The sequence below is a fragment of the Enterococcus sp. DIV0724b genome, from assembly GCF_050531475.1.
GTDB classification, from domain to species: domain Bacteria; phylum Bacillota; class Bacilli; order Lactobacillales; family Enterococcaceae; genus Enterococcus_L; species Enterococcus_L haemoperoxidus.
Genome location: NZ_CP172890.1, coordinates 1153428 through 1211098, shown reverse-complemented (window position 1 = coordinate 1211098; position 57671 = coordinate 1153428). Strand labels below are relative to the sequence as shown.

General features: G+C 35.9%; 45 protein-coding genes, 1 pseudogene, 1 riboswitch and 1 other annotated feature (2 of these 48 cut by a window edge). Of the genes and pseudogenes, 7 read left to right on the top strand and 39 right to left on the bottom strand.

Annotated elements, in window-relative coordinates; genetic code table 11:
- Nucleotides 1–92 carry the final stretch of a hypothetical protein gene (locus IGJ02_RS05635; RefSeq protein ID WP_430603550.1) on the top strand. The gene continues 193 nt to the left of window position 1, outside the view, so the window shows 92 of its 285 coding nt (coding positions 194–285); its start codon lies off the left edge, out of view; its stop codon occupies nucleotides 90–92.
- 116 nt (nucleotides 93–208) lie between these two features.
- On the opposite strand, the gene IGJ02_RS05630 is transcribed toward IGJ02_RS05635, so the two are convergent.
- The 15 genes and pseudogenes from IGJ02_RS05630 to IGJ02_RS05560 all read right to left on the bottom strand — a co-directional run bounded on the left by IGJ02_RS05630 (nucleotide 209) and on the right by IGJ02_RS05560 (nucleotide 18324).
- Entirely contained in the window at nucleotides 209–919 is a 711-nt protein-coding gene (locus tag IGJ02_RS05630) for a hypothetical protein (RefSeq protein WP_430603548.1), read from the bottom strand.
- Nucleotides 920–933: 14 nt separating this feature from the next.
- Nucleotides 934–1326, bottom strand: coding sequence for a hypothetical protein (locus tag IGJ02_RS05625; RefSeq protein WP_430603546.1), 393 nt, complete (start codon nucleotides 1324–1326; stop codon nucleotides 934–936).
- Between the two features lie 158 nt (nucleotides 1327–1484).
- Complete coding sequence (locus tag IGJ02_RS05620; RefSeq protein WP_010760849.1) at nucleotides 1485–1895, bottom strand: hypothetical protein; 411 nt, start codon at nucleotides 1893–1895, stop codon at nucleotides 1485–1487.
- Nucleotides 1896–1907: 12 nt separating this feature from the next.
- Complete coding sequence (locus tag IGJ02_RS05615) at nucleotides 1908–2888, bottom strand: hypothetical protein (RefSeq protein ID WP_430604140.1); 981 nt, start codon at nucleotides 2886–2888, stop codon at nucleotides 1908–1910.
- Nucleotides 2889–2933: 45 nt separating this feature from the next.
- Nucleotides 2934–3206 (bottom strand): annotated as a pseudogene (locus IGJ02_RS05610) (RHS repeat-associated core domain-containing protein); the annotation flags it as partial.
- Between the two features lie 50 nt (nucleotides 3207–3256).
- The gene (locus tag IGJ02_RS05605; RefSeq protein WP_010760839.1) at nucleotides 3257–3535 is read right to left on the bottom strand and encodes a hypothetical protein; all 279 of its coding nucleotides are present in this window, start codon (nucleotides 3533–3535) and stop codon (nucleotides 3257–3259) included.
- A 256-nt stretch (nucleotides 3536–3791) separates the two neighbouring features.
- On the bottom strand, nucleotides 3792–4196 hold the full coding sequence (locus tag IGJ02_RS05600) for a phosphoribosylaminoimidazole synthetase (protein ID WP_430603544.1): 405 nt from the start codon (nucleotides 4194–4196) through the stop codon (nucleotides 3792–3794).
- Nucleotides 4197–4198: 2 nt separating this feature from the next.
- Entirely contained in the window at nucleotides 4199–4702 is a 504-nt protein-coding gene (locus tag IGJ02_RS05595) for a hypothetical protein (protein ID WP_430603543.1), read from the bottom strand.
- A 620-nt stretch (nucleotides 4703–5322) separates the two neighbouring features.
- Nucleotides 5323–5886: a hypothetical protein gene (locus tag IGJ02_RS05590; RefSeq protein WP_430603541.1), complete on the bottom strand. Its 564-nt coding sequence runs from the start codon at nucleotides 5884–5886 to the stop codon at nucleotides 5323–5325.
- 545 nt (nucleotides 5887–6431) lie between these two features.
- On the bottom strand, nucleotides 6432–6971 hold the full coding sequence (locus tag IGJ02_RS05585; protein ID WP_010760835.1) for a hypothetical protein: 540 nt from the start codon (nucleotides 6969–6971) through the stop codon (nucleotides 6432–6434).
- 17 nt (nucleotides 6972–6988) lie between these two features.
- Nucleotides 6989–7360, bottom strand: coding sequence for a hypothetical protein (locus IGJ02_RS05580; RefSeq protein WP_010760834.1), 372 nt, complete (start codon nucleotides 7358–7360; stop codon nucleotides 6989–6991).
- Between the two features lie 113 nt (nucleotides 7361–7473).
- Nucleotides 7474–8118 (bottom strand): hypothetical protein, encoded by a 645-nt coding sequence (locus IGJ02_RS05575; RefSeq protein ID WP_010760833.1) that lies wholly within the window; start codon nucleotides 8116–8118, stop codon nucleotides 7474–7476.
- A 20-nt stretch (nucleotides 8119–8138) separates the two neighbouring features.
- Nucleotides 8139–8795, bottom strand: a complete 657-nt coding sequence (locus tag IGJ02_RS05570) for a hypothetical protein (RefSeq protein WP_010760832.1) — start codon at nucleotides 8793–8795, stop codon at nucleotides 8139–8141.
- Nucleotides 8796–8826: 31 nt separating this feature from the next.
- Nucleotides 8827–17898: an RHS repeat-associated core domain-containing protein gene (locus tag IGJ02_RS05565; RefSeq protein WP_430603540.1), complete on the bottom strand. Its 9072-nt coding sequence runs from the start codon at nucleotides 17896–17898 to the stop codon at nucleotides 8827–8829.
- A gap of 6 nt (nucleotides 17899–17904) precedes the next feature.
- Nucleotides 17905–18324: a hypothetical protein gene (locus IGJ02_RS05560; protein WP_430603539.1), complete on the bottom strand. Its 420-nt coding sequence runs from the start codon at nucleotides 18322–18324 to the stop codon at nucleotides 17905–17907.
- A gap of 301 nt (nucleotides 18325–18625) precedes the next feature.
- Between IGJ02_RS05560 and IGJ02_RS05555 the strand changes: the two genes are divergently transcribed.
- Nucleotides 18626–19672: an AI-2E family transporter gene (locus IGJ02_RS05555; protein ID WP_430603537.1), complete on the top strand. Its 1047-nt coding sequence runs from the start codon at nucleotides 18626–18628 to the stop codon at nucleotides 19670–19672.
- A gap of 306 nt (nucleotides 19673–19978) precedes the next feature.
- On the opposite strand, the gene nhaC is transcribed toward IGJ02_RS05555, so the two are convergent.
- The 3 genes from nhaC to tyrP all read right to left on the bottom strand — a co-directional run bounded on the left by nhaC (nucleotide 19979) and on the right by tyrP (nucleotide 24811).
- Nucleotides 19979–21349, bottom strand: a complete 1371-nt coding sequence (gene nhaC, locus IGJ02_RS05550; protein ID WP_430603535.1) for a Na+/H+ antiporter NhaC — start codon at nucleotides 21347–21349, stop codon at nucleotides 19979–19981.
- Between the two features lie 147 nt (nucleotides 21350–21496).
- Nucleotides 21497–23353: a tyrosine decarboxylase gene (gene tdc / locus IGJ02_RS05545; protein WP_430603533.1), complete on the bottom strand. Its 1857-nt coding sequence runs from the start codon at nucleotides 23351–23353 to the stop codon at nucleotides 21497–21499.
- A gap of 51 nt (nucleotides 23354–23404) precedes the next feature.
- The gene (gene tyrP / locus IGJ02_RS05540) at nucleotides 23405–24811 is read right to left on the bottom strand and encodes a tyrosine-tyramine antiporter (protein WP_430603531.1); all 1407 of its coding nucleotides are present in this window, start codon (nucleotides 24809–24811) and stop codon (nucleotides 23405–23407) included.
- Between the two features lie 383 nt (nucleotides 24812–25194).
- Nucleotides 25195–25398: a binding site (T-box leader), on the top strand.
- A 52-nt stretch (nucleotides 25399–25450) separates the two neighbouring features.
- Between tyrP and tyrS the strand changes: the two genes are divergently transcribed.
- Nucleotides 25451–26719 carry a tyrosine--tRNA ligase gene (gene tyrS / locus IGJ02_RS05535; RefSeq protein ID WP_430603530.1) on the top strand — a complete coding sequence of 423 codons (1269 nt, stop codon included), beginning with the start codon at nucleotides 25451–25453 and terminating at the stop codon, nucleotides 26717–26719.
- Between the two features lie 528 nt (nucleotides 26720–27247).
- The gene (locus IGJ02_RS05530) at nucleotides 27248–27562 is read left to right on the top strand and encodes a YerC/YecD family TrpR-related protein (RefSeq protein ID WP_010760824.1); all 315 of its coding nucleotides are present in this window, start codon (nucleotides 27248–27250) and stop codon (nucleotides 27560–27562) included.
- A 145-nt stretch (nucleotides 27563–27707) separates the two neighbouring features.
- Here the strand turns inward: IGJ02_RS05530 and lpdA are convergent, their stop codons facing one another.
- From lpdA to IGJ02_RS05455, 15 genes are all read right to left on the bottom strand, one after another.
- Nucleotides 27708–29114 carry a dihydrolipoyl dehydrogenase gene (gene lpdA / locus IGJ02_RS05525; protein ID WP_010760823.1) on the bottom strand — a complete coding sequence of 469 codons (1407 nt, stop codon included), beginning with the start codon at nucleotides 29112–29114 and terminating at the stop codon, nucleotides 27708–27710.
- Between the two features lie 7 nt (nucleotides 29115–29121).
- The gene (locus IGJ02_RS05520; RefSeq protein WP_430603527.1) at nucleotides 29122–30771 is read right to left on the bottom strand and encodes a dihydrolipoyllysine-residue acetyltransferase; all 1650 of its coding nucleotides are present in this window, start codon (nucleotides 30769–30771) and stop codon (nucleotides 29122–29124) included.
- 137 nt (nucleotides 30772–30908) lie between these two features.
- Nucleotides 30909–31886, bottom strand: a complete 978-nt coding sequence (locus IGJ02_RS05515; protein WP_010760821.1) for an alpha-ketoacid dehydrogenase subunit beta — start codon at nucleotides 31884–31886, stop codon at nucleotides 30909–30911.
- A gap of 2 nt (nucleotides 31887–31888) precedes the next feature.
- On the bottom strand, nucleotides 31889–33004 hold the full coding sequence (gene pdhA / locus IGJ02_RS05510; RefSeq protein ID WP_025869280.1) for a pyruvate dehydrogenase (acetyl-transferring) E1 component subunit alpha: 1116 nt from the start codon (nucleotides 33002–33004) through the stop codon (nucleotides 31889–31891).
- Between the two features lie 571 nt (nucleotides 33005–33575).
- Nucleotides 33576–36212 (bottom strand): magnesium-translocating P-type ATPase, encoded by a 2637-nt coding sequence (gene mgtA / locus IGJ02_RS05505; RefSeq protein WP_430603526.1) that lies wholly within the window; start codon nucleotides 36210–36212, stop codon nucleotides 33576–33578.
- Between the two features lie 595 nt (nucleotides 36213–36807).
- Nucleotides 36808–36976: riboswitch (M-box (ykoK) riboswitch) on the bottom strand.
- A gap of 81 nt (nucleotides 36977–37057) precedes the next feature.
- Nucleotides 37058–37420: a DUF6483 family protein gene (locus tag IGJ02_RS05500; RefSeq protein ID WP_430603525.1), complete on the bottom strand. Its 363-nt coding sequence runs from the start codon at nucleotides 37418–37420 to the stop codon at nucleotides 37058–37060.
- A gap of 371 nt (nucleotides 37421–37791) precedes the next feature.
- Complete coding sequence (trxB, locus tag IGJ02_RS05495; protein WP_010760817.1) at nucleotides 37792–38724, bottom strand: thioredoxin-disulfide reductase; 933 nt, start codon at nucleotides 38722–38724, stop codon at nucleotides 37792–37794.
- Nucleotides 38725–39069: 345 nt separating this feature from the next.
- Entirely contained in the window at nucleotides 39070–39798 is a 729-nt protein-coding gene (locus IGJ02_RS05490) for a trypsin-like serine peptidase (RefSeq protein ID WP_430603524.1), read from the bottom strand.
- A 185-nt stretch (nucleotides 39799–39983) separates the two neighbouring features.
- The gene (locus IGJ02_RS05485) at nucleotides 39984–41612 is read right to left on the bottom strand and encodes a fibronectin type III domain-containing protein (protein WP_430603523.1); all 1629 of its coding nucleotides are present in this window, start codon (nucleotides 41610–41612) and stop codon (nucleotides 39984–39986) included.
- A 268-nt stretch (nucleotides 41613–41880) separates the two neighbouring features.
- The gene (locus tag IGJ02_RS05480) at nucleotides 41881–43665 is read right to left on the bottom strand and encodes an ABC transporter ATP-binding protein (RefSeq protein ID WP_430603522.1); all 1785 of its coding nucleotides are present in this window, start codon (nucleotides 43663–43665) and stop codon (nucleotides 41881–41883) included.
- Complete coding sequence (locus IGJ02_RS05475) at nucleotides 43665–45416, bottom strand: ABC transporter ATP-binding protein (protein ID WP_430603521.1); 1752 nt, start codon at nucleotides 45414–45416, stop codon at nucleotides 43665–43667. The genes IGJ02_RS05480 and IGJ02_RS05475 overlap by 1 nt, the downstream gene beginning before the upstream one ends.
- Before the next feature lie 164 nt (nucleotides 45417–45580).
- Nucleotides 45581–45802 carry a YneF family protein gene (locus IGJ02_RS05470; RefSeq protein ID WP_010760812.1) on the bottom strand — a complete coding sequence of 74 codons (222 nt, stop codon included), beginning with the start codon at nucleotides 45800–45802 and terminating at the stop codon, nucleotides 45581–45583.
- Between the two features lie 362 nt (nucleotides 45803–46164).
- Complete coding sequence (locus IGJ02_RS05465) at nucleotides 46165–47055, bottom strand: deoxyribonuclease IV (protein ID WP_010760811.1); 891 nt, start codon at nucleotides 47053–47055, stop codon at nucleotides 46165–46167.
- 298 nt (nucleotides 47056–47353) lie between these two features.
- Nucleotides 47354–47806, bottom strand: a complete 453-nt coding sequence (locus tag IGJ02_RS05460; RefSeq protein WP_430603520.1) for a DUF1801 domain-containing protein — start codon at nucleotides 47804–47806, stop codon at nucleotides 47354–47356.
- Between the two features lie 30 nt (nucleotides 47807–47836).
- Nucleotides 47837–48508 (bottom strand): YdeI/OmpD-associated family protein, encoded by a 672-nt coding sequence (locus tag IGJ02_RS05455; protein ID WP_010760809.1) that lies wholly within the window; start codon nucleotides 48506–48508, stop codon nucleotides 47837–47839.
- 160 nt (nucleotides 48509–48668) lie between these two features.
- Here IGJ02_RS05455 and IGJ02_RS05450 point away from each other — a divergent pair, with 160 nt between their 5' ends.
- Together IGJ02_RS05450 and IGJ02_RS05445 are read left to right on the top strand one after the other, a co-directional pair.
- The gene (locus tag IGJ02_RS05450; RefSeq protein ID WP_010760808.1) at nucleotides 48669–49007 is read left to right on the top strand and encodes an iron chaperone; all 339 of its coding nucleotides are present in this window, start codon (nucleotides 48669–48671) and stop codon (nucleotides 49005–49007) included.
- Between the two features lie 151 nt (nucleotides 49008–49158).
- On the top strand, nucleotides 49159–51624 hold the full coding sequence (locus tag IGJ02_RS05445; RefSeq protein ID WP_034682885.1) for a transglycosylase domain-containing protein: 2466 nt from the start codon (nucleotides 49159–49161) through the stop codon (nucleotides 51622–51624).
- Between the two features lie 94 nt (nucleotides 51625–51718).
- Here IGJ02_RS05445 and IGJ02_RS05440 read toward each other — a convergent pair whose 3' ends face one another.
- Both IGJ02_RS05440 and ccpA read right to left on the bottom strand, forming a co-directional pair.
- Complete coding sequence (locus IGJ02_RS05440; protein WP_430603519.1) at nucleotides 51719–52354, bottom strand: sugar O-acetyltransferase; 636 nt, start codon at nucleotides 52352–52354, stop codon at nucleotides 51719–51721.
- A gap of 151 nt (nucleotides 52355–52505) precedes the next feature.
- Nucleotides 52506–53507 (bottom strand): catabolite control protein A, encoded by a 1002-nt coding sequence (ccpA, locus tag IGJ02_RS05435; RefSeq protein ID WP_010760805.1) that lies wholly within the window; start codon nucleotides 53505–53507, stop codon nucleotides 52506–52508.
- Nucleotides 53508–53720: 213 nt separating this feature from the next.
- Here ccpA and IGJ02_RS05430 point away from each other — a divergent pair, with 213 nt between their 5' ends.
- Nucleotides 53721–54821: an aminopeptidase P family protein gene (locus tag IGJ02_RS05430; protein WP_010760804.1), complete on the top strand. Its 1101-nt coding sequence runs from the start codon at nucleotides 53721–53723 to the stop codon at nucleotides 54819–54821.
- Nucleotides 54822–54884: 63 nt separating this feature from the next.
- On the opposite strand, the gene IGJ02_RS05425 is transcribed toward IGJ02_RS05430, so the two are convergent.
- The 4 genes from IGJ02_RS05425 to IGJ02_RS05410 form a co-directional block, all read right to left on the bottom strand.
- On the bottom strand, nucleotides 54885–55475 hold the full coding sequence (locus tag IGJ02_RS05425) for a YtxH domain-containing protein (RefSeq protein ID WP_010760803.1): 591 nt from the start codon (nucleotides 55473–55475) through the stop codon (nucleotides 54885–54887).
- 23 nt (nucleotides 55476–55498) lie between these two features.
- Nucleotides 55499–55942, bottom strand: coding sequence for a DUF948 domain-containing protein (locus tag IGJ02_RS05420; RefSeq protein WP_010760802.1), 444 nt, complete (start codon nucleotides 55940–55942; stop codon nucleotides 55499–55501).
- Nucleotides 55943–56124: 182 nt separating this feature from the next.
- Complete coding sequence (gene galU / locus IGJ02_RS05415; protein WP_010760801.1) at nucleotides 56125–57021, bottom strand: UTP--glucose-1-phosphate uridylyltransferase GalU; 897 nt, start codon at nucleotides 57019–57021, stop codon at nucleotides 56125–56127.
- Between the two features lie 20 nt (nucleotides 57022–57041).
- Nucleotides 57042–57671, bottom strand: the 3' portion of a protein-coding gene (locus tag IGJ02_RS05410; RefSeq protein WP_010760800.1) for an NAD(P)H-dependent glycerol-3-phosphate dehydrogenase. The gene runs 387 nt beyond the window's last position; the window shows 630 of its 1017 coding nt (coding positions 388–1017); its start codon lies off the right edge, out of view; the stop codon is at nucleotides 57042–57044.

Genomic DNA, 57671 nt, shown 5'->3' with positions numbered 1-57671 from the left:
CTGTAGCTGCTGCTCGTGTCGCTTTATTCCAAGCTTTAGACCACCAATCAGCGTTTCCGCTGCAACATCATTTTTCCTACGCACAAAACTGAATAAACAGATTAATTATTTCACTAGATTTTACGTACAAATTGGAGTAAGCTATAAAAAAACTTACCCCAACTTTTTGGAACTATTTGAACCATTATCATTTATATTACTATTCTTTCTACTTCACAATACTTCCATTAACAATTGATTTTAAACTATCTGGTGAATAAAGATAATCTAAATCTATTTCAAAATCAGTTGGCTTTTCATTCAAAATAATATCGTTCAACTTTTCAATACTTTCATATAGAAACTTCTCTAGTTCAATATTTTTCTTTTGCTTTCCCCACAAACTTTCAATTATTCCCCAATCAAAACATCGCATGACTCTCAGTTGGTTAGCACCTGACCAATCTGGATTTATTTCATCACTTAAAATAATTCCATCAGAAACTAAATTGTCTAACTGCTTTATAATTCTAATTATTTTAGAATTATTTGAAACTACAATATTATTATTTTCGATTGAAGGATATGTGTTTAAAAGTTCTTCTCTCTCTTTTACACCTTCTCTTATTCCAGCAATATCTACTTTTTTATTCCAATAAACTTTTCTAATTATAAAAAATGTGTTCTCATCAAATTCTTCTCTTTCATCTGAATAAATAGAAAAACTAATTAAATCACTATTTGGAACTTCTCTAACCACTTGAAAAATAAGCTCACATTTTATTTTGTTACTCTCACTTACTACGATAATTTTTGCTGGTTCTTTTATATAATATTCTACAATTTCTTCATATCTAACCATCGGTATTCGAGAAAAAGAAGTACTATATTCTCTAATCATTTTTCCATTAGTTAGCTCTTTAGGTCTTGTATTATCCATTTTCTTCTCCTTTACTATTTTCCTTTAGGTATTGTATCAACATAGGTTGGCGGTCCTCCTTTTTTAGGGATAGAGTAAACATCACCTGTTTTAGGATTCCAGTATAAGTCTGCTTTACTTTTACCTTTTACATCCTGCGTATATTCTTCACCACCTAAATCTTTTACTTTATTATTCGGTAGATGTTTCAAATCTTTAGCTTTAACATCATCTAAATCTCTATTTTTTGCTATTTTCTGAATATAATCCCCAATAAACCCGCCAACTATCCCATTAGCAAGGTCTTGTGCACTTGGGACTTTCGGTAAAGATGGAAATGAGAAGTTTTCAGTATCTAGATCTGGTTTAGGTATCGTCGTTACAGGTGGGACTACTGGTACTCTTGGAATGGGAATCACGAATGCCATTCCTACAACAAGTCCTGAATTACTTCTTGCTCATTTCCTGTCGGCCATATCACATTTTTATTTGGAATATTTTTAGCTCAGAGTTATTTGATATTATGTATAGCTAAAATAGAGAAAATTCTCCATTTTAGCTTTTTTCTACTCCTCTTAACTAAACTCTACAAAGTTTTTTTCATATGTTCGTACAAATTTGGGATATCCTCTATCGCTAAATCACAAATTCGTTCAAAAGTTTCTTGATCAGTTAAATTTTTATAATTGAGATAATCATCATAACTAGATTTTTGGTTGTCCATTGTTATTCTTGCTATTTTAGGAATGATTTCATAGTTTTTTCTTGACGGCGCAGACGGTCCGCAACGCCACTCCAAGTTTCCTTTAAATGACTTTACACTATTTTTAATTTTTTCATAATCACCTCGCTCGTTTTTATCTTTAACTAATTGAAAATATAGAGCAGGAATTTCATAATAAAAATCATTACGTTGGTACATGGGCAATCTTCTCTGTCGTACATTAAATTTTTTCTTTATAAGATTAGCTAATTTATAGTCCTCATCTGAATCCATTTCATTACTCCTTTACAATTTAGCTTCAAATACATTAATCCCTTGTGGATTTAGGCTATTAATTTCTTTAAAATACATATCTTTGGAAACTGGCACGGAAGAATAACGTGGATCATATATCATATTATTATATGAATATACAAAATGATAATCGAATTGTTCTATCTGACCATACTCTGGTATTGACACTTGTCCACCATCTTTAGAAGTAATGTTATAAACTTTTCCATTTCTGTTTATTTCTACTAAGTCCTCGGCTATCTCCTCACAATCAATATTGGTATTAGTTTTATAACTCGATTTATTCATTCCTTGCTCAAGAGCTTTATCTGTTTCTTGCTCTTTGGATTTATTCTTTGTGCTATTATCTTCTCTTAAATTCCCTCCCATTTCACCTACTGATGCAAATATCTTCCCAATACCAATAGCATTCTTTGCCCAATCTAACGTATTCTTCGCTTTTCCCAGTAAACCTATTGCGCCTCCGCCAGGGATAAAGAGAACTTCATTTTTAATTATTTTAAATTTGCCATATTTCTTCTCGAACTCTTTTAACTGCTCTTCGCTACTTTTCTTACCTGTCCATTTCTTATCCGCCGTATCACAAACTTTCTTGATTCGAACTGTAGCTGCTGCTCGTGTCGCTTGTGCTCTAGCTACCTGTACTTGATAGCGATAAGCCGCACTTTGATAATACAGCGCCTGACTATACGTCTGATAACCAACAGGCTGTCCATTTCTTCCTCGGATATAATTGACACCGACATAACTACGTTGTGGGTAATACGTTCTTCCAACATAATTCCCCACGTAACGAACACCAGATGCAATTCCTCCCCATGAACTTGAAGCACGAGGTGAGGATGGTACAACCGCATTCCAGACAGCTTTTGCGCCATTCCAAACAGCACTTGCTACCTTCTTAACACCGTTCCAGACTTTTTTCGCTACTTGTTTGGCGCCATTCCAAACTTTTTTGGCAGTTTTCTTCACACTATTCCATGCCTTAGACCACCAACCAGCATTTCCGCTGCGATCACGGTATTTCTGCGGGTTGTTTTCTACATAGATATAGCGGTTCTGGCTTTGAGGTTGTTCTACTTTTCCATACCAGGTATCTTCTTGTAGGAAACGTCCTGTTGTGGTGCTGTATTCTCTAGCACGTAAATGGATCCGATTCGACTGATCATGGTATTCACTGCGGTAGCCGTACTCGTTATACAGAATAAGCAGGTTGACAATTTCGGTGTTTTTTATGTATAGATTGGAGCAAGTTATTAAAAAACTTACTCCAACTTTTAATTGAGACACAGACTACTCATTTCATAGCATTTATATTATATGTTCTATAATATAAAATTTTATCTTTCTAAACTTAACTTGTCCAATTGCTTTTTTGGATCCCAATCTTTTGGTTTTTCAAATACTTCAGAATACCAATTATACCCTTCGGATATCCACCTATTTCTCCATCTATCTATTTCTATATTTTTATTATGTTCCGCATTATCATCATCAAATCCAAATTGAAAGCCGCAACAGGGGCATATTTCATAAGATGGTTCATCAAAATCATTATATGCTTCTAATTCTAACCCCTCAAATCCACAGACTGGGCATATATGTTTATCATTGTTCATTATAATAATCTAATCCTCTCTTTGGTTTAAAATAAGTTTTAATATTTCCGTTTTTATCAACTATTACTAACTCATTAGATGTTTCATCTATGTTTCATCTATGTTTAATTTCCTTTTAAAGAATTTACATTCAATCCTATAAGTTTATGTCTTTGTTTAAATTACAATTTTTTATGTATACAGTCAGAGTAAACTATAATTACTCAGTTACTCTGATTTTTTTATCTCTTTGTAACAGACTAGAAATCAAATTAATTTACGTATACTCAATAAACTCATCAATTTCCTTTTTCCTTTTTAAAAATACTTCTATTGCCTCGTCTGTTCTTTCAATTAAATCATCATGATGATTCTCTGTTAACACCATTTCTTTATATCCCCATAACGCACTGATAACTGAGCTTGGTTCATAAGAATAGTACCACTCTAAATAAACCTGATAATCTACTACTTCAAATAATTCTGCTGGATACCAGGATGGTAAACTTTCATAAGTTACAATGATTAAATAGCTTAGTACATTCTTATAAATATGCTGTCCATATATAGTATAAACCACATTTTTTTTCAATGGATATTCTGATTTTACAGCATCTCCCAAATTATTTAATGTAAATTTATTAAGTCCTTGTCCATTTATTGCTATACATTTTACTCTCATAATTAATTTCCCTTCTTGGGTTTTATTTTCACATCATCAATCTGGACAGTCTTTGGATTATACTGATAATGTACCTCTGTACCATTGACATTTTTAGTCCATTTTTCCCAACCATCTGATGATGGCCATCTTGGATCTGTATTTTTCCCTTGTAACTCTTTGCCGCTAGAAGGATTATTCATCGCTTCTTCCATTGCCAATTCTTCATCCAAATCAAGCGGTTCGTGTCTTCTACCATTTGACTGTCCTAATCCAGCTTGCTTAGGTAATTCTTTCTCACCTAAAGTTTCTCCTGTTGCGCTATAGTAAGTCGTTTTTCCAGTGGTGCGATCAACGCTAATCCTTCTACGACCTAAATTATCAACAACTAATGATCCTCGTTGTCCTCTCACATTATAATCGTTAGATGACCACCCTTTAGGAAGTCTGTTCACACCATAGTTTCTAGCATCTATTCCATCATCTGTTCGTAAATCCTTCGCTCGTGTGTTAAGTCCTATTCCCACTAATCCTACAAATAAACCTGCTAATGCTCCTGTTCCTAGAGCAATAGTAGCTTTTCCTGTCAGCGCACTCCCACCACCTGCTAAAGTAGGGAGTCCAGCCCATGCCCATGTTCCAGAACTCTTGGTAGAATTTTTCGAACCCGTCCATTTCTTACCTGTCTATTTCTTATCTGCCGTATCACTAACTTTCTTGATTCGAACAGTTGCTATTCTACGAGTTGCTTGCACGCGTTGAACTTGAATCTGGTATCGATAAGCTGCACTTTGGTGATATAATGCCTGGCTGTATGTCTGATAACCTACGGGTTGCTCATTTCTTCCTCGGATGTAATTAACACCACATAACTACAGTGTTGAAAATTCCTTTTTATGTTTAATTTCCTTTTAAAGAATTTACATTCAATCCTATAAGTTTATGTCTTTGTTTAAATTACAATTTTTTATGTATACAGTTAGAGTAAACTATAATTGCTCAGTTACTCTGACTTTTTTTATCTCTTTATGACAGATTAGAAATCAAATTAATTTACGCATACTCAATAAACTCATCGATCTCCTTTTTCTTTTTTTAAATACTTCTATTGCTCCATCTGTTCTTTCAATTCCAGCATCCCCCATATCTAAACTGTACTTATTTCTTTAATAAGACAATTTAATTTATTTAACCATTTTTTACATTGATCCATTGATAAAAATTCTACAGCATATGATTCAAACTCTTCTAAAAACTTATCAAATGAATGGATTTCTACGTTTTCTTCATAAAAGTATTTGTATGAAGGGGTTACTTCAAAAACAACATCATCATTTTTATTATATAGCCAAGAACAGTTACTTTTGTCATAATTTGTTACTGTTTCCCATAATAAATACTGTGCTGTATTATCTTCAACACTAAAATTATCATCACTTATATTTTTCAAATATGTCATATACTCATAACCCAAATCATTCAGTAATAGTTTTTCATTTATATATAATTCTTGATTTAGCGTTTTCTGTAAAATAGTCTGTAAATTTTTAATGCCTTCACCTAAATAATCTTTAAATAACAATAGCTGTAATTCAAAATTAGTATAGTATATTTCTACCTCACTAAAATACGATAGTTGTTCAGCATTTCCAACAATATACATACTTAAAAAAGCTGTTTTTGAAAACTTAAAAGTACTTATTAATTTCATTTTTTTATCCGCCCTTTTTTATCCACTTTTCCAGATTTTCTTAAAATACTTTTCATTTTTTCTGTTAAATCATCCCATTCTCTAACATGACCATGTAATAATCCATCACTTGTTTTATCTAAAATAACTATTTCTCCATCACTAATTCCAATTCTTCTATCAGTGGTGTTTGGGTTTATTGGTTCTGAATTGTCTAAAGCTTTTTGTCCATTTTTTGGTTTTTTACTTTTTACTGAGTTACCTTTATCACTATGTTAATCAGCATCTTCATAAGTACCGTTCTTTGCTATTTTCTGAATATAATCCCCAATAAACCAACCAACTATCCCATTAGCAAGGTCTTGTGCACTTGGGACTTTCGTTTCAGTACAGATAGAATTAAGAAGTTTACATTATCTAAATCTGGTTTAACTATCGTCGTTACAGGGAGCTGGGCTACGTGGACTCTATGTATATATCCAGAGCAACTAAAATATACAGCTACTCTGGATTTTTAAATTCTATTTTCAATTCACAATCAATAAGAAATAGCACTTATTACTAGATTAAGTTTGGTATAATTCACCATACTTTTCAATTTTTTTATATTCTATTTCAATCTTTTGAATAGCAGAATTCAAAAGATTATTTTTATTTATCTCCCACAAACCATTAATAATATTTTCCAACACTTTTTTCCATTCTGCGACAAAATCCTTTTTTGATAATTCTATTCTAGAATCATCGTTTAACAGTTTTTTTGTTCCTCCCACAACTGATGTCCACTCTGAATCAATTGTTAAGCAATCATTACTCTGCCAAGACATATTCCAAACACCATGAAATGAACTTGAAGGCCATTCAATAGTCAGAGTTCCTTCTTCTTTCGTTCGAAGCTGAAATAGCATTTCTAAAACATCATCTATCAGTTCACTTAAATTATATTTATACGAAACAACTATTGGAATATAATTCCAAAACATTATCATATCTTCTGTATGCAAAATATATGTACTTTCTATTAAATCAGACAAATCTGAAATATCTTCTATTTCCATTGCTCCATTACTATTTATTTTTGGGTTACTTGCTTGTATTCTAAACATTACAAAATTTTCCTTTCTTATTCTGAGGGATATCCATGAAATGTGCCTGTTCCATTATTTCTTATCCATATCCTTTTAGCTGGAACTGTACTCCCATCCGGTTTATAAACAACTGAAGATGAACCCGGCGGTAAATCAAAGTACCCACTCTCTCTTGCTCCTAATTTTTTTGCTATTTCAGAAGCATAATCCAAATCTTTATTACTCCACTGTCCCTGAGGTGTCCCTTCGCTTTTAGCTGTAGCAGGCCCTTCTTTCCAGTTCACCCCATGCTTTTTACTACCTTTGTATTTTGCTTCTGGTTTTATTGAGGTATTTTTATTAGCATTTTTTGCTATTTTCTGAATATAATCCGCAATAGTCCAGCATTTCCACCTATGTATAATCAAAGTAAGGTATAAAACATACCCTACTTTGAAATGTTTGAATATTAATATAACTATATTTTTTTCTGCCTAGATAATTAAAATTTAAGATCTCTATTACATATTGCTTACATCATTCAAATCCATCCTTTTAAGCTAAGAATTTTTAGAACCAATTCAAACTCTAGAGAAGAAACCTGCTTCTTATATTCTGAGAGAGGAATAGTTGATAGCCCCGTTCTATATGCCCATATTTCTTGTTCCCTTCCTTTAGCAATTATCAGTATACTTTCATCAATTGAGGATATAGAAAAATAATCATCCAAACTTGATATTACGGCAGTACCACCAATATGCATTACGCCAGTAACTTTTACATCGCCAAAAATTTGTGCATCACCACTTATAACTACAGCATCAGTTATTACTGCACATCCTGTTATTGAAGCATTTTGGATAACTTGAGCATTTCCTGTTACACACGCAAATTCATCTACTACGGCCTTATTGAAAACTTTCCCAAATTTTTCTATAATTCCATTTCCTTTGACCACAGCTTCCTGATTTACCTCACCATAATCTTTTACATATGCCTGCTCATAGACTTTTGCATCTTTACTAACCCAACTATCATCGTATTGATTCAGATTTTTTTCTGATTCTATAAACCCACCATATTCACCTTTTTCTACTACACTAAACTCTCTGATTGCTTGGATTCTATATAATTTATGCCCATCAATTTCTATAGATTCTTTTGTTAATTGATATTTTTTCTCCATTAGGTAACTTTCCTTCCCTTTTATTTTAGATTAAATCCATTTATTAATAACACTCCATAAATAACCTCACCACAATCCTTCTCATTTTTCATGAACTCTTCCAGACTCTGTTCATAACCTTCTTGATTTGTTACATAAATTTCGTTGTTTCGAGCTTTATAAATAGTCAATATTTGATTATCTAAATTAATATTCTCTACTATAACATAGTCACTAGACGTACGGATGTTTCCTTTGCTTCTAATATATGCATTACCATATATAGTCACGTCCCCACTTATAATACTGTTTCCCTTAACTGTTCCTGCAACTCTTGCTTCGTCATAAATTCTTGCCTGACCAGAAATGTGTGCGGATTCACGGATCCAAGCATTGCCATAAACTTTTGCATTGCCTTTAACTACAGCATATTGGAAAATAATAGCATTCTCAAAAACGACTGCAGATTCTTTCACATTCGCTACATGTTCGACCCTAGCATCACCATATACTTTTGCTTCGTCATATACCCAACTATCATCATATTGATTCAAATTTTCTTCGGATTCCACGAATCCACCATACTCTCCACAGTTTACATCAGAAAAGTTTTTAATTGCTTGGATTCTATATAAAATGTGCCCTTCATACTGTATATATTTTTCAGTTAATCTATATTTTTTTGTCTCTTCATTCATAGCTACGTCACCTCACAAGTAATATATATAGTTATTTTCCAAATGAAATAACGGAACCATCTGGTGCCAAATCTATATACTTACCATTTTTTCTATACCTTTTAACTCCCGGCGTATCTCCTTTAACGGGTTTCCCTTGAACACCTTTTTTAGCTGTTCTTGCAAATTCTTCTGCTTTTCTCAGATATTCTTCAACAGTCTTTGCCCCAACTTCTTCTCCATGTCTATCAAAATGATCTTCTAAAGAATCTTTTTCAGTTTTATATGAACCTTTAGCCCACTTTCCAGTATCTAAATCTCTATTTTTTGCTATTTTCTGAATATAATCCCCAATAAACCAGCCAACTATCCCATTAGCAAGGTCTTGTGCACTTGGGACTTTTGGTAAAGATGGGAATGAGAAGTTTCCAGTATCTAGATCTGGTTTAGGTATCGTCGTTACAGGTGGGACTACCGGGACTCTTGGTATTGGAATCACAAATGCGGCTCCTACAACCAGCCCTTTATTCTTACCTACCCATTTCTTATCCGCCGTATCGCATACTTTCTTGATTCGAACTGTAGCTGCTGCTCGTGTCGCTTGTGCTCTAGCTACCTGTACTTGATAGCGATAAGCCGCACTTTGATAATACAGCGCCTGACTATACGTCTGATAACCAACAGGCTGTCCATTTCTTCCTCGGATATAATTGACACCGACATAACTACGTTGTGGGTAATACGTTCTTCCAACATAATTCCCCACGTAACGAACACCAGATGCAATTCCTCCCCATGAACTTGAAGCACGAGGTGAGGATGGTACAACAGCATTCCAGACAGCTTTTGCGCCATTCCAAACAGCACTTGCTACCTTCTTAACACCGTTCCAGACTTTTTTCGCTACTTGTTTGGCGCCATTCCAAACTTTTTTGGCAGTTTTCTTCACACTATTCCATGCCTTAGACCACCAACCAGCATTTCCGCTGCGATCACGGTATTTCTGCGGGTTGTTTTCTACATAGATATAGCGGTTCTGACTTTGAGGTTGTTCTACTTTTCCATACCAGGTATCTTCTTGTAGGAAACGTCCTGTTGTGGTGCTGTATTCTCTAGCACGTAAATGGATCCGATTCGACTGATCATGGTATTCACTGCGGTAGCCGTACTCGTTTTCTAAACGCAAGGCGGCTTCCCCATATTCATTATACAAGGTATTGGTGATTAATTCAGCGCTTTGTCGATTCGTGATCGTACCAATACTGCTATAACCATCACGATGGTATTGATCTTCTTGGTCTCCTACGATATCGGTTTCTTCACCAAAGGTAAATTCTTGTCTTTGGGTCGTTTTGACTTTCTTATCATAGGTTTCTTGCGTGAGCTTCGCTGGACTCGTGTGTTCTTGATTATATTCATTCAATGACGTAACGATTTTGATCGAATGGTTTTTATCCAGTTCTTTTTTTAGTTTCTCCGTTTCAACGGTTTTTCTTGGTTTATCATGATCTTTGCGCCACGGACGATCTTTTGGTAAACAGCGTAAGCGATCGGCCATGGTTGGCTGTTTCGCTACAGCAGTCAAGATTTCATGTAAGGTAACATCTTGGTTGTTTAGAGCTAATTGGGCGGTACGATCGGTTTGTTTCATCCAAGCCTTTAGATCGGTTTTGATCCGGCGCCCGTGTTCGGTTGCCGTCCCTTTGATCACACGATTACCTAGTGCATCGTATCCATAAAGGGTATAAACACCGTTACTGCTTGTTTCTTGAATCAAGCGATCTTCTACATCATAGAGATACGTGGTCACTTCACCGGTCATGGCAATCTTTTTGGAGACATTGCCATTGGCATCATATTCAAATTTAGCGCCTTTTTCACTCGTGATTTCGGTGACTTGATTCATATTATTGACTTTGTATTCATAGAAGGTTTTCTCTTTGTCATTGACCTTTTCTGAATAGGTAATTCGATTACCAGCATCATCGTAATAGTACTCGATTTCAGTCTTTTTCTTGCCTTCGACTTCGATGACTTTCGTCAGTTGATCTTCCGCATCATACTCATACGTTTTTTCAAGTGTTAATTTCGGGTATTGAATCGTTTCTTTTTGAAGATTGTCATTTTCGTCGTACGCATAGGTCATTTTGGCTAATGATTTTCCATTTGCTTCTAAGGTTTCAGCTGAGCTGATTTCTCCTGTAGCTAAATAGTCATATTGTGTGATTGTGCCATTTGGATAGCTGATTTTTTTGACTTGACCTGCTCCGTCGTGTTCGTATACCGTTTTTTGATCACCATCTGCTACAACGGTTAGTTGATTTTTCTTATCGTATTCATACGTGATTTTTCGTTCGCTTGGGTAGGTCACGCTAGTCTTGCGTCCTAAAGCATCATAGCCGTATGTTAAGTTTTCACCTTTTTCATCCGTTGCCTTCGTCAAATCTCCGTATTGATTGTATTCAAATGTCACCTCGCCTTTGGTTGGCACAGCTTGCTTCAACGCTTCATTGTCGATTGCTACAGTTGGTTCCGTTGTTTCATAAGCCGCACTTTTCATTTTTTCTTCATCCGTAAAGGTATATGTGAAGTTGGCATTTTTGGTGACTTTTTCGACAAGCTGATTCATTTCATCGTACTTGTATTGAATCGTCTCTTCTTTTGGTGTAGTTGTTTGCGCTAATTGTCCATCTAACGTATACTCGTAACTTTCTTTTTTTCCATTGGCTGAAAGAACACTGTCCAACTCACCTGTTGGCGAATAGTTGAAGGTAGTCTGATTACCAAGCGCATCTTTGACACTGGTCAAATTGCTTTGAAGATCGTAGGTATAATTAGTTGTTTTTCCTAAGCGATTTTTGACGCTAGTCAGTTGATCGTTTGCGTCATAGCCAAAATGTTTTTCTTTGCCCTTTGCATCCGTTTCTTTCACTAAATTCCCGTTACCATCGTAGTCCATTGCCATTTGATGGTTTCTAGGATCTGTGATTTTTGCGACTTGCTGTAATTGATCATAAGCATAGGTTGTTTTATGCCCAAGTTCATCGGTTTCTTCTGCTACTTGATTTAATTTGTTGTACGTGTAACTAGAAGTAAAGGCCATTGGATCTTGTTCTTTGGTCACATTTCCATTACTGTCATATTCGTAGGTAGAAACTTGTTCGCCAGGTGCGATAAAACGGGTCACTTGACCATTTTCATCGTATTCTGTTTTCGTTTTATTACCACGAATATCTGTCATTTCAGAAACTCGATCTAGTAAATCATAACTGTAGGCAACACTCGTTTTATTAGGATAAGTCATTTTTGTGAGCTGTCCAAATTTATTGTAGTCGTAAGTCGTTTTTTTGCCTGCTGCATTCGTTTCTGCTATGCGCTGTTGATAGTGATTATAACGATACGTTTCAAGTGGTTCTTTTCTAACGTTGTCTTTTACAGCAAGTAAATTGCGGTAAGCGTCATACTCATACAAGCGTTTGTAGCCTTTGGCATTTGTTTCAGAAGCAAGTTGACCATCAGAAGTATAGGTCATTTCTGTCACGGCTTTTTTAGGATCTGTGATTTTTGAAAGATTTCCGTGTGCATCATATTCATAGGTTGTGATGCGTTTATTTGGTTCTGTTTTTTTTAATAGTTGGTCATTGGCATTATACTCATAACTTGTTTTGTTGCCCTTGAAATCTGTTTCAGCAATTTTCCGTCCAACTGGATCATAGCTTACTGTTTGTTGGAATTTTTTAGCATTGATTGTTTGGATCAGCTGATTATTACCATCATAGGCATAAGTTGTTTGATTTCCTTCAGCATCGATTTCTGTTATGACATTGCCATTGGCATCATACTTGATTTTTTGACTATTTCCTAGAGGATCTTTGGTTTCGATCAAGCGATTATTTTTGTCATAGCTATAGGTCGTAACCTCATTTTTAGCGGTTGTTGATTGCACTAGTTGACTGTTTTTGTTATAGGCATAACGTTGTGTTTGGCCTAATGGATTGGTTTCTTTGATTAAATTTCCGCGTTTATCATAGCTATAGGCATATTTCCCGCCATTTGGCATCACTTCTTCCAAAACATGTCCTAAGCCATCGTAAGTTAACGTTTGACTGGTTTCTTGTGGGTGAGTGATTTTCGTTTGCTGTCCTAGCTTATTGTATGCATAGCTTGTTTTATTGCCTGCCGCATCAGTTTCGGCAATTTTTTCTCCAAAAAGATTGTATTCATAGGAAATTTTTCGTTTTTGTTCATCCGTCGCTGTAAGCATCTGACCATTTTTATCATAGGTGTAGCTTTCACTTTTACCATTGCTGTCGGATTGCTTGATACGCTGACCAAGAACATCATAGCTATAATTGATCGTCACGTTTCCTGGCGTTACTTCTTTTGTTAATTGATTTAATAAGTCATAGGAATACGCTGTTTTTCGACCGATTGCATCTTCAAACGAAACTAAATTTCCGCTGGCATCGTAAGAGAGCTGCGTTATTTGCCCCAATGGATCAGTTGATGCTTGTAATTGATTATCTTTCGTATAGCTATAGGTTGTCTTATTGCCTAATGCATCGATTTTTTCAACTAAATTACTATTGGCATCATAATGATATTGGATAATATCCCCCGTTGGTTCAACTGTTGTCGCTAGCTGATTCAACGAATTATAAGTGGATAGCTTCTTATTTCCCAACGCATCGGTTTGTGAAAGAACGTTCCCTTCCCCATCGTACGTGTAGGTTAACACGTTACCATCTGGGTCCGTGATTTTCGTCACATTCCCTTGATTGTCGGTTTCATAGACTGTTTTATTTCCAGCAGCATCGGTTTGCTCTGAAAGATAGCCTAGCGGATTGAAACCAAACGAACGCTGGTTATTTTCAGGATCGATTTCTGTTGTTTTGTTGCCTCTTGAATCATAGGTATACTTGGTTTCACGATCACCTGATAATTCCTTTAGCAATTGACTTTTCTCGTTATAAGAATAGGTGGTTTTCAGTCCATTACGATCGGTTTTAGCCGTTATATTTCCCAACTCATCGTATTCATAGAGAATCGTCGTTTGATCTGGATATGTTTCTTTGATCCGTTGATTTTTTTGGTCATATTCATACGTTGTTTCTTGTTTTAATGCATCGACTTTTTTGATTAGATTTTGATTTTTATCGTAAGCATAGGTCGTTTTTTTCTTATCATTGACTGTCTCAGTTAAAGGATCACCTAGGGCATTTAAGGTATAACGTGTAATTGAACCTGTAGCTGTTTTTTCTTCAATTACTTGGTTTAATTCATTATAAGTAAATGTTTTCGCATTCCCCAGATAATCTGTTTCCTTAGTTATATTTCCATTTGCATCATACTCAAATGTTTTTTTCCCGCCTGCAGGATTGATCTCAGCAATTTTTCTGCCTAATTTATCATACGTAAAACTTGTCTGATTTCCGTTAAAATCGGTTTCTGACAGTAAGTATCCTTCTGGACTATAGGAATAGGTCTTTTTATTCCCATTGAAATCTGTTTCTTCAATCAGCTCACCACGTTTATTTCGTTTAAACGTTTTAGCATTTCCAGCTGCATCAAATTCTTTGGTGATCAAGCCTTTTGCATCATATTCATACCCAGTTTTTGCTCCATGAGCATCACTGATCGATGTTAAATTACCAGCATGATACGTATAATTTTCTGTGGTTCCATCCGCATCGGTCTTACTCGTCACTTTTCCTTGTTCATCATAAGAATAGGTGATCGTTTTTCCATCTGGACGTGTGGTTTGTAGTAATTTTCCTTGTTCATTGTAATGATAACTGGTTTTCTTTCCTAAACGATCCGTTTGCTCTGTCAATTGGTTACTAGCATTGTACAAGCTGACTTCTGTACTCCCATCTGGAAAAATCGTTTTAGTCACATTGCCATTTGCGTCATTTTCATAGGTTGTTTTATTGCCTGCTCGATCAATTTCCTCGATCAGCTGGTAGCGGTCATTATAGCGTTTGGTTTCGCTTTTACCATCAGCGTATTCAATCTTTGTTGGTTGGAAATGATCATTATAGGTAGTGATTTCTTTGTTTCCATTGCCGTCGATGGTCGTCGTTTTATTTTTTTCATACGTGATCGTAACATTATTGTCTTTGGCATCTGTTTGTTCGATAACACGGCCTTCCTTATCAAATTTATTTTGATAAAGTAATGTTCCTTCGTCATCAGAATACGAGGTCATAAAGTGATTATCATTGTACGTATAGACTATTTTTTTCCCTAACGCATCGATCACTTTTGTTAAGTTTCCTTTTGCATCATATTCATAGATGTTCGTCGTCTGATCTGGGAAAGTGGCTTTTTTTATGTGCCCATTATCGTCCCAGTCAAATAAAACTTTGCCGCCGTTAAATTGTTTGATTGATTTTAGAAATCCAGTTTCTTCTTCGTAGCTATATTCTTTGGTTTGACCATAAGCATTGGTAATTTTTCTTATTTGACCTGTTGCATCGAATAGATAGGTCAACTTTTGTTCCGTATTCGTTAATTCGAAACTGCGTTTTTCATCTTTGATTTTTTTCGTCAACGTATAGGGCGAATCATCGGATACTTGATAGCGACCATCTTTCCCACGATCGAAAAAGATTTTACCGCCATCTTCTTTTGTGAGCATCATTGATTTGTCTTCTAATTGATTTAAGGTCAAGTATTGATTTAGTGTCCAGTTTCTGCCGACCGGGCTATCCATGCCGCCGCCTTTAGAATTATAGGTTCTAGCAAAAAGTTGCTCTTCTTCGAAATCATACCAAACACTATCCGTCATTTCATAAATTAAATTTCCACTCCCAATGTTGATTGGTTCAAAACCGTATTTACAATGTTTCCCTCGACCAACAGATAATGCATCTAAGCGGATTTTATCGGCCTTAGAAAGTGGTTGTGACTGATACGCTTTTCCTTGATTTTTCTTTGGATTTCGAATAAATACAGTATTTCCTTGGGTCAATAATTCATCTTTCATGTTATTATCCCGCATAAATGTTGCTCGTTGTTTTTCTAAGCCGTAGAATTTTAAGAGACGTGGTAATGTATCTTGACTGGTCACTTTGTATAGTTGGAACTGATCATAGGTTTGCTTTGATTCTTCCGTTCCATGCGTGATCGTGGCTTCCACTTTGTAAAGATGATTTTCTTTCAACGAGCTGGTCAATAATGTATTGGTTTGCCAATTGCTGGAAAGTTCTAAATAACGATTAGCGTGTTCAAATAGTTTTGGGTAATTAGGAAAGATATAATCTCGCCCTATCGATGGATCTGTTCCTGAGAAGGTCACTTTATTTTTATCACTTGTATCAAGCACACGATAATTTATCTTAGTATCTGGTCGACCGATACCATCCATCCCTAATGCTTGAAACTGAACTAAGCCGTCATTATCAGAACTGACAAACGGACGTAGTTTCAAGGTCGTGTCTTTAAGCGGCATGTTTTTATCAATTGGCGGTCGTTCACGATGCTTGATCACTAAATAAGGAGAGGCAGTGGTCACGCCGCCTTTTGGTGCAGCAAAAACTTCAGCGGTAGAATAAGGCAATTCATGTGACGTGACTTTATTCGTTTTAATGATCATCCCGAAATTACTGCCGCCATTGATCCAATCGTTTGCCAAATGAGTGATATCAAAATTAACTCTACGGTTATTTGGATCAATGCCACCAATCATGGTTTCTTTGCCTGCCTCATTAGCAGGTGGTCCATAAGGAAATTTTGCATCGCTAAACCCTTTATACGTAGCTTTAGAAAAGGCTCCGATGTCTTTAGTTAAGCCATGAACTTCAAAATGGCGATTGACTACCTTTCCACTGCCATCTTTTGCACGATCTCCCCAAAAACCAGGTGCTCCTGTTCTAAATAATGAAAGGTTTGCTGATTCAATTTCTCTACCTTTGCCAATTTTTTTCAATTCTGCATCAGGGATCTTAATCAAACCATACGTGACAAAATGAGCAGCACCTAGTGTTCCGTTATAGCCATCATCATAGCCGATATACATATAATCTTGGAACCAATAATTCATTTTGTCATCATACTGACGAATACTAGTCGCTTCAATTCCTTGCTCGATTTTTGCTTGGACAAATTGGACATTAACACGTGCCGATTTTAAGTTTTGACTTTTTTCTTTATCAAGAGCTTTTAGCGTCAAGGTATTCGTTTTACTGTCAAAATCAGCCTCTGCAGTTGAAATAAAATCACCTGTTATTGTTTCAATCGTTGGTGTAGGAACTGCACTGACAAGTTTCTCACCTTCATAAAGACCAATGATCCCCAGATCTTTTTCTTCTTTTGCTTGCAGGGTATCAGGTAGTTTTAACCTAAATTTAACGCTCGTCAGATCGGTTTCTTCAGAAATATATTGACTGACTTTGACTCCAGTTGGCTGATACGAAATTTCTACAGGCTCCAAATCATTTTCCGCAGCTAATAATACTTTGTCGTCTTTAACTGCTTGAACTTCGTATTTATCGTCTGGTAAACCGATTCCTACTTTTGACTCACCAACCTTGACTGTAGGCACTTCTTCTTCAGTCACTTCATTAGGTACTTGGACTTCGATCTGCTCTTTTGCTGTATAAATGTCTTTTCCCTCTTCAAAAGTACCATTAAATTCCTGCCAGTTGTCCTTCTCTTGTTCATAATGGATGGGTTCTGTAAAGACAACAGTTTCTCCCACACCAGTTTCAGGATGAACAAAAGTTTTGGTTGTCTCAGAACGATCGGCTAACACTTCTGTCAGTCCTTTTTTAACCATGTCATCTTTGACTGATGCCAACATACTTTTTTCTTCTGCTTCAAATGCTGATTTCAATTGCGGCGCAACTTCTAGAGTTGGTTCTATTTTGTCGTCAGCTTCTTTAGTCGCTTTTTTTTCTTTCTGAATACTCTCGTCAGCTTCTTTGAGTTTTTGCTGTGTTTGTTGATCAAGCTCTTCTTTTTTTACTTTTTCCTGTGTAGCAATTACTTCACTTGAGCCAACAGTTTCTGCTTTTTCATTTTCTTGTGCAAAACTTTGAATCGCTCCCCATGGAAACAATCCTAAAACTTGTACTCCAGCAACAAACAACGTGATCCCTTTTCTTTTCCACCCTTTTTTCATCATCGCCTACTCCTTTACCCCTTCTTCTTTTTCTAGAATCGTTTCATATTGTGTTTTTGCTAATTCAAAATTTGATTTTTCGATTGTTCTAGCTAGTTCCTTGATTGCTGGCGATAATTGTCGATATGTCTCATAAATCAATTTGTCTTCTTCATTTAGAAGTTTTTGATAACTGCTTAATTTTACTTTGTCTCCAATAATTTTAAAATCAGTCGCTACTTTTCTGAGATCTTTGGGATACTCTTTATTCTTAATTTCCCCCATATTTTTCATATCTACCCACAATTGATATGTTTCTTTGAAACTTGTTTCTAAATCATAGATTTTTTTATCCAGATTCCCTTCGTTTGCTTTACTACTACATCCAGTAAAGAACAAAATTGAAACAAAAAAAATACATAACGTTACTTTTTTTAACCTTTTCATTTTCAAACCTCCTTTTTGTATTTTAAACTTAACAAAAAGAGCGCTTGCTTTCAATAGAATAACGAAATAAAAAATTTTTTTTTACCGGAAAAGCTAAATATTCTACTTTCAAATGCATTTCAATTTGTATAATTTCGTTAAAAATAACATATAAAATAAACGTACTTCTTTTTAAAAACATCACTACTCTATCTCAAGTTATTTTTTTTAAAATTATCGATAAAACTGCTATCAAAAAATGTAAAAAAGCATTATAGTTATCTTACAAGATAATAAGTAACGTATTAAAGGAGCGAAGTCTGTGTCGATTTATGAAAAATTTGTTCAAAATGAACGCTTAAGACGTTTTTTTGTTTTAGCTGTTGTTATTTTTATTTTATTTTTAGCGAGAAGCATGATTACAATGATTTTATTAACGTTTATCTTTACGTTTTTAGCACTTCATTTTGTGAAATTTGTGCAGCAGTATTTAAAAGTGCCCTCTCTCATACTGGTTTTAGCCACTTATTCTTTGATCGTTTTTTTAGTCTATCTGGCCGTTACCAAATATGTGCCGGTTCTGATTCATCAATCTGTTCAAATGTATAATTCCGTCATCCGTTTCTACCAAACTCCGACGGATGATCATAATCAGCTTTTGATGGTCATTGATAATTATCTAGAAAAATCCAATTTAATGTCTCAAATCCAAAATGGTGCAAGTATCCTTTTGCGGTATGTTCAAGATATTGGGTCGATCGGTCTTTCTTTTATTCTCTCATTCATTTTAAGTTTCTTTTTTATGATCGAGAAAAAGCAAATGGCGGAGTTTTCTAAGTTATTTTTAAAAAGTGATTTTGACTGGTTTTTTCAGGATATTTACTTTTTTGCAGATAAGTTTGTAAATACCTTTGGTGTCGTGATGGAAGCTCAATTCTTTATTGCGGTTGTTAATACGGGGATCACAACGGTTTGTTTGGCATTGATCGGGTTTCATCAATTGCCAAGTTTAGCCATCATGATTTTTATTTTAAGCTTGATTCCTGTCGCAGGTGTGATCATTTCCTGTATTCCATTAAGTTTCATTGCTTATTCAGAAGGTGGCATCAATGATGTAATCTATATCTTAGTGGTGATCATTGTCGTTCATTTATTTGAGTCTTATGTATTAAATCCTAAATTTATGTCGAGTAAAACAGATTTACCAATTTTTTATACATTTGTTATTTTACTGATCAGTGAACGACTATTTGGTGTTTGGGGATTGATTGTTGGTATTCCGATTTTTACTTTCTTTTTAGATATTTTAAAAGTCAAACCGATCCATTCGGTTACTGAAAAACTCTCCGACCCACCAAATATAGAATAAAAAAAGCTTGAAAGATTATTTAAATGGTTGGTTGCTTGATAAAAATTTGACCAAAAGTGCTGTTTTGAAAAAAACTGGTATTACGGAAGCAACAAGATATCAATACTTTGATGAAAAAAACAGGCTATGCCTAGCTCTACCCGAAACACCCTTGGGATGCTATTGTGATTTATGGAATCACTCATCATTTAACTATCATAGAAATCGATGATCTTTTATATAGTGAAGAACTTAAAACGTTTGGAGATTAAATGAATCAAAAAAATACAACGTTATTCCTTTTGAGGAACACGTTGTATTTTTTATTTATTCTTTCGTTTTCTTTTTTCCAATAATCGTAAGGAAAAATGACAATAATGGCAACGCAAAGCAAAATACTGCATAAGGTAAATAATCCATTGTGGCAATTCCTAAGGTTCCTGAAATGAACACGCCACTCACACCCCAAGGAATCAACGGATTCACAACAGAGCCTGCATCATTCAATCCTCTAGACAACATTGTCAATGGAACCTTTTTTTCTTTGAATTTAGCAATAAATGACTTCCCAGGTAAAATGATTGAAAGATATTGTTCTCCAATTAAGACATTGATACCAATCGAACTCATCATGGTGATAAAAATCAATTTTTGACGAGAATCAATCACCGTTTCAAAGCGTTGTAGTAAGCAATCGATAATTTCCATTTTCACTAGTAATCCGCCTAATGCTAACGCTAAAATAATTAACGATACTGACCACATCATGCTTTGAATACCGCCTCTAGATAGCAGTTCATCCACTTGCGTGTTTCCTGTATGAGAAACAAACCCATTTTGGATAAGTTCTGCCGTCTCACCAAAAGAAAAATGAGTACTTGTAAAAAACAGTAAGATAAGGGATGCGCAAATACTCAACAACAAGGTTGGGATCGCTGGGATTTTTTTCCAAGCACAAACAAATAAGAGTGCTAACGGAATCAGTTCCATAAAAGAAATCGTAAAATTGTTATTTAATGTCTGAACGATATCATGAATACTTGTACTATCTAGCGCACCATCATAACGTAACCCCACGACTAAAAAATAACCAAACGAAAGGATTGCAGCTGGGATCGCTGTTTTATATGTATTTTTTAAATGGTCAAATAAATCGACTTCTGAAATAGCCGCAGCTAAATTCACTGTATCTGAAAGTGGAGAAATTGAATTTCCTAAAAAGGCCCCTGAAACAATGGCTCCTGTTGTTAATGCTGGATCAACACCAATCAAACTACCCATTCCTAAAAAAGCAATACCGATTGTTGAAATGGTCGTAAACGAACTTCCCACAGCTCCACCTACAATACCACAAACAATAAAAACAGTTGGAATAAAAAATTTCACTGATAAGAAAGAGAAACCTAAAACCATGATTGTGGGAATCGTTCCTACTGCGATCCAAACACTGATCAACGCACCAATCAAAATAAAAATCAGCATTGGAATAATGCCTGAAGTAACACCTTCAATCAACGCATTATGGACGAAATCCCAAGAAAATTTTTTATACACCGCAAATAACAATAAATAGCCGATTGCAAGCAATATAGCGACATGAGCAGGAATACTAAAACCAATAATACTTATGCCAATCATCAATAATAATGTTATTAATAAGAAAACTGCTTCGTTGAAATTTACCTTATATTTTTTCATATAGCTTCCTCACATTTTTATAGAGAGTTGGCTCAAGAGACTTCTCCCTCACTATTTCACCATTCCCTCTTATTTATTTTTTTATAGAAAAGCTGCAGCTGCGGTAAAGCTGTATTGTCGCCTTACCGCACCTACAGTTATTCAACGCTATTGCTCAGCGTAGATTGCTTCTAATTTTTCTTGAATTGCTTCTTTGATTTTTTCTGCATAGTCATCAAAGACTTCTTTGTCATTCATGTATGGTGACATACCGGCTGCACGTAAGATCGTTACTTTATCAGCACGTTCCCATTCAGCGCGAGAGAAACCCAAACTGTTTACAAATTCAAATGGACTATGACCATACTCTTCGATAGCAAAATCAGTATGTGATGTAATGAATTCATTGTTATATAAACCACCTTTTGCATAAGAGGCATAGTCGTAGAAATCATGATTTAATTTATTCATTTTTACAAGGTCAGTATTTCCTTTTTCATTAAAGACATAGTCGACCATATTAAAGTCTGGTTTTGTTAAAGCATGGATTTCAATTATCTTGTTGCCAACTTTAAATTCTAACCCATCGATAAAGTGATAGAAATGATAGGCTCCTTCAATACTTGCACCCATCAATTTACCATAACCAGTTACGTTTAATGGTAAGACTTTGTGGGCAGTCCAAACAGCAGCTGCAGTTGCACCAGCTTTAGATCCTTCAAGAATATAAGCACCTAATAGCGCTGGAATATCTGCCCCTTTTTCAAATACATATGTTGCAAAGTAAGAAATCACATCACGCATACGGATATCTTTAATTACCACACCACCAGCAGAATATGGAATATAGCCCATTTTATGTGGATCGATCGTTACAGATTCAGCTTGTTCGATTGCTTTGAATGATTCATAAACTTCTCTTGTCAACCAATCATTTTTTTCTTGGAAGATGTTATGTTTTGCATAAACTTCTTCGATCTTATCCCATTCGATGAATTGATCATTTTCATCTAAGAAGATTGAACGTCCATAACCGCCGTAAGCTGCATCAACATGCACGTAGAAGTAGATGCCTTCTTTGGCTAATTTATCTCGTAAAGCAATGATTTGATCAATACGGTCTACTTGACCTTCTTCTGTTGAGCCGACCACACCAACAACTCCAAGTGTAGGAATTCCTTGGGCTGCTAGATCACGAATTTGTGCTTCTAATTTATCGATATCCATGCGGTATTCACTGTTTACTTCACCAGCAATTACTTGGTCTAAACCAATACCGATAATGTCTGCCGCTTTTAACCACGAATAGTGTTTTGTTTGTGGTACGATCCATTTACCTAATTTGTCTAAGTTTTTACCACTACGAGCTGAATTAGCTTTGATTTCATCAAATTTATCTTGTAATTGATCTAAGATATCCAAAACTTCAGATGTAGGCATATTTAGTAATTCCCAATCAGATTTGCCTGCAACCATTTCTGGTGCAACAGCTTGAATCGCCCATGGCAATGATTTCATATTACGGGCATACCATAAACCTTCTAAGTTAGCGATCGAACCATCTGCTGCAATATGACCCCAGCCATCTTCGTAACCCATCAATGTCGCAAATTCTAGTCCAACTTCTTCTTCCATTTGTGACGTTGCTGGTGATGATTCATAAGCCACGTTATTGCCGTTCCAAAGCATTGCAGTTGTATAGGCGATAATTGATGGCATTAATGTTTCAGCGTTCATATGTCCCCAGAAACGGCCAGCTGAGTGCCATGGAAGTGATTCTGTACGTAAACGTGAAGATAATACATTGAAGACACTTCTCATATTATCCGCTGTTTCTTGGAAACTTTTAGAACTTCTGTCTTGTGGAGAAATAACAGGTAAATCTTGTGGCATATAATTTTGTCTCCAGCCAACATGTTCATCGATCATTTTGTTTAATAATTCTTTGAATAGATCAACGTTTTCGCCTTTGTCTCCTAGAAATAAAGCTTTTAAATTTGTATCATCAGTATTGAAATTTTTCATGATATTTTCCTCCAATAGTTTCATAATTGTTCATGCTGAAAATGTTATTTCTTATTTATTTGTTTTCTTCCATTCTGGTTTCTTTCTCTTATAAATGATTAATGCAATTCCGATCATAATCACAGTAGCCGCCACTTGGAAAATAATATATGCTACATGTCCGCTTTGAGGAACAGAGCTAGGTGGAATCAAGCTGACTAGAATTGTAACAACCACACTAACGATTGCTAAAACTGAGACAAACCACATCAAACCATTGCCTTTATTTCCTAATCTAAAGGGACGCTTTACTGTCGGCATACTGTAACGTAACTTAATTGCTGAAAGTGAAATCAATAGATATACCACACAATAAAGAATCGTCGTTGTAATCGTGATGATTAAAAATGCTGCACTGATATCTGGTACAACAACATATAAGAATGATACAAGTGAAATCACAATTGCTTGGATCATAACAAAAACAATTGGAATCCCTTTTGCGTTACGTTTTTGGAAGAATGGAGGTAAGTTTCCTTCTTCTGCTACTTTGATCATTGATTTACTTGGACCTAACACCCAAGCACTCAATTGCACTAACACACCGACTAAAATCATCAATGAAATAATATTATTGAAAATCGCTGGAATTCCTAAATCTTGTGTCATGATCACAAATGGTTGTGTGATGTTAGCAAGTTCCATTTTTCCAGCTGGTACACTATCTGCTACACTTAAACCAGCAGCTAAGTTAAACACAACTAATAGTAAAACAGATGCAATAACTGCAATTGGATAATTACGTTTTGGATTATCAATGTTATTTGCATGAACAGATGAAATTTCTACTCCAGCAAAAATGAAGATAATTCCTGTTAACGTTGGTAAGCTACCAAGGTCGCTAAAATCAGGTAACAACTTGCTTGCTTCAAAGTGACCTAAATAGCTATCCTGATTGATTCCATGTTTTGCCATATACATCATTCCTAAAATAACTAAAGCCACAAAAGGAATATAAACGCCAATCAAAGCGCCCCAGTCGCCCGCAATTTTTACCATATCAAATTTCAAATTCAACAACGTAATGCCCCAATAAGAAATCAATATCATGATAAAAATAAATAAATTATTGTGTCCTAAATCTGGACGGTCGATCACATAACCTAGCAGTACGCCTACGGTTGAAGCAACCATTACCATTCCGAAAAACATTTGTACCCATAATAACCATGACGTAACAAAACCCCATTTTTCTCCAAAAGCATTACGTACCCATACTTGCGGTCCGCCTTCTTCTGGCCAACCAGTTGATAACTCAGCTGAAATCAATGCAATTGGTAATGCAAAGCAGCAAGCTGCGATCAACATATAAAAAATTTGTGCCCATCCTGTTGATGCCAATGTTGGAACACTACGAACCGTTCCGAAAAAGGCCATGGTAATTCCAATTAATCCAAATAATGATAATTTCTTATTCATGTTTCTATTTGACCTCCTGATTAAATTTATTTTTTGTTTCCCACATGTGAAATCACTCCCAAAGTATAGGTAGCTTTAAGCCTCAAGTCAAAAAGAGCAGAATTAAAAAAATAACCTGTTATTTAACATTTATACACTTTATACAGCGCGTCAATGCTCCACCGCACTAAAGTATTTGTGTGAAAAAAATAACATAGAAGAGCTAATTGTAAAAAGGTCGTTCGCAATTGTTAGAAATTATACTTGTTACTTTCTACTTTCAAAAAACCTAGATTAAAGCGAAGTCTCTTTATATGAGAAACCCCTCATTTAAAAATAATAAAATAAAAAAAGAAGTATTTGACAAGTTGACTTATTTGTCGTAAAATTGCTACAAAATAACATATCAAACTTTAATAAAGCGAAGTAGCAAGAATGTCCCTATTTCAGAGAGTCAGCATTTAGTGAGAGTTGGCATATACATTTTTTTGTGAATTACACTTTTAGTTTCCTACCGTAAGTAGGCGTCTATCTACGATACAGATTTAAGAGGTATATGATGTTTCATATACAATTTGGGTGGTAACACGGCGAAGTTCGTCCCATAGGCTAATAGCCTATGGGGCGTTTTTTATTTTATTTAGGAGAGGAAGAAGAGACATGACAAACATTATTGATGAATTAGAATGGCGTGGTGCCATCAACCAACAAACAGATAGCGAAGGGTTGCGTGAATACGTTGAATCCAATAGCATTTCACTATATTGCGGCGTTGATCCTACAGGAGATAGTATGCATATCGGGCATTTGATTCCTTTTATGATGCTAAAAAGATTCCAAGCCTTTGGACATCATCCCTTTATTTTGATCGGTGGCGCAACTGGAACAATCGGAGATCCAAGTGGACGTACGACAGAACGTCAGTTACAAACAATGGAAACTGTTCAGCACAACGTTGATTCTTTAACAAAACAAATGGAAAAATTGTTTGCAGTAGATACAGATAACACATTGACTTTAGTGAACAACTACGACTGGACACACGATCTTACTCTATTAGATTTCTTGAGAGATTTCGGTAAATTCTTCAATATCAACACAATGCTTGCTAAAGATATCGTCGCAAGTCGTTTAGAAACTGGTATTTCATTTACAGAATTTACCTACCAAATTCTACAATCGATGGACTTTTTACACTTATTCCAAAATAACAACGTACGCATGCAAATCGGTGGTGCGGATCAATGGGGCAATATCACAGCTGGTCTAGACTTGATTCGTAAAAAAGAAGGTGCTGATGCAAAGGCCTTTGGTTTAACGATTCCATTGATGTTAAAAGCAGATGGAACAAAATTTGGTAAGACAGCAGGCGGTGCGGTTTGGTTAGATCCAGAAAAAACAACCCCTTATGAATTCTACCAATTCTGGGTAAACCAAGATGACCGTGACGTAATCAAATACTTGAAATTCTTTACCTTCTTAACAAAAGAAGAAATCGATGCCTTGGAAGTTAAAGTCCAAACAGAACCACATTTACGTGAGGCACAACGCGTACTAGCTGCAGAAATGACAAAATTCGTGCATAGTGAAAAAGATTTAAACGATGCATTAGCAATCTCAGAAGCGTTATTTTCTGGTAACGTAAAAAACCTAACCTCAAAACAAATTGAAGAAGGTTTTAAAAACATGCCTACCGTTGAAACAGAAACACTTGATCAAAATCTTGTAGATTGGTTGATCGAACTTGGTATTGAACCTTCTAAACGTCAAGCAAGAGAAGATATTTCAAATGGTGCGATTTCAATCAATGGTGACCGTATTAAAGAATTAGACTTTGTCGTTACAGCAGAACAGAGCTTTGATGGAAAATTCATTATTGTTCGTAAAGGTAAAAAACAATACACTTTAGTAAAATTACTTTCTAAATAAAAAACAGTTAGTCTATTTTGAAAGGGTGAAGTAAAACTGAAAATCAGTTTTACTTCACCCTTTCATATTTATTCTATTTACTGGACAAATTACAAAAAAGTTTTATAATAAAAAATGCTTGCTACGAAGTACATAGTGAATAGTATGAACTGATGTTGAAAAGTACAAGGTGTAGCGAAGTAGAACATTGTTACCAATTATTATCTAGCTATGCGAGTTAGCCTTTCGGGAAAAAGATAAAAAATGAATGAGACAAAAAAAGACTCAATCAATTTTTCCTATTTTCCTGCCAAGTCTAAACGAGTCCGCTTCGCTTTTGCTGAGAATCACAGTGAAAAAATTGAACTGATGATGAACAGTACAAGACTTTCGTAAGAAAGTGTTGATCATTAGTATTATCTAGCTACACAAATCAATCCTTAGGAAAATAGATAAATTGTTAGTGAAACAAAGAACGTTTCAATAACAATTTCCTAATTTTCTACAGGATTAAAAGATTTGTTCCGCTTTTAAATTTAGGAGGAACTTATGAAAATCGACAAGATACAAGACGGCCACGGCGATGAGTTTTTCCGTTCTCTATTAGCTTTAGAAACATTGGAGGATTGCTACAATTACTTTGACGACTTAATGACACTTAAAGAATTAGATTCTATGATTCAGCGGTTTGAAGTTGCAAAGCTACTACTATTAAACAAAACGTACAGTGATATCGCTGAAGCCACTGGCAGCAGCACTACAACGATTTCTAGAGTAAAACGAATTATAGATGAGGGAAACGGTGGATTACTTGAGATGGTTCATAGAATCGATGAACAAGATGACAAAGAACTTCATCGCTAAAAGTATAAGATAGGCTACAAAACTATAAAAAGACGTTTAAAAGTTGTGCAAGTACACTAACTTTTAAACGTCTTTTCAATAAAATGCTAAAACAAAAGACCGAGCCTGGCCAGCTCGGTCTTTCTTTGTGTGACAAATATGCTATTTAAATATGAATTGGCAAACCTAAAGCCAACTCAGAAGCATCCATAGTAATTTCCCCTAAAGATGGGTGTGGATGGATCGTTAATGCAATATCTTCAGCATTCATGCCAGATTCAACCGCTAATGATAATTCAGAAATCATATCACTTGCGCCAACTCCACCGATTTGTGCTCCGATAATGACATTGTCTTCGTTTGTTGTTACCAAACGTACGAATCCTTCAGTTTTACCTAAAGAAATAGCACGGCCGTTACCAGCGAATGGGAATTTGTAAGCAGTTGCTTCTAATCCCGCTTCTTTGGCTTCAGCAATTGTCATACCAACACTTGCTAATTCTGGATCAGTAAAGGCTACAGCAGGCATTGCTTTGTAGTCTACTTCTACTTTTTTACCAGAAATTGCTTCAGCAGCAATTTTTGCTTCGTAGCTTGCTTTATGAGCAAGCGCCGCTCCTGGTACAATATCCCCAATAGCGAAGATGTTTGATACGTTTGTTCTACCTTGTTTGTCCACTTTAACTAAACCACGTTCGCCAACTTCAACACCAGCTTGTTCTAAACCAAGATCATCCGTGTTTGGTCGACGTCCAACTGTTACCATTACATAGTCAGCAGTGACTGATTCTTCTTTGCCGTCTACTTCATATTTAACCGTTACGCTGTCGCCGTTGTCGATTGCTTCTTTAGCCATTGCTTTCGTTACAACTGTTACATTTTTCTTCTTGAAGTCGTCTGTAACTAGTTTAACCATATCTTTTTCATAAGTTGGTAAGATTGAAGGACTACCTTCTAAAATCGTTACTTCAGAACCAAGGTTCGCATATGCGCCACCTAATTCTGCACCGATAACGCCGCCACCGATGATAACAAATTTCTTAGGTACTTCTTTCAAGTTCAAACCACCTGTAGAATCTAAGACACGTCCGCCAAATTTAAATCCTGGGATTTCGATTGGGCGAGAACCTGTTGCTACGATTGCATTATTGAAAGAGTAAGTTTGCGCTGAATCTGGATGGATCACACGTAATGTGTTTTCATCAACAAAGAACGCTTCTCCTTCAATAATTTCGATTTTATGTTTTTTAAGAAGGAAACCAACACCGCTTGTCAACGTATTAACAACTTTATTGTCTTTCCATTCTTGTGTTTTTGTAAAGTCTAGCTCAACATCTTTGGCTGTTACACCAAACATAGTTGAATCTAGCGATTCTTGATAGTGGTGTCCAGCTGCGATCAATGCTTTAGAAGGAATACATCCAACGTTTAAACATACACCGCCGATAAACTCACGTTCAATGATCGCAACTTTTTGACCCATTTCAGCAGCACGAATCGCTGCAACGTATCCTCCAGGGCCTGAACCAATTACGACTGTATCTAATTCAATGGCGAAATCTCCTACTACCATTTGATAATCATCCTTCCATTAATAGTAATTCTGGATCAGCTAATAGACGCTTGATGTTGTTCATTGCTTTTTGAGCAGTTGCGCCATCAACAATACGGTGGTCAAAACTCATTGAAAGTTTCATAACACGTCCAACAACGATTTCACCGTCTGCATTTACAACTGGTTGAGTAGCGATCGTACCAACACCTAAAATTGCAACTTCAGGGTAGTTGATAACAGGTGTGAACCAGCCGCCACCAACTGAACCAATATTACTGATTGTGATAGAACCGTCACGCATATCCGCAGCAGTTAATTTACCATCAATTGCAAGAGCTGCTTTTTCGTTGATTTCATCAGCGATTGCAAACATGCTCTTAGTATTCGCATTTTTAACGTTTGGTACATATAAACCATGATCGGTATCTGTTGCAATACCAATGTTATAGTAATTTTTATAAACGATTTCTTGTGCTGCATCGTCAATTGATGCATTCAAGATTGGGAATTTTTGAACCGTTGCAGTCAATGCTTTCACAACGTATGGTAAGAATGTTAATTTCGTACCGTTAGCTGCTGCAACATCTTTAAATTTCTTACGGTGATCCCATAATTTAGATACTTCAACTTCGTCATGCAATGTAACGTGAGGTGCAGTATGTTTACTGTTCACCATTGCTTTAGCAATTGCTTTACGAGTTGGTGTCATTTTTTCGCGTGTTTCTGCTTCACCTAAATCAGAAACAAATGGTTTAGCAGGTGCTTTTGGTGTTGCTGTTTCAGTTGCAGTTGTTGCTTGTGGAGCCGCCGCAGTTTGTTCAGCTTGTGCTGGTGCTGCTGCTTGTCCGCCACCTGAAATAAAGCTTTCGATATCTGCTTTTGTAACACGTCCGCCTTTTCCAGTTGGTGCAACTTGTGTGATGTCTACATCTTTTTCACGAGCAAATTGACGTACTGATGGCATAGCCAACACACGTTTGTTTGGATCAGCTGCTGCTACAACACCTGTTGACGCTGCTGGAGCTGGTGCTGCTTGTTCTGTTTGAGCAGGTGCACTTGCTGCTGGAGCAGATGCGCTTGGTGCAGAATTATGTCCAGGTGCATCGATTTCGATCAATACATCTCCAACATTTGCTACTGTACCTTCTGGAACAACAATGTTTTTAACTGTTCCTGTAACTGGTGAAGGAATTTCTTCAACAGATTTATCGTTTTGAACTTCCAATAAAGTATCATCTTCGTTGATTGTATCGCCTGATTTAACGAACCATTTTACGATTTCGCCTTCTGCAATACCTTCACCGATATCTGGTAATTTAAATTGGAACACGCCGCCACTGCTGTCCGCTGCTGGTGCTTCTGGAACTGCTGCTGGTTGTGCAGGAGTTTGTTCTTGAGCTGGCGCCGCTGCTGGTGCTGCATCATTTTCAGGATGTCCAGGTGCATCGATTTCGATCAATACATCTCCAACATTTGCTACCGTGCCTTCTGGTACTACGATAGATTTAACTGTTCCTGTAACTGGAGATGGAATCTCTTCTACAGATTTATCGTTTTGAACTTCTAGTAATGTATCATCTTCATTGATGGTATCTCCTGCTTTAACGAACCATTTTACGATTTCGCCTTCTGCAATACCTTCACCAATATCTGGTAATTTAAATTGATAAGCCATTTTTTAAGCCTTCCCTTCCTTTATCGTATCTGTCTAACTAGTCATTTACTTAAAATAACAGCGCTAAATTTTCACGTGATAAGCTATCACGTGAAAATCAAGGCACGTTTTTAAAGTAAGATTTGTTTAGTCTCTAATTAAAATTCTGCGATTTCTCTAGCTTTCGCTTCGATATCTTTAGCATTTGGCAACCAAATGTTTTCTGCTTGTCCAAATGGGAAGATTGTATCTGGAGCAGATACACGGCCAATTGGCGCTTCTAGTGATAATACCGCACGTTCAGAAATTTCAGAAACAACCATAGCGCCAACGCCAGCTTGTTTTTGTGCTTCTTGAACTACGACTACACGACCAGTTTTTTCAACTGATTTAATGATTGTTTCAACATCTAAAGGAGCGACAGTACGTAAGTCAATGATTTCAACAGAAATATTGTCTTTTGCTAAGTTGTCAGCGGCTTTGATTGCTTCACGAACCATTGCACCGTAAGTAATGATAGAAATATCAGTACCCTCACGAGTCACAGCTGCTTTATCTAATGGTACTTCATATGCTTCATCCGGCACTTCCTCACGGAATGAGCGGTATAATTTCATATGCTCTAAGTAAACAACAGGGTCATTGCTTCTGATTGCAGAAATCAATAGTCCTTTTGCATCATATGGATTTGATGGAATAACAACACGGATACCAGGAGATTGAGCAATCAATCCTTCTAAGTTATCAGAGTGAAGTTCTGGTGTATGAACACCACCACCAAATGGCGCACGAACAGTAATAGGCATGTTACGTGTTCCACCCATACGGTAACGAGTACGAGCCATTTGACCAACGATTTCGTCAAATACTTCAAATACGAATCCAAAGAATTGGATTTCAGGAACTGGACGGTAACCTTCTAATGCTAAACCAAAAGCCAAACCACCGATTCCAGATTCTGCTAAAGGAGTATCGAAGACACGGTCTTCACCAAATTTTTCTTGTAAACCTTCAGTTGCACGGAAAACTCCGCCGTTTTTACCAACGTCTTCACCGAAGACCAAGACGTTTTCGTCTTTCTCTATTTCAAGAGCTAAGGCATCTGTAATTGCTTGGATCATTGTTTTTTGTGCCATGATTATTTCGACTCCTTCGCTTCGTAGAATGCAATTTGTTCTTTAATGTTTTGTGGTTGAACTTCAAACATATTTTTCAAGAAATCAGATACTTTTTGTTTTGGAACTTTATCTGCTTCTGCAATTGCTACTTTGATTTCTTCTTTAGTTTTTTCAATTACTTCGTTTTCTTTTTCTTCAGACCATAAGCCTTTATCTTCTAGATATTTACGGAAACGAACTAGCGGATCTTTTTGTACCCATTCGTCATCCATATCTTTTGAACGGTAACGAGTTGGATCATCACCTGATAATGTATGTGGACCATAACGGTAAGTTAATGTTTCAATTAAAACAGGACCATTGCCATTTGCAGACCATTCACGCGCTTCTTTAGCGATTGCATAAACTGCTAGTGGATCCATTCCGTCAACGACGATCCCTGGAATTCCAGCTGCTACAGCTTTTTGTGCTAATGTTTTAGCTGCTGTTTGTTTTTCACGAGGTGTTGAAATCGCAAAACCATTGTTTTGGATGATGAACACGCCGTTTGCATGATATGCTCCTGCAAAGTTGATTGCTTCATAGAAATCACCTTGTGAAGAACCGCCATCACCTGTATAAGTGAAGACAACGTTTTTCTTGCCGCGTTTTTTCATTCCTAAAGCAACTCCTGCTGCTTGGATGTATTGTGCACCAATGATGATTTGTGGTGGTAGAGCATTTAATTCTGGAGCATAGTGGTTACCCGCTACGTGGCCACGAGACCATAAAAATGCTTCTGTTAATGGTAAGCCGTGTTGAACTAATTGAGGTACATCACGGTAACCAGGTAATAAGTAATCTTCTTTTTCCATAGCAAATTGACTTGCTAATTGGCTTGCTTCTTGTCCAGCTGTTGGTGCGAAGAAGCCTAGACGACCTTGACGGTTCAGTGCAGTTGAACGTTGGTCTAACACACGTGACCAAACCATACGAGTCATTAATTCTACTAATTCGTCATCTGATAAATCCGGTACAGCATCTTCGTTTACGATTTTCCCATCTTTATCTAAAATTTGAAATGTTGGGAAATCAGCGTCGACTTTTTCCATAAGTGCTTTAAAGTCAATAGGTTTTTGTTTCTTTGCCTTTGCCATTTTGTCACACAATCCTCTCTGTTACGTTTCTTTTTTTCGTAAAAAGTAAAACAGCGTTAAAAACTGTATTACTTTTTATCGACTACACTTACAAATTATCACTAAACAGATAAAAGAGCAAGTAAAAAGTGAGCATTTCTTTAAATTTGATTAAAATACTCGAAACCTTTCGTACCAAAGGTTAGTGATTAAAATCACAAACAAGAAACCGTTTTACAAAAAGACTTCGCAATCGTATCTTTTGACAACTAGCTGTTATAGTCTCTGTGATCATTGTTATGCTACAGAAGATTTACATATTAGAAATTATTTACTAAAAAATGAACAGTGTTTTTCCAAACATAACAAAAAGAACAAAGACAAAATTTTTAGTATTTTGCCTTCGTTCTTTAAAAAACGAATATTAATAATTAAAAACCAGTTTTTTTTCACTCTTTACGAATAACAAACTCAATCACTAAGAAATTTTTCGTTATTTGGTCTAAAAAAATGACTCTTAAAAAAGTTGAATCAAGCGTTTAATTTCATCGAATCATCAACCAAACAAAATTGACCATCTTCTTTTTCTAAATCAAATCCACTCTTTGGTGATGTGGATATAGAGTCGTTTAGCAACTTCAACTGTAATCAAATATAGTACAATGATCAAAATGAACCAGCCCCAATAATTAGCTGGAAGTTTCACAAAGTCGAAAACCTCCCGAATTGGTGTCAAGACAATCAATAGTCCTAATCCAACAGCTCCTAAACTGGAAAGAATCACAGCTGGCGATGCTATACTTTGAATAAATGGCAATTTTCTCGTGCGAACCATTTGAACAACTAAGGTTTGACTGACTAACCCAACCACAAACCAACCTGTTTGGAATAAATGTTGACTTCCAATCGTATTGGCGCTAAAGACAAACCACATCACAAGATAGGTCATAATATCAAAAATACTACTTACAGGTCCAATGCATAAGGTAAATTTCATCAAACCGTTTGTTTCCCAACGTACTGGTTTCAATAAATCTTCTTCATCCACATTATCCCAAGGAATCGCTAATTGTGCGATATCATAAATTAAATTTTGAATCAATAATTGAATAGAAAGCATTGGTAGAAATGGTAAAAAGGCACTTGCAATCAAGATTGAGAAAACATTCCCAAAGTTAGAACTGATCGTGATTTTAATGTATTTCATCATATTACTAAAAACTTTTCGACCTTCAATCACACCATCTTCTAAAACGTTCAAGCTTTTTTCTAATAAAATAATTGAACTTGCATCCTTTGTAATATCGGCAGCTGTATCAACGGAAATCCCAACATCTGCTTTGCGAAGAGCTGGTGCATCGTTTATTCCATCTCCCATGAAACCAACTGTGTGGCCATTTTCTTGGAGTGTTTCTATGATTCGAGACTTTTGCATGGGATTTAATTTTGCAAATAAATTGGTTTTTTCGACTTCTTCTTTCATTTGTTCATCCGACATATTATCGATATCAGAACCAAGTACGACATGGGACACTTCTATCCCTACATCGCTACAAACTTTCTTAGCAACGATATCATTATCACCCGTTAGAACTTTTACATTAACCCCATGTTGATGTAGCGACTTGATTGCAGTGATCGCTGATTTTTTTGCAGGATCTAAGAATCCCATAAAACCGATTAGTGTCATCCCTTGCTCATCTTCCACACTATAAATGGCTTCGCTATGCACATCTTTTTTCACCGCTACGGCTAATGCGCGCATGCCTTGTTCATTCATACGAATATTAACTTCACGCATTCTTTTTTGTAATTCGGGTGTCAACGGTACGATTTCGCCATTGATTTCCGCATGTGTACAAACAGCTTCCATCTCTTCAACCGCACCTTTTGTGATCATAAATTGATGACCGTCCGCATTGACGACCACGGTCAAACGACGACGGGAAAAGTCAAACGGAATTTCATCCAATTTTGTCACTGAGTGATACGGACTTTGATTGCTATTTTCTTCATAAAAATTGATCACAGCGATATCCATTAAATTTTTCCAGCCAGTTTGATAATGAGAATTCAAAAAAGCCATATCTAATACTTGATCGTTGACTTTACCTAGTGGATCTAGGTGTTGCACCAAGACAACTCTGTCTTCTGTAATCGTACCAGTCTTATCTGTACAAAGAATATCCATGCTGCCTAAATTTTGAATAGAAGGTAATTCTTTCACAATCACTTTATGTTTAGATAAACTCAATGCACCTTTAGCCAAATTACTAGTCACGATCATCGGAAGCATTTCAGGCGTTAAACCAACTGCCACAGCAATCGCAAAGAAAAAAGCTTCGCCCCATTCACCTTTCGTGATTCCGTTAATTAAAAATACGATTGGAAACAGAACCATAACCATTCTAAGTAAAAATTTACTCACTTTTGTCAAACCGATATCAAAAGATGTTTTTCCACGTTGTGTTGTCGCATTTTTAGCAATATCACCAAAAAATGTATTTTGTCCAGTCTTCAAGATAATTGCTTTTCCTTGCCCACTCAATACGTCAGTTCCCATAAAAATCAAGTCCTGCATATCTAACGCGGAAACAGATTCTGAATTTTTATCGATACCAGCATCAACAAATTTTTCTACTGGCATTGATTCACCTGTTAAAGAAGATTGGTTGATAAATAAATCCTTTGTCCAAATCAGGACAGCATCTGCTGGAATCATATCACCTGTCGCAAGTGTTACAATATCCCCTGGAACAACTTCATCCATCGGAATTTCTTTGGTTTGACCTGCACGAGTTACAGCGGTTGTATTTTCGATGAGTTCTTTTAAATTCAGGCTTGCTTTTTGGGAACGATACTCTTGAATAAAGGCAATAATAACACTAGCTAAAATCATGATCCCCATTACAAGCGCTGCTTCAAAATCTTTTGTTGCAGCTGAAACTACCATCAATAAGGCTAATACATAAACAAATGGATCTTTAAATGCTTCTAAAAACATCATAATTGCTGGTGTTGGTTTTTGTGCGGACACTTCATTTGGTCCATACTCTTCTAAACGATGTTTAGCATCTTCTTCGGATAATCCCTTTTCTGAGGTACGAAGTTCCATCATCAATTCACGTTCAGAGAGCATTGCTAATTTTCTTAATTCTTGGTCTTTTGTTGTTTTCTTTATATCTGCTATTTTTTTGTTCATCATTTTCTTTTCCTCCTTTTGCTTCATCTTATTTAGAAAGGAAAAGAAGTATTATTTCAATCCCATCGTTTCTAAGATGAAGGCTACATTTCGATTATTTTTCCGCTGACTGGGGTCCTCCATGTGACTCTTCCTCTCTTTTGTTTATTTTGGAACGATGGATTTTTTTAACTGTTTGGTTGGCCTTTTGCTATCTGAATTATGCTTTCCTTCAGGCTTTTTGTTCGTTTTTGCGGAACTTCGCTCCTTATAGTCGCCAAGTACTGTTCATCATCAGCTCTGGCAAAGCCACTCGCTGTCCTTATATTCTTAGAGTCTCTGCTTTCTGCCTTTTTGTTTTCCCTTTACTTACTTGTTTCTTTTTGCGGAACTTCGCTCCTTATAGTCGCCAAGTACTGTTCATCATCAGCTCTGGCGAAGCCAGTCTCTGTCCTTATATTCTTAGAGTCTCTGCTTTCTGCCTTTTTGTTTTCCCTTTACTTGCTTGTTTCTTTTTGCGGAACTTCGCTCCTTATAGTCGCCAAGTACTGTTCATCATCAGCTCTGGCGAAGCCAGTCGCTGTGATTCACAGCAAAAACGCACACTCAACAATAGAGTGTGCGTGAAATAGCAACTTAAATAAAAGTTTCTCTATCGTTGAGCTTTAGCACTATAGGGCGTAGATAATTTCTTATCAGCTACGTTATGAATGACCTTCACGATCATTCCTGTTCAACCAACTAAGAGTCTCTCGATTCTTTCGCGGCAGCAGCATGTGTCCAAATAGGAGCCTCACCTAACAATTATTCAGTTATTGATCCGTAATCATCATAGTTCATATTTTTACAATTGTCAAAAGAAAAATAAATAAACAATAAATAGTCATTATTCGTTATGTTGATTGCCCTAAATCTGCTCTACCTTGACTGATTTCAGTTCTTGAGAAGTTTGCAGCTTTTAACTCTTCATCCGATAATTTATTCACCAAATCATAAAACCAATTACCTAATTCAAAAAACTGTTCGTCTGTCATTTTTTTAGATTCAGAAAATAATATATTTTCTGCTTGGTTTACTTTTAATGTTAAAACCAGTTCTAAAAGATAGCTTTGGATTGGAACAGAATAATTTTCTCCAGTACCTTCATCTGTGACCTGAATCACTGGCATGACTTGGACTTCTGACGTTTTTTTAAAAGGTTTAAACACAGCTGCTTTCACTTGCCTCATAAACCAATCTTTTTCGTATTCCATCATTGCGATTCACTCCTTTTCAACCATTGTTCAACTATTTTCCATTTCCCCTCATCTTATTCTAATCTTCTCATTTATTCTATCATAAAACATTATCTATTGTCAGAAAAGTTCAAGCGCCATGTTGTGAGATTGTTTTGTTTCTTTAAATGACTTACTGGAAACTCCCTCATTTTAGTATTTCCCTTTGTTTGACCCTTAACGCATAAATCCTTGTCCTCCTAACACTATATTTAAGCCCTTCTATTTTTGAATAGTAATTTTTTATTTTACGAATCAAACGTTTGTCAAACAATATAAAATAAATCTAGGTCAAAACTTATCAAGCTTTGACCTAGATCGTAAATGTTTAGTATTATATGATAGATTTAAATCTATTTAACTTCTTCCACTTCTGTCATATCTTCAATATATTTATAGACTTGTTGTCCTGCAATTCCGCCTTCACCAACAGCTGTCGTGATTTGACGTAACGTTTTTTCACGAACATCACCAATGGCAAAAACACCCGGCATACTTGTTCTCATATCTTGATCGGTTTCGATCCAACCTTCTGCATTTGTTAATCCAGATTTTTTAAATGGTGCTGTCAATGGATCAAGTCCAACGTAGATAAATACACCATCAGCATCGATTTCTTTCACTTCATCAGTCAATACATTTCTTAATTGACCACCAGTCACAACCATGTCATTTCCAAGGATCTCTTCTAAAACTGTATTCCATTCAAAAGAAATTTTTTCATTGGCAAATGCACGATCTTGAATGATTTTTTGCGCACGTAATTCATCACGGCGATGCACAATCACAACTTCTGAAGCAAATTGTGTTAGGTAGATTGCTTCTTCAACGGCTGAATCGCCGCCGCCGATCACTAAAAGTTTTTTATTACGGAAAAAGGCCCCATCACAAACTGCACAGTAAGAAACCCCACGGCCTGCAAACTCTTCTTCCCCTTTAACACCTAATTTACGGTGTTCACAGCCTGTTGCGATAATCACTGTTTTGGCTTGATAGGTTTTATCATCACAAATCACTTCTTTATAAGATCCCTGATCTTTGATATCCATCACAATGCCATATGCATTTTCAGTACCGAATTTTTCAACATTTTCATACATTTTATAAGCCAACTCAGGTCCCATGATCGAATCAAAACCTGGATAGTTTTCCACTTCAGCTGTATTATTCATTTGTCCACCTGGTGCACCGCGTTCGATCATCAATACTGAAAGATTAGAACGTGACGCATATAGCGCTGCAGTCATTCCAGCAGGTCCTGCTCCAATTATAATCACATCATACATATATTTTTCACCCTCCGAATTTTTCAAGTACACTTACTTTACAACTTAAAGGAGTGATTGTCTATATTTCTGCCCAAATTTATTCAGTTCATTATTCTATTTTTTTAATGAGCTTACTCAGTAATTTTTTTACATGCAGCAAAAAAGTAGTGAACTTTTTGGATCACTACTTTTTTTGAAAATTCACGTTAATTAACCACTCAAATTTAAGCAATATTGAATACCATGCAAAGCGGTAGACCCAAGATTTTTATTTTAGTTTATTAATGACTGATGCGCTAGTTTTTAACTTGTTCTACTTCCCCCGAATTTCTTTTGCTAAAACAATTAACTAAGTAACAATGATTATTTTAAATTTTCTGAAATGAAGTCATAGTTACGTTCTGTAAATTTCGCAGCACTTGTTTGAACACCTTTTGAATATTTTTCAAATAAGCGGATCCCGATTAAATTGCCGCTTCTGTCGAAAATTGGACCGCCGTAGTTTCCAGTTTTATTTGCTTGATTAAACCAAAAATTGGAAGCAACATTATAACTAATTGTTGCTTGGCTTTCCCACATTTCACCTTTTTTATCAGCGTCATATCCTGGCATAGTTACTTCAGTACAAACCAAGATAGATGGATTTTTCGTAACAGGAACAACTGAAACTACTTCACCGATATTTTGGCCATTATCATTTGCTTGTAATGTCAAAACAGCCATATTTTTCCAAGATTCTTCAAAGCTTACTGACTCAACTTGGAATGAACCAAATGGAGCATTTTCCCCATCTTTTCCTGGTGTAACAAAAGTCTTAGCAAGATTTTCACTGTTTTTTAGTCCTTCAACAACATTGTAAGAAGTAACTACTTTATTTTTAGCAATGACTGTACCAGTACCTGTTACACCATTAGCATCAATAAATGTAACGCTTTGGAAATGTCCTTTTGTTGTATCACTGACTTTTGCTTTGTTGTCAGTTAATTGTTCTCTTACTGGATGAGCTGCTTCTACTTGAGGAGCTGCTACAACTACGGTAGTTGATAGTACTGCTGTACAAAGTAATGCTGTTACTAAATTTTGAATTTTCAATTGATTTCCCCCTTCATTTTTAGACTATTTCTTTAAATAAATAACAATCGTCGTTGATTTTCTTGGGTCCACCGCTTTACATGATATTCAATAATCTACTTAAAGCCTATATTTAAGCAGAAGATAGGAACTTAAATTAACTATTTTTTCTGTTCACAATCATTTATTATTCTTTTTAAAGGCAACTATACTTTTTCCCAAACTGGGGTTTTACCCGGTTCTTCACCACGCGTCCACCATTTTGCTTTATACTGTACACCATTGAATGCAACAATATCACCACCAGAATATGTTAGTTTTTCTCTCCACTCCTCGACAGAACCAGCAGTAATTTTTTGCCAAACATCCGATGTCCCTGGTGTATTTCCTTGCGACCACCATTTTGCTTTGTATTCAATTCCATTAAAGAAAACTTTTTCACCGGCTACGTACGTTTTTGATTGTACCCATGTCGTTTGATTCTCGGATGGTTTGTCTTGTTCTTTTTCTGTCTGAAGAATTAAATTAGCTGACAATGCTGAGCGATTTCCTGCTTTATCTAATGCTGAAACTGAAATTATATATGACGTATTTGCTGTTAAACCACTCAATTCAAAGCTTGTTTCTAGGCTCTCACCGATTCTTGCACCATTGCAATAGACTTCATATTTGTCTACACCTACATCATCCATTGCTGGATTCCATGATAATTGCGCTGACGTGATCGTAATATTGCTGGCTTTTACACCTGTTACTTGACTCGGCGCTTGTGTATCTCCTACAGTTTCCTTCACCGTCCGAATCGTTACACCTGTTGACATTGATGAACGATTTCCTGATTTATCTACCGCAACCATTGAAAATCTATAGGCTGTATCTGAAGCTAGACCATTCACAGTAAAAGCTGTTGTCTTACTTTCACCAATTTTTGATCCATTACGGTATACTTCATATTTATCCACTCCAACATTATCGATTGATGGATTCCATGATAATTGAACTGAACTTGTTGTGATATTTGATGCTCTGATACCAGTAACTTGGCTTGGCGCTTGTGTATCGGCATTTTTTTGATCTAAATGTTTCGCAATGAACGCATAATTAGATCCTGTAATTTTTGACCCGGCATTTTTATATGCAACACCTCCATCACGATATTCAGATGTATGAACAGCAATCAACTGATTATTTTCGTTATAAACCGGAGCTCCTGAAGTTCCTCCGATTGAATCTATATCATAGTAAACACGTAAAAAAGTTTGTGAAAGGACAGAACCTTTCGCTTCCCATAACTCGCCATATTTATCTTGACTATATCCTGGCAAAAGTCCTTTTGTTCCTACAGGAAGATTCGGTACATCTTTCACCGGAATTATTGGTACAACATCCCCAATGTTCTGACCATAACGGTTAGGCTTTAACGTCACAACAGCAATATCATAATCTCGATTATTTTGAACAGTCCAGCCAGTATGCATATCGATAGATTCAATTTTAAAAGAACCAAACGGATAGTAGTAACCATTTCGAGCTGGACTTACATTTGCTCGTCCAATATCTGCACTCGTTTTTAAACTGGTTACCACGTGAGCGGCAGTTAACACTTTATTTTTACCAATAACAGTCCCTGAACCAAAGCCACCGTCTGCCTTTGATAGATAAACAATACTTGAATATGGTGCTTTTGTTGTATCCATCACTTTTATACGGGTATCTTCCCCAATAATTGCTCTTTTTTCAGGTACTTTTGTTTCTGCGTAACTATGCTCATTCATTGAACCCAGTGATAAAGTGACCCCACAAAGTAACATTGTCATAACTGTTTTAATCTTCACTATTCATTCCCCCTTAAATCTTTTTGTATCTGTCTATAATCTTATAAGAAGTATGAAGCAGTTAAAGTTCATAAATCGTAAAAAATGAGAAACAAATGAGCAAGAAAAATAACGGATGTCATTTTTCTTGCTCATTTGTTTGATATTTCATTATACTAATTATATATTTTTTATATTTACTTTCATATACAAGTAGATAGAAGCTTTATCATACAAGAAAAAAGAGTTAAAAAGAATAATTATAATTCTTTTTAACTCTTTTTTTCTTTTAAGCTTCACTATTTTGTAATTTATACATATCTGCATACAGACCATTTTTGGTCAATAAACTCTCATGATTGCCACGTTCTACAATCCGTCCTTTATCCAATACTAAAATCAAATCTGCATCTCGAATAGTCGACAATCTATGAGCAATCGCGATTGTCGTTCTACCCTGACGCATATTGGCTAACCCTTCTTGGATCAACCCTTCAGTTTCAGTATCAATATTCGCTGTTGCTTCATCCAATACAAGGATTTTAGGATCAGTGACGATCGTTCTAGCAAATGAAATCAGCTGACGCTGACCGCTTGAATAACTGGCTCCTCTTTCAATCACTTTTGCATGATATTTTTTAGGTAGGGTTTCAATAAATTTATCAGCCTGAACAAATTCGGCCGCAGCTTTGATTTGTTCATCCGTGATTTCTGGATTCAACATCCGAATATTACCAGCAATATCGCCATAAAACATAAAGGCATCTTGTAAAACCAAGCCTAATTTTTTCCTTAATTCTGGTAATGGATAATCCCGAATATCACGATCATCGATCAAAATTTCGCCTTCATAAAATTCGTAAAAGCGCATCAAAACATTAATGATCGAACTTTTACCACTACCAGTATGACCAATCAATGCCACCGTTTCACCAGGATTAGCAACAAAACTAATATTATTCAAGACATTATTCTCACCATCGTACGAAAAACTAACATTACGAAATTCGATTTTGCCACGAATAATTTCTGCATTAGCACCAACATTTTGTTGCGGCGTTAATTCTTCATTATCAAAGATTTTCAAAATTCGGCTACCTGCAACCATTCCATCTGTGAAGACGCTTAAAAAATCCATCATTTGCGTCATCGGATTAAAGAAAGCTTGTACATATGTCACAAACGCATAAATCATTCCGACTTCAACAGGAGAATGTAGTGCATCATACCCAAATAAGGTCAAGGTCAAACCGATTGCTAGTGTATAAAGGAAATTAATGATTGGGCCTAAGAGCAAAGAATTCGTTTTGATCATTGAAAAACGTGTCCGTAAATAATCATTATTCGTTTCTTCAAACTCTTTTTCTAAACGATGTTCTTGTCTAAATTGCTGAATGATCTGCATACCAGATATATACTCGTTTAACTTCGTATTCAACTGACTTAGTTTTTCCCGCATACTTCTATAGATTCTAGAACTGAATTTTTGATAGTACCAAATCACGATCAGCAAAATAGGTAAGAAAATCAAGTTATACAACGCAATTTTCCCACTGATTTGAAACATCGCAATAAATGAAGATACCACGGCAAAGATTCCCGTCAAAACCATTAAAAAGACATACCAGAATTCAAATAAGGTTTCCGTATCATTTGTGACACGAGAAACGATCGAGCCCGCTGGTGTTTGATCAAAGTAACGCATTCCTAATGTTTGCAGTTTTTCAAACAACTTCACACGAATATACTGATAGGTTTTCAGTGAAGCCGTTGAATATAAGAACCATTGGAAAAACCAAACAATACTTTTAACAATCACGCCAAAAAGATATAAGCCAGCAAAAAAGAGAACTACTTGGTTGGTAGCTGTTTTCGGTGTTAGATAATCATCCATAAACGTTTGAATGATCCTTGGTAAAATAATATTGATAATTGACAGGACCAAGGCAAACAAAATCGCTGTTATAAACGTACGACGAAATGGCTTTGCAAATTTTAGCAAGCGTTTGACGATTGAGACTTGTTCTTTTAAGGGAACCGATTTTGTCCATTCTGATTCGTATTTTTCTTCCATTATGCTTCACTCCCTTCGATCTTCGCTTCTAATTGTTGTTTATCCCACATACGCTTATACCATCCACCAAGTCTTAATAACTCTTGATGCGTTCCGCGTTCAATGATTTTTCCTTCATCTAATACAATGATTTCTTTTGCATGCATCACACTACTTAGTCGATGCGCAGCAATGATCGTTGTTTTTTCTTTTCTTGCTTCTTTTAAATTAGAAAGAATTGCTTCTTCTGTTTTAGCATCGACCGCTGATAAAGCATCGTCTAAAATCAATAGTTCAGGATTGACGATCAACGCTCTAGCAATTGAAATCCGTTGTTTTTGACCACCGGATAAAGAAACACCACGTTCTCCAACCAACGTATCATAGCCTTTAGGGAACGCTTTGATTTCATTATTGATAAACGCCATCTCAGCTGCTTGTTCTACTTCAACTTCGGTAAAATCAGGATTCGCAAAACGAATATTATCCCGTACTGTCATTGAAAATAGAAAATGATCTTGAGGAACATAGCCCATTGAATTCATCAAAGCATCTAATGAATAATCTTTAATATCATGACCGCCAAATGTTACACGACCTTTGTAATGATCATATTCACGCATCAATAATTTTAAAATCGTTGTTTTCCCTGCTCCTGTTTTCCCAACGATTCCTAATGTTTCTCCTACACCAACGGTAAATTTGATTTGCTCCAAGGTTGCGTTGTCATCTTTTGGATAGGTGAACTGAGCAATTTCCATCGATAACCGACCTTTAGCGGGTGTTTGGATTGCATCCTTTTTCTCAATAATATGTGTTTTTTCATGGAGCAACTCATTCACACGATCATAACTTGCATTACCTCGCTCCAATACATTAAACAGACGACCAATCGCAAACATCGGCCAAACGAGCATCCCGATATAACTTATAAATGAAATCAACTGGCCAATCGTGATCGATCCTTCCATAACAAATCGACCACCCATAATGATTGTCAGAACATAGGAAATCCCAATGATCAATGTAATAAACGGATCAAATAACGCATCTAGAAAGTTTACTCGTTTGTTTTTTACGATGGCATCATCGATTTTCTCTGTAAAATCTTGAATATCTTCTTTTTCTTGACCAAACGTTTTGATGACTTTTATACCGGTGATGCTCTCTTGCGTTTTATCATTGATCGTCGAAAACGCTGCTTGTGAATCACGGAATGCATCGTGTAATTTTGACCCTAAAACTCTTGATGTTACAGCCAATAATGGTAACGGAATCAACGCGATCAAGGTTAAACGCCAATCCACAAATAAAATCATAGCAACAATTGTAGCACCCCCTGTGATCAATGAATCCGCAAAGGTTAAAATCCCTGCTCCTGCAACATTTTGAATAGCGTTTAAATCATTCGTTGCATGTGCCATCAAATCTCCTGTTCGATATTTTTGATAAAAGATGCTATCCATCCTTGTGAAATGATGGAATAATTGCCGTCTTAAATCTTTTTCCAGCTTCGCAGCACTTCCCCAAATATGTGTCCGCCAAATATACCGAAAAATATATTGTGCTAAAGCCGCTGCTAAAAGAATACTGACCCAAAACAAAATAGGTTTGATCGTCAGGTTTTTGGCAGCGATTTTATCGACAACGATCCCAATAACTTTTGGTGGAACTAACTGGACAAGCGCCACCATAACCAATGAAAATACACCGATAATATAGCTTTTTTTCTCCTGTTTGAAAAACCACCCTAACTTTTTAAATATAGACATGTACATTCTCCTCTTCTAAATTGACTACTGTGCGCTCACATCTTTCATTTGTTGTTTGCTCATTTCAATACAACTCCTTTCATTTATTAAAAATAAGTGCAAAAAAACGGACCAAAAAATCGGCCCGTTGTGCTCTTGAATTTCTGAATAGCAATGAAAAAACCTTATTTGTCTCCTTGGTTCTTCATTTGCTGCATCATTTGACGAATCTTCTTCTCAGAAGGTTTTTGTCCCATAGACATCATCATCATTCGTAACATTTCCTCATTAACGGGAGGATTCTTTTTAAAATAATCTTGCATATATTTGCGCGCAAGGAAAAATCCACCTGCTGCACCTGCTAATAAAGCGATAATTGCGATCAATACTACTAAACCTGTTGACATATAAATCTCTCCTTTCTATTAGAAAAGCTGGATAAGAACTTCTGCGAATTTGTTATGCAGTCACTATTCTTGTCTAACTTACCGTTTTTCATTTTAATGGGGTCATTTATCCCTATTTTAATAAATTGCTCTCAAGAAATCATTTTACTAGAAACGGACCAAAAAGAAAAGGTCTTTTGTCATATTCCTCACAAGAAATTTACGAAAGACCATTTCTGCTTATTTTATCTAAATTCAAGAGTTAGTCACTCGAAAAAAAGATAAACGATCCTGTTCAGCTTTTTCTTTAAAATACAATGAGCGTAATATATTGATGTTGAAAAGTACAAAGTGTATCAAAGTGAAACGTTGTTACCACTATATTACTGTCCCTCAATTTTTTCCAATAAATCTGGATCGAATTTTTGTGATTTTAACATAGCAATTTCATAGCCATAAGGTGCTTTACTTGTCTTTTTATCTGCACCTACATATGGTGTTTCTAAAATCTTAGGTAGCTCTTTCAATTTTTCATGATGAACCACTTTATTTAATGCATCAAACCCAATCGTACCAAAACCAATATTAGCATGGCGGTCTTTATGAGAACCCATCGGATTTTTAGAATCATTGACATGAACTACTTTCAGACGATCTAATCCAATGATTTTATCAAATTCTTCTAAGACACCGTCAAAATCATCTTTTACATTATAGCCAGCATCATTGATATGACATGTATCCATTGTGACAGACAATTTTTCATTTAACTTAACACCTTCGATGATCGTTGCCAACTCTTCAAACGTACGACCTAATTCTGTCCCTTTGCCAGCCATTGTTTCAAGTGCAATTTGAGGTACTTGCTCTTTCCATAAAACTTCATCAAGCCCTTTGATGATTTGTTTTAGCCCTGCATCCACGCCAGCTCCTACATGAGCACCAGGATGAAGTGTGATTTGTGTTGCCCCTAATGCATGAGCACGCTCAATTTCTTGACGTAAAAAAGAAGTAGCAAATCCAAAATTTTCTAGTTTGATCGTATTTCCTAAATTAATAATATAAGGAGCATGCACAACGATATTGCTTAAATTATGCTCAGCCATAAATTTTTGACCTGCTTCGATATTCATTTCTTCAATTGGTTTACGGCGTGTGTTTTGCGGCGCTCCAGTATAAATCATAAAAGTCGTTGCATCATAACTGGCAGCCTCTTCCGCTGAACCTAATAACATTTTTTTACCACTCATACTAACGTGTGAACCTAATAACATAATGATCCTCCTAATTTAAAAGCGTAACGAGCTCGTTTAGTCTCGAATGGAAAATAGGAAACAATGACTGAGATGCTTTTTATCTCATTCATTGTTTATCTTTTTCCCGAGAGACTAGCTCGTGAAGCTAGATAATTTAAAAGCGTAACGAGCTCGTTAGTCTCGACTGAAACACTAGTCCACTTTTAACTAACTAACTATAATACTCATAAAACTTCTGCTAAATTCTGCATTCTTTAAAAGAGTACGTGAAACCCTCTGAAAAAACAATCTTTTTGCTTCTTTAACAAAGCTATCTCTATTTCTTATTTTTTTCTGCAAAACGAGTATAACTAGCGATCCATTCTTCCATTGAGATTTTACCAACTAATTTGCCTATCAACTCATAAGGAATATTTTTCGGGTTACTAAACCGAATACAGCTTTTTCCCATGTTCAATTTCGTTGGAACCACCTTTTGATATTCTTCTTGAAACCATGTCAATAACTCTCTATTCCCCATAATCCCCATATGATACAAAGATAAGTGCTTTTTCTGAGCAGCCAAACTGATAAAAGGTAATGGTTCATCTTCTCTACCTAGGTAGCCCTCTGGAAAAACACTTAGAGGAACAACATAAGTTGGCATTCCATACTGTAAACGCAAAGCAAAGCCTTCAGGTATATTTTCAGCAATGATTTTCGCCAATTGTTGATAAGAATCTTGCCATTTTGTATCGACGTTTTCCACATATTCTTGAACTTGATCCATGCTAATTCTCCTTCAATTTAAAACTATTATCTAACTAGAACTACTTGCCCGATACAATTCTTTCGATTTGAATCCTTTTTCCAAAATCTCGATCATTTCATTTTTTCTTTTCTCTTGTGTTGTTACTTGTTTGGCACTATAAATATATCTTGCCCAACCTTTTTTATACCCTAATGTTAGTTGTTCAAATAAAATTTTTGCTTCTTTATGATTTTCAACAAACGATTCTACTAATGGTATAAACTGAATATAATCATCGACACGAGCGCTGCTAACAGCTTTTATTTTTACTTTTCGTTCAATATTTTTCATACCCGTTACTGTAAAAGTCTCATCCAAACTAACCATTCGATTGAACTTTAACGTACTATTTGCTATATAGCCATCACTTTCATCCACTTGAAGTGTGGGAAAAATTTCGTCTCGATGAACAAACGTTGAATACCTTTTATTTCCTTTTTTTGGATAGGCAACAAAGAGTACCCCATTCTTATTCAGTAATTGGTGCTCGATCACTTCGGATACAATCTCTTTAAATCCAGCCATCGATTCTACAAAAACAAAAAGTAAATCTACCGGTTCTGTCGGAAGTTGTTTTTGTGTTTCTTTTATTTCAGATAAATATTCTTTAGTTGGTCGATTAACAATTGCTTTGGTTGAATAACTCAGTAAGTTCAATTTTTCGACAATTGATTTCCCCATTCGTTTCAGTCCTTCATTTTATTCTACAACTCACTGATAGTGTACCATAAAACGATTACTTCTTTCACTCACTACAATTTTTATGATTTAAAATAAATCCATCACTCTTTGCTCCGTGGTATACTAAATATATTATCCAATAAGAAAGTAGGAAGACACAATGACCATCATTGAAGATTATATCTCAAATACTCCAGAAGATCGCCAAGCTAAACTAAAACAACTCTATACAACAATCAAGCAACTTATCCCTGAAGCAACAGAAAAAATGTCTTATGGAATGCCCACTTTCTACTTAAATGGAAACCTAGTTCATTTTGCTAATGCCAAAAATCACATTGGTTTTTATCCTGCACCAACAGCTATTGAAGCATTCAAACATGAACTGACAAAATTTAAAACAAGTAAAGGAGCCATTCAATTTCCTCTTGATTGTGAGTTACCAATAGAATTGATCAAAAAAATCGTATTATTTAGATTAGAAGAAAACACTAAATAATAAAAGCGGTTATAAGATCAGTCACAATTTCAATGCCAAACAAAACTACAACTCGTTTTTCCTACTATTTATATTAAGTTTTTTTGATTAAGTATCTATAAATATCTGAACAACTGTTCATTATAGATTTTTTTTGCTATAATATCACGGAATGTATCATTATATTGAGGTGAAGCTTTTGGACAATCAGAATAATTCCCGTCAAACGGAAAAACATTCTACTAAAGGACCAGAAAAGAAAAAGATTTTTTTGATTATAAATGTAGTGATTCGTGTACTGCAATCCCTATTTGTCTTTGCAGTTATTATTCTACTATTAGGTGGGGCTTTGGGACTAGGAATTGGTATGGGGTATTTTGCTTTTCTAGTCGAAGATACACAACCACCAACAAAAGAGGAGCTCCAGACAGAAATCAGTGATATCACAGAAGTTTCTCGAATGACTTATGCTGATGGCACCAATATCGCGATGATCAAATCTGATTTAGTCAGAACAAGAGTTGACGGAGATCATATCTCTCCTCTCTTGAAAAAAGCAATTATTTCGACTGAGGATGAATACTTTGAAGAACATAAAGGTGTAGTTCCAAAAGCAGTTATAAGAGCGCTTGTTTCTGATGCAACAGGTATGGGCGGTTCATCTGGGGGATCGACACTAACACAACAATTAGTAAAACAACAAATTTTGACAGATGAAACTACGTTCAAACGAAAAGCAAATGAAATATTACTTGCTTATCGCATTGAAAAGTACTTTTCAAAAGATGAGATCGTCACCACTTATCTAAATGTTTCACCTTTTGGTCGTAATAACAAAGGTGAAAATATTGCAGGTGTTGAAGAAGCTGCCAAGGGTCTTTTTGGCAAAAGTGCCAATGATTTAACGCTTCCTCAAGCAGCTTTTATTGCAGGTCTTCCCCAAAGCCCAATTATTTACACTCCTTATAGCAATACTGGGGCTTTAAAAGCAGATGAAAATTTGGCTTATGGAATGAAACGCAAAGATTTTGTTTTATTCAGTATGTATCGTGAAAAAGCTATTACAAAAGAAGAATATGAAGCAGCAAAAAACTATGATTTGAAACAAGATTTCCAACCGCAACAAGAATCCAATCAAAACTCTGAAAGTTATCTTTACAACGCTGTATTAGAACAAGCAGCCAATACAGTAATGGACATCAATATAGAAAAAGCTGGTGTCAAAAAAGAAGATCTTGATGAACTAGGAATTTCTCAATACAAGGATCAAGCACGAAAAGAAATTCAAAATCGTGGTTATACGATTCAATCCACAATTGATCAAACAGTTTATGATACCATGCAAAACGCTGTCGCAAACTTTGGCTATATGCTAGATGATGGTTATGGTGCAGGACTTGTTGAGACTGGAAATGTTTTGATGGACAATAAAACGGGTAGAATCATCGGTTTTGTAGCTGGTCGAGACTTCAATGTCAGTCAAAGCAATCATGCATTAGATACAATCCGTCAAGTTGGTTCTACAATCAAACCGATTTCGGTTTACGGACCTGCCATCGACCAAGGAATGATTGGTTCTGAAAGTCGCTTAGCCAATTATCCTACCTCATATAGAGGCGGTGATGAACTAACGAATGCAACAAATTCTGGAACAAATACATTCGATACTGTTCGTCATTCATTAGAGTGGTCGTATAATATTCCTGTCTACCATTTAAATGAAGCTATGAAGGCACAGATGGGTGATGATAATTTCTCTTACAATAACTATCTAAGTAAAATGAATTATCCAGCTAGCGATGCATGGGCTTATGAATCGGCGCCTTTAGGTTCTATAGAAGCAACTGTTTTAACTCAAACAAATGGGTTTCAGGCCCTCGCTAATAAAGGACAATATCAAAAAGGCTATATGATTGATAAGATCACAGACAATAGTGGAAAAGTGATTTATGAACATAAAAATACACCGGTTCAAGTCTATTCAGAAGCTACGGCTTCGATCATGAATGACATGATGCGCTCGGTCTTAGATTCAAAAATAACCACTCCGTTCAAAAATATGATCAATGGCCTTAATCCTGCTTTCGGAAATGTCGACTGGATTGGTAAAACAGGAACAACAGATGCTTATAAAGATGCTTGGTTAGTCGTTTCAACACCGACTATTACCTTAGGTTCTTGGACAGGTTATGATAACCCTACAGCAATGAGCCCTAACAGTGGGGATCAAAATAGTGCCTACTTAGCAAACTTGGCAAATGCAATCTATTCTGTCAGACCTGATCTATTCGGTACTGGTGAAAAATTCACCCTTTCTAAAGATGTAATCAAGTCAAATGTATCAAGCTTTACAGGAGAAAAACCGGGTACTTTCACCTATAATGGTGGAACATACACAGCTCCTGGTCCAAATGTTGAATCATTCTATGCAAAAGATGGTGCTCCAAAAAGCAAATACAAATTTGGCTATGGCGGATCCGACGCTAACTACAGTGCTTATTGGGGCCGCTATGCAACATCTTCCCCTTCAAATGGAGGTGCAACAACAACTCCTTCTTCTGAGAAAAAAGAAGACAAGAAAAAAGAGGACAATAAGAAAGAAAATACCACGCCCACATCAAGTGGAAACAGTAACTAATTATATCTTTAATCTTGAAATACCACGCCAAAATGTATGATTTTAGTGTGGTATTTCATTTTTTATTCTATAAAAAATTTGTATTGATTACTCTTCACATATAATCTGTACCGTTTAAACGATAGACTTCTTCTAAATCTTCTTTCATAAAAGGTTCATCTCTATAATAAAATTGACGGTCTTTCTCACTAATTTTGCGTATCACCTTACAAGGATTCCCTACAGCCACTGAGTTTTCTGGAATATCTTTCGTCACAACACTCCCTGCTCCAATAACACTATTTTTACCAATCGTTATACTAGGACAAATCGTAGTATTAGCTCCGATCCAGCAATTCTCTTCAATCGTTACAGGACTTCCATACATCAATCGTCGATAATCTGGGTGGATAGGATGACCAACAGTCGCTATCGTAACGCCCGGGCCAAAAGCAACCTTATTACCAATTTTAATTTTAGCATCATCAATAAAGGTACATCCCATATTTAAGAAGCATTCTTCCCCAATCTCAATATTACGACCATAGCAAAAATAAAAAGGTGGTTCAACCCAAGCATTTATTTTTATACCAAAAATCTCATCTAAAAGTTTAAACCTTTTTTCTAAGTCATCTGGCGACGTTTGATTAAGCGCTACCATTCTTCTTTTTGCCAACATTCGTTCTTCAGGTAATTCTTCACAATCATCCAAAAACAGCTTTCCAGCAAGAATTCTCTCTCTCATATTCATTGATCTTACTCCTTTTCAATTCTTAAGTTGTATTTCAATAACATACTTTTTATTCTAAAAAAACTCCCTATAAAATAGCTACTAGTTTTGTATTCTAGTCTCTATTTTATAGGGAGTTTCCATGATAAGCAATCAATACTTTTCAGTTATTTTATTTAGTTGAACCTTTTTGATCCATACCATATGGTAAGATAACTGTCTTATCTTCGATTTCTTCTTTGTTCATCAATTTTGTCAATAAACGCATTGCTACAGCACCAATATCATATAAAGGTTGTGTCACGCTTGAAAGTCTCGGACGTGAAACTTCTGTTAGCAGTGAGTTATTACTTGTAATGATTTCAAATTCTTCAGGTACTTTCACACCAGCATCAATCATGCCATCCAATAAACCAATTGCTAGTTCATCATCTGTCACATAAGCTGCTGTGGCACCACTATTGCGAATACGTTCAGCTAACGAAATACCAGCTTTAAACTTATACTCAGATTCAAAGATCAAACCTTCATTATAAGATAAGCCATTATCAGCTAAAGCTTCTTTATACCCTTTGATGCGATTTTGACCATTAATAGGATCGATCAATGCACCACTGACAAAAGCAATTTTTTTATTGCCATTTTTAGCTAATAGATTTGTTGCATCTTTTGTTGCTTCTTTATAGTCAATATTTACACTACCTACTTGTTCATCTGGATCAATTGAACCAGCTAAAACAACAGGTGTTTTAGAACGAGAAAACTCGCCACGAATCTCATCTGTAATATGGTGACCCATAAAGATGATTCCATCAACTTGTTTTGCCAAAAGATTGTTTAATACATTGACCTCTTTTTGATCGTTGCTGTCAGAGTTGGCTAAAATAATATTGTATTTGTACATTGTTGCAACATCATCGATACCTCGAGCTAAAGAAGCAAAAAAGATATTACTAACATCTGGGATAATAACCCCTACAGTCGTTGTTTTTTTACTTGCTAAGCCACGGGCTACAGCATTTGGACGATAATCTAAGCGGTCAATTACTTCTAACACTTTTTTCCGTGTAGCAGGCTTCACATTGGGATTGCCATTGACTACACGAGATACAGTTGCCATGGATACATTTGCTTCACGAGCAACATCATAAATAGTAATTGTTTGTTTTTCCATGCTAATTCTCCTAAATATTTATAGTTGTTTTCATTTTCTGAAAACGCTGTTTACATTTCTCACTAAGAATAGCAGAGTTTTTTTATTATTGCAACCGTTTTATCCTATTTTCATGAAAATTTACTCCATATTTCAAAAAGCGCTTTATGGTATTTCGTGGTATGATAAAGATAAGTTTTACAGTAACCAGCTCTAAAAGAAAGAAGGATATTTATGAATCAAGAAAAAATGAATGAACTAAAAAAATGGATGGCCAGCGAAAATATCGATCTTACTTATATTAGTGACCCGGGGCATATTGCCTATTTTTCGGGTTACAAAAGTGATCCTCACGAACGGGTTTTAGCTTTATTTATCTCATTAAATCATGACCCTTTTTTATTTACTCCGGCTTTAGAAGTTGAAGATGCTGAAAAAAGTTCATGGACGTATCCTGTCTATGGTTATCTTGATAGCGAAAACCCTTGGGAGAAAATCGCCCAACTTATCAAAAAAAATGGAGTTCCAACTAAAATTGCTACTGAAAAAGACGCTTTAACAGTTAGTCGTTTCGATATTTTAACTAATTATTTTCCAAATAGCGATTTTTCAGCCAGTGTCACACCTGTCATTGAAAAGTTGCAATTGCTAAAAACCTCTTCTGAAGTAACTAAACTGATGGAAGCTGGCGATTGGGCGGATGTCGCGTTAGAGATTGGCTTCAAGGCGATTAAAGAAGGCGCCAAAGAACAAGAAATACTGGCAGAAATCGAGTATCAACTAAAACGTCAAGGCATTCGTTCAATGAGCTTTGATACTTTAGTTCTAACTGGGAAAAATGCAGCGAGCCCACACGGCAACCCTGGAAATACGGCTGTTGCAAAGCAAGATTTGGTTTTATTTGACTTAGGTGTTGTTTACAATGGTTACTGTAGCGATGTTACACGAACCGTCGCCTACAAAGAACCAACTGATTTTCAAAAAGAAATCTATTCAATTGTTTTAGAAGCACAATTAAAAGCCATGGATGCTGTAAAACCTGGTGTTACAGCTGGAGAACTAGATGAAGTTGCGCGCGGCGTTATCAGTGGTTACGGCTACGGTGACTACTTTAATCACCGTCTAGGTCACGGCATTGGAACTACCGTTCATGAATATCCGTCTCTAGTGACTGGTAATGATCTGGTTATTGAAGAAGGCATGTGCTTCTCTATCGAGCCAGGTATTTATATTCCAGAAAAAGTTGGTGTGCGCATCGAAGATTGTCTACATGTGACGAAAAATGGTTGTGAAGCTTTTACAAAAACACCAAAAGAATTAATGATCATCGATTAAAAATAAAAAAACAAAGCCAACATTCTAAGAAGGATGCTGACTTTGTTTTTTTCATTGCTTTTATTATTTTCCTTTAACATCTTCTACAGTTTCTTTAACAGCTTTTTTTGTATCTTTTTTTGCTTCTTCAGCTTTTTGTGGAACATCTTTTGTTACTTCTTTTGCTTCAGCAACGCCTTCTGAAACTGTTTCTTTCGCTTTTTTTGCTGATTCTTTAACATCTATGAAGATATCATCGGAAGCGTCTTCTGCGATGTCACCTAATTCATCAACTTGATCATTTACATCTTGAGCTGTCTTTTTAAAACGATCAGATAGATCATCTGTTTGCTTTTTGAATGACTCTAGAACCGTATCAGAAACGCCTTGTGCTTTGTCTAGGGAATCTTTCGTCTTATCTTTAACGTTTCCTGCCAAGTCACCTGCTTGTTCACCTAACACACTTGCTTTTTCTTTAGCGATCGATGATAATTCAGAACCTTTTTGCACAGCATAATCTGTATAATCCGTTGCTTTATCTTTAAAATCATCTGCTTGGTTCGCTAAATCTTCACGTAACTCTTTACCTGATTTTGGTGCTAATAAAAGTGCTGCTACTGCTGCAGCTGTCCCACCAATGATTGCTCCTAAAAAAAATCCGCCTTTTTTCGCCATGTTTATTCCTCCATTATCTTTTATTATTTCGTTACTTCACTAGTTTTTGATGATTTTTTTGGACGAAATGCTCTAAAAGCCGCTCCGCCTACTTTACTGACAACACCTGCTTTAGCTGTTGTTTTACCGACTGATCCAACTTTCCCAAGTAAATTTCTGCTAGAGTAATTCAACTCAGAAACACTTTCACTTAACTCTGCAACTGCTGCAAACAATGGATCGATTGTTGCCACTTTTTTATTGACATCATCTAGCAACTCATTACTTTTTACTAAAAGTCCCTCTACTTGTCTAGATAAAATATCTACATCTTTCGTCACAACCTCGATTGTTTTATTTGCTTCATCAACCGTGGTTGTCACTTTCTCTACAGTTTTACTGATTTTCATCAATACTAAAACAATAAATACTACTAATACAGCAAACGCAACCGCAGCAATAATCGCTGCAACCTCTCCACCTGTCATCTTCTTGCTCCTTCCATCAATTATTCCATAGTCTTAGAATAACACCAACTGGTCTTTTTCACAAATTATTCAGTTAGCTTTGTTATCTTAATTATAACCCAAGCCTCTATATTTTATAGAAAAAAAAGACAGAACAAATTTTGCTCTGTCTTCAACTGAAAAAATCCTATAAAACGTTTCGTTTATTTCTTTTTAGGTGTATCTTTTTTAGCAAGTTCAGCACCCAATTCAATAATATACTCGCGTAAGTTATCCTTGACTTCTGGGTGAACTAAACCATATTCAATACTTGTTTTCATAAACCCAAACTTATCGCCTACATCATAGCGTTTGCCAGTAAATTCTCTAGCAAATACGCGTTGTGTTTTGTTCAATGTATCGATGGCATCTGTCAATTGAATTTCGCCGCCAGCACCTGGTTCTTGTGATTCCAACACGTGAAAAATTTCTGGTGTTAACAAGTAACGACCAATAATTGCTAGATCACTTGGTGCTTCTTCTGGTGTTGGTTTTTCAACAAAATTATTTACGTTATATAGTCCTTTAGCAACTTCAGCCTCTGGATTGATGATTCCATATTTTGAAGTCTCTTCATGAGGAACCTTCATTACAGCGATCGTTGATGCGTGTGTTTCATCATAATCATTCATCAATTGTTTTGACAATGGAATTTTGTCTTCCATGATATCATCACCAAGCATAACTACAAACGGTTCATTGCCAACAAATGCTTTTGCCTGTAACACGGCATGTCCTAATCCTTTTGGATGAGATTGACGAATAAAGTGAAGATTAACATCTGTTGTTTCTTCTACTAATTTTAATAAATCTGTTTTATTTTTTTCACGAAGATTACTTTCTAATTCAAAATTCGCATCAAAATGATCTTCAATCGGACGTTTTGCTTTTCCTGTAACGATCAAAATATCTTCAATACCTGATGCTAAAGCTTCTTCAACGATAAATTGGATCGTTGGCTTGTCGACGATCGGCAACATTTCCTTTGCCATCGCTTTTGTTGCTGGTAAAAATCTTGTTCCCAGTCCAGCTGCTGGAATAACCGCTTTTTTCACTTTCATGCCTATTGGCCTCCTAAAATTTATATAGAAAATTCATTTTCTGTTTTACCATCACGTAACATAATTTCTTTTGCCGCTTGTTTTACATCTTGACCTTCATACAAGACCTTATATATCGCTTCTGTGATTGGCATATCAACATTTAATTGCTGAGATAATTCATACGCTGCTTTTGTTGTAGATACCCCTTCAACGATCATTCCCATATTTTCAAGAACTTCGTCTAAGCTGTGTCCTTTTCCAAGAAGATTACCAGCACGCCAATTACGTGAGTGCACACTTGTACAAGTAACAATTAAATCACCGACTCCGCTCAAACCAATAAAGGTTAAAGGGTTTGCCCCCATCGCCACACCTAAACGACTTATTTCAGCTAAACCGCGTGTCATGATTGCAGCTTTCGCATCATCGCCAAAGCCTAACCCGTGGATTGCACCTGCTCCTAACGCAATGATATTTTTCAGCGCAGCGCCCGTTTCGACACCAATTACATCATCATTTGTATAAATTCTAAAATAGTCATTCATAAATAACGATTGAACATATGTTGCATCTGACAAATTCTCACTTGCAGCAGTAATCGTTGTAATATCATGAACAGCGACTTCTTCTGCATGACTTGGACCAGATAGAACAACCACTCCGCGCCT

Bases quoted from the DNA above. Each gene is read 5' to 3' on its own strand.
- IGJ02_RS05630 (WP_430603548.1), bottom strand. From the start codon at position 919: ATGGATAATACAAGACCTAAAGAGCTAACTAATGGAAAAATGATTAGA.
- IGJ02_RS05625 (WP_430603546.1), bottom strand. From the start codon at position 1,326: ATGGCATTCGTGATTCCCATTCCAAGAGTACCAGTAGTCCCACCTGTA.
- IGJ02_RS05620 (WP_010760849.1), bottom strand. From the start codon at position 1,895: ATGGATTCAGATGAGGACTATAAATTAGCTAATCTTATAAAGAAAAAA.
- IGJ02_RS05605 (WP_010760839.1), bottom strand. From the start codon at position 3,535: ATGAACAATGATAAACATATATGCCCAGTCTGTGGATTTGAGGGGTTA.
- IGJ02_RS05600 (WP_430603544.1), bottom strand. From the start codon at position 4,196: ATGAGAGTAAAATGTATAGCAATAAATGGACAAGGACTTAATAAATTT.
- IGJ02_RS05590 (WP_430603541.1), bottom strand. From the start codon at position 5,886: ATGAAATTAATAAGTACTTTTAAGTTTTCAAAAACAGCTTTTTTAAGT.
- IGJ02_RS05585 (WP_010760835.1), bottom strand. From the start codon at position 6,971: ATGTTTAGAATACAAGCAAGTAACCCAAAAATAAATAGTAATGGAGCA.
- IGJ02_RS05575 (WP_010760833.1), bottom strand. From the start codon at position 8,118: ATGGAGAAAAAATATCAATTAACAAAAGAATCTATAGAAATTGATGGG.
- IGJ02_RS05570 (WP_010760832.1), bottom strand. From the start codon at position 8,795: ATGAATGAAGAGACAAAAAAATATAGATTAACTGAAAAATATATACAG.
- IGJ02_RS05565 (WP_430603540.1), bottom strand. From the start codon at position 17,898: ATGAAAAAAGGGTGGAAAAGAAAAGGGATCACGTTGTTTGTTGCTGGA.
- IGJ02_RS05560 (WP_430603539.1), bottom strand. From the start codon at position 18,324: ATGAAAAGGTTAAAAAAAGTAACGTTATGTATTTTTTTTGTTTCAATT.
- nhaC (WP_430603535.1), bottom strand. From the start codon at position 21,349: ATGAAAAAATATAAGGTAAATTTCAACGAAGCAGTTTTCTTATTAATA.
- tdc (WP_430603533.1), bottom strand. From the start codon at position 23,353: ATGAAAAATTTCAATACTGATGATACAAATTTAAAAGCTTTATTTCTA.
- tyrP (WP_430603531.1), bottom strand. From the start codon at position 24,811: ATGAATAAGAAATTATCATTATTTGGATTAATTGGAATTACCATGGCC.
- tyrS (WP_430603530.1), top strand. From the start codon at position 25,451: ATGACAAACATTATTGATGAATTAGAATGGCGTGGTGCCATCAACCAA.
- IGJ02_RS05530 (WP_010760824.1), top strand. From the start codon at position 27,248: ATGAAAATCGACAAGATACAAGACGGCCACGGCGATGAGTTTTTCCGT.
- lpdA (WP_010760823.1), bottom strand. From the start codon at position 29,114: ATGGTAGTAGGAGATTTCGCCATTGAATTAGATACAGTCGTAATTGGT.
- IGJ02_RS05520 (WP_430603527.1), bottom strand. From the start codon at position 30,771: ATGGCTTATCAATTTAAATTACCAGATATTGGTGAAGGTATTGCAGAA.
- IGJ02_RS05515 (WP_010760821.1), bottom strand. From the start codon at position 31,886: ATGGCACAAAAAACAATGATCCAAGCAATTACAGATGCCTTAGCTCTT.
- pdhA (WP_025869280.1), bottom strand. From the start codon at position 33,004: ATGGCAAAGGCAAAGAAACAAAAACCTATTGACTTTAAAGCACTTATG.
- mgtA (WP_430603526.1), bottom strand. From the start codon at position 36,212: ATGAAGCAAAAGGAGGAAAAGAAAATGATGAACAAAAAAATAGCAGAT.
- IGJ02_RS05500 (WP_430603525.1), bottom strand. From the start codon at position 37,420: ATGATGGAATACGAAAAAGATTGGTTTATGAGGCAAGTGAAAGCAGCT.
- trxB (WP_010760817.1), bottom strand. From the start codon at position 38,724: ATGTATGATGTGATTATAATTGGAGCAGGACCTGCTGGAATGACTGCA.
- IGJ02_RS05480 (WP_430603522.1), bottom strand. From the start codon at position 43,665: ATGGAAGAAAAATACGAATCAGAATGGACAAAATCGGTTCCCTTAAAA.
- IGJ02_RS05475 (WP_430603521.1), bottom strand. From the start codon at position 45,416: ATGTCTATATTTAAAAAGTTAGGGTGGTTTTTCAAACAGGAGAAAAAA.
- IGJ02_RS05470 (WP_010760812.1), bottom strand. From the start codon at position 45,802: ATGTCAACAGGTTTAGTAGTATTGATCGCAATTATCGCTTTATTAGCA.
- IGJ02_RS05465 (WP_010760811.1), bottom strand. From the start codon at position 47,055: ATGTTATTAGGTTCACACGTTAGTATGAGTGGTAAAAAAATGTTATTA.
- IGJ02_RS05460 (WP_430603520.1), bottom strand. From the start codon at position 47,806: ATGGATCAAGTTCAAGAATATGTGGAAAACGTCGATACAAAATGGCAA.
- IGJ02_RS05455 (WP_010760809.1), bottom strand. From the start codon at position 48,508: ATGGGGAAATCAATTGTCGAAAAATTGAACTTACTGAGTTATTCAACC.
- IGJ02_RS05450 (WP_010760808.1), top strand. From the start codon at position 48,669: ATGACCATCATTGAAGATTATATCTCAAATACTCCAGAAGATCGCCAA.
- IGJ02_RS05445 (WP_034682885.1), top strand. From the start codon at position 49,159: ATGTATCATTATATTGAGGTGAAGCTTTTGGACAATCAGAATAATTCC.
- IGJ02_RS05440 (WP_430603519.1), bottom strand. From the start codon at position 52,354: ATGAATATGAGAGAGAGAATTCTTGCTGGAAAGCTGTTTTTGGATGAT.
- ccpA (WP_010760805.1), bottom strand. From the start codon at position 53,507: ATGGAAAAACAAACAATTACTATTTATGATGTTGCTCGTGAAGCAAAT.
- IGJ02_RS05430 (WP_010760804.1), top strand. From the start codon at position 53,721: ATGAATCAAGAAAAAATGAATGAACTAAAAAAATGGATGGCCAGCGAA.
- IGJ02_RS05425 (WP_010760803.1), bottom strand. From the start codon at position 55,475: ATGGCGAAAAAAGGCGGATTTTTTTTAGGAGCAATCATTGGTGGGACA.
- IGJ02_RS05420 (WP_010760802.1), bottom strand. From the start codon at position 55,942: ATGACAGGTGGAGAGGTTGCAGCGATTATTGCTGCGGTTGCGTTTGCT.
- galU (WP_010760801.1), bottom strand. From the start codon at position 57,021: ATGAAAGTGAAAAAAGCGGTTATTCCAGCAGCTGGACTGGGAACAAGA.